A 57,671-nucleotide genomic window follows, 5' to 3' on the forward strand; every position below is an offset into this window, starting at 1 on the left:
GTGGACGCCAAGTACACCTTCAAGTTTGACGAAATGGTCAAAGACGTTAAAGCCATGCACGAACACTATAAACTGGATGGTGTATTTGACGGAGAGCCTAAATTCAAATTCCATGACGAATTCCAGGCCAATGCTAAAACCGCCAAAAAAGGAAAATAGTGAATATTCAGTGATTTGATTATTCCTGCGGGTTTAATTCCTTTCTCTTGGAACGTAGATACTCACCGTAGAGTGAGTATCTACGCAAGAGCTATGATGTATCTAGATAGACAGGGATTTCATCAATATGATTGACGCAAGTATGGTGTTGGGTGGCCTATTCCGAAAAAATACGGGTATTCTTTTGATGGATCTGAGGTTGAAGTTTTTATAATCTGTTTATAGTTTGGGTGTTACCCGGATCGATTATTAATTGGCTGAAACTACAAGTACTGTTGATATCTGTTAGCTTGATAGCCAAAATATAGCGGGAACTGCTGTTTCAACTGTCAGAAAGGGTGGTTTTTTTATTTTTAGAGATGTTGAAGATATTTCATAAGTTTCCGGAAGTGGACGGCAATCCGGTTCACCGGAAACGTGATTATTTTATTGCTGCATTTACATTTTTTTGTGTTGCAGTTAGCCTTGTGATCGATGCTCACGGAACGCTATTGCTTCAGAATGTATTAGGTATTATCGCCTGGATTTTTTTGATCATGTTACTCCGTGGTGAGAATCGTGAAATAAAAATGCAGGTTATGATTGCGGTGGCTTTTGCAACAGCAGGTGAGCATTTTGCATCCATCTATATGGGAGGGTATACCTACCGTCTGGAAAATGTTCCGTTATATGTGCCGCCAGGTCATGGCATGGTTTATCTAACAGCAGTGGCGTTGGCACGATCAGGTTTTTTTCTCAAACATGCCAGGAAAATTGCGATATTTGTGGTGGTTGCTTGTGGCCTGTGGTCAGCATGGGGTATTAGTGGATTACCCGAGCATGGTGATCAGGTAGGTGCATTGCTTTATGTTGTGTTTTTGATTTATTTGTTCAAGGGTAGATCGCCCATGGTATACCTGGCGGCATTCTTTATTACAACTTGGCTGGAACTGATTGGTACTGCTGCTGGTACTTGGCGGTGGGCTACACTTGAACCAATATTCGAACTAACACAAGGTAATCCTCCAAGCGGGGTTTCAGCCTGGTATTGTCTGGTGGACGCTGTGGCCATCAGTGGAGCACCTGTATTTCTGAATTTTTTGAACAGAATAGGAAGGATATTCAAGTGGTTTAAACCCGAAAAAATTAACCTTAAAGTAATTTTGAGCAAAAAATAAGTGCAAGCCCACGATCCCGATCCGAGAACAAAGGTGATTTTGAACTCTTTTATAGGTCATTTTTAATGAAAAGCCTTATGGATGCTGATTCGTCGTATGTGTTTTGACAACGATGTCTTTAAAAATTTGGTTCTGGTTGTTATTGCAAGAAATAAACTATGAGCAGTAACGTAACATTTGAGCAGCTGGGCTTGTCCAGTGAAATACTTCGAGCAGTGACTGATGAAGGCTATGTTAACCCGACGCCAATCCAGGCACGGGTTATTCCGTTGATTCTTGCCGGTAAAGATGTTATGGCTAGCGCTCAGACGGGTACTGGTAAAACGGCCGGCTTTACCTTGCCTTTGTTGCATCATTTGCAGGTGCATGCAAGCTCCAGTACGTCACCTGCTCGACACCCTGTACGTGCTTTAATCATGGCTCCAACGCGTGAACTGGCTATACAAATTGATGAAAGTGTCAGGAAATATGGAAAATATCTTGCACTGAGAGCTACTGTCGTTTATGGCGGGGTCAATATAGAACCTCAGATAGCGGAGCTACGGGCTGGAGTGGAAGTACTGGTGGCTACGCCTGGTCGTCTACTGGATTTGGTCGAGCATAAGGCCGTAAATTTTTCAAAAACAGAAATCCTGGTTTTGGACGAAGCTGATCGTATGCTGGATATGGGTTTTCTGCCGGACATCAAAAGAGTATTGGCGTTATTACCTTCTCAGCGGCAGAGTCTGATGTTTTCTGCAACTTTCTCAGATGAAATCAGAAAACTTGCAGACAGTTTGCTAAAGCAACCAGTTCGGATTGAAGTGGCAGCGCAGAATACGGTAAATGAGTCAATTTCACACGTTGTTCACCGGATAAAACCTGAAAGTAAGTTTGCATTACTACTGCATTTGGCCAGACAGCAAGATTTGAAACAAGCACTTGTTTTTGTAAAAACGAAGCATAGAGCTTCCCAGCTGGCGAAGATGCTTTCCCACCATAAAATTTCGGCACTTGCAATTCATGGGGATAAAAATCAACAGCAGAGAACACAGGCACTTTCTGAATTCAAGCATGGTGATGTGCAAATACTGGTAGCAACAGATGTGGCTGCACGTGGTATCGATATTGAAAAACTATCGCATGTGGTCAATTATGAACTTCCTGGTAATCCTGAAGATTATGTACACAGAATCGGCCGTACCGGCCGGGCTGGCAGTAAAGGAAAGGCAATTTCTCTGGTAAGTGAATACGAAGTAGAGCTTCTGACCAATATTGAGAAACTTCTGAATACTAGGCTGAAGACAGAACAGATTGCTGGTTTTGATGCTGAATCATCTATCAGAAGTCTGCCAGATCGGAAAAATCGGATGTCAGCTAATGCTGTCCGGCGTGGCAATAAACAGGTTGCGGCTGGCAATAGTGAGAAAACCAGAAAATATTCTGATTCACACAAGAGTGCGGCGCTACGAAATCATAAAGATCCTATTTTTACGCAACCTTATGTCCCGCAAGCTCATTCAGCGCAACTAGCAACGCCTAAACAATCGGATGGCCAATCTTTACTTTTCGCATATAGGCAGGAAAAAAAGATTGTTCCTGCATTATTTACTGCTTTTACAAAAAATAAGGCCGAACAGAATAGCTAAATTTTTTTAGCAACATTTTTGCCTTCTTTTCATCTTTTTCAAGGTTTAGGGCTATTTTTAGATCAATAGACTCATAACCTCGCTTATCGATAATTTTATTGCTGTTTCTGCTGACGTGTGAGGGCGTCGCCTAGATAGTGTATTACAAGATATTTGCTCAAAGGGCGATATATCTGATTTGCACGGCAGCCAAGAAAGAAAAAGTACTTACAGCTCATTATCATAAGATCTTAGTATTTCCCGATACTTTTTGGCGGAATAAGAACGTTCATATTCTGTTTTTTCCTGTTCAACAGTGAATCTGTCATAACCGCGATCAGCCGACAGATAATCGGCATCGCCCCCTTCAATCAGGTGCCAACTTGCGTGCAGTCGGCAGTGGTACCTTGTGTGATAAGGATTCTGACCGGCATACCATGCCATGCGCATCCACGACCAGATGTATTTTTGTGTTGAACCCTCTTTTGTCCGATTCATATCCTGATTAATACCTCTGGCCTCGCTGGCTTGTAGGTGAACTTTACAGTGACTGGCATCAATCATCAGCCATTCATAATCCGGATCATCAATCAAAATTTACAGCAATTTTTTCTCAAATGCCCCTGTTACGTCAGCGAATAAACTGACGATTATCTGCAACCATCTTTCCCCACGCTTCTTTACACCCTAGAAAATGCTCCTCAAGCAATCCCACACCTTATCCGAGATATCATGCCTGCAATATGATTTTGTCATGTGAAACCCTTGTGTTTATCTTATGACTACGCTATCTAGTCTTTCTGGGTATTCAAAGGAAAATTATATATTTGGCTTTGAGAACCTTCTGAATTAAGGCTTGCAATTCTGCCAGGCATATACAAATGCAGGTCTTTTATGTTATATTTATAGGTTGCCACATCGCATGATTGTTTGTTTCTAATTCATCTGAAAGGAGCTATATAAAAATGAGTAAAGTGGAAAAGGGTAGCGATATTGATACCACTAAAAATATGATATTTGGCAGTGTATTTTTATTGGTGCTATTAAGTGGATTTGCCGCTCTGGCTGTGCATCTCACCCCCGTTGTTGTGAACTAGTTTGTTGAAAACCTGCGCGATAGGGTATTTCACTATTGTGCGGGTTATGTCTGAGCTCTATTTCTTCAGGTCTTACTGGACAGGATAAGGCGCAGTAAAAGGGCCTTGTTTTGTAAATCTTCATCTTGCACTTTCAATTACTAGCCGGTTTTATTGCTTTCAGCAACTCGGTTTAATCATACAGATATTACATTTTAATTTTATCATTTGTTTCCGGATTTGACAGGGAGGAAAGCCTTTCTGTTTTTAAGGAGATGAAAGATATATTCTGATAACATCCTGATTTTTTACCTCTTGTCAGAGGGTATTATTCCGGTCATTTATTCATGAAATAACTATTTGCCGGGGAGTCGGTAAATTTACGGCCGGGAGATAATCCCGCTGCTGTGGATAATGTAGTTGAGATACAAAGGGTGCTGACTGTGGCGTTGAATAGAGCTGAAAAACTGTTGTATATCGTTCTGGCACTGATGCTTATCGCTTGTGGTAAGCAGGAAGACGCTATAAAGGTGGCTAATCCGCCATCAGTCAGTGTGACAACTGCCCGGAATGTATCTATGGAAGTACGTGAGGAATCCGTTGGATCACTGGAGGGCATAATGGACCCAACGATTGCGGCGGAAGTATCCGGGCGAGTACTCAAGGTGTTGGTGCGTCAGGGGCAACATGTAAAAAAAGGGCAGGAAATCGCTTTGCTGGATCCAGTTGACTATCAACTGCAGCGACGCGAGGCATTCAGCGAGGTGGCGAGATTAGAAGCACTGCTGGAGAATCAGAAACGTTCAGTTGAGCGTAATACGCGATTGGTTGAGCGAAATTTTATTTCCCAGATTGTACTGGATGATATCAAAACGCAGGAAATAGCATTGCGTCGGCAGCTGGAAGGAGCAAAATCTCGCCTGGCTACAATTGAACATAATAAATCCAAGACACGATTGTTTTCACCGATGGATGGAAAGATTGAATCACAGATTGTTGTCGAGGGAGACTATGTCAAGGTGGGCGATCCGTTGCTGCAAATTATCAATAACCAGCATTTGCGTGCGCACCTGCCATTTCCCGAAAGTATTGCTTCATACATCAAGCCGGATCTTGAAGTCAGACTGAGGACGCCCACATCTGACACCGAAATTGTTTCCCATATCTGGGAATTGAAACCTGCGATTGGTGTTGGCAATCGAGCGATCGACGCGCTTGCTTACGTTGAGAATCAGCCAGGTTGGCATGCAGGCGCAAGTGTGAATGGTGTAGTCATCCTTGGCATGCGTGAGAATGTAGTGGTCGTGCCAGAGCAGAGTGTCGTGCTCAGACCGGCTGGCCATGTTGTCTACGCAATCAGGGATGGGATTGCTGAGCAGCGAGTTGTCGAAACTGGCTTATGGCAGGATGGCCTGGTTGAAATCAGGCACGGCATCAAGGCAGGTGAACAGATTGTGCTCGACGGTGCCGCTTTTCTGACAGATGGCGCCAAAATTACCATACAGCAGGAAACGACTGGGCAAGCAAGCCTATGACACTGCCCGAACTGTCGATCAAACGACATGTGCTGGCGTGGATGATCTCAGGATTGCTGGTATTGCTGGGTGTTATCAGCTATCAGCGTATCGGCGTGGATCGCCTGCCTTACGTTGAATTTCCTGTTATTTCAGTGACGACAACACTGATCGGAGCGAACCCTGACATCGTTGACGCCAGTATCACCAATATCATTGAAACCGCTGTCAATACTATTCCCGGTATTGAGCATATTCAGTCCAGCTCTTCGCCGAATGTTTCAGTTACCGCCGTCACGTTCGAGTTGGAGAAAGACATCGATGTTGCCTACAACGAAGTGCAATCCAGTATCGCCCAGATTCTGCGGCGATTGCCGGATGACATTGATCCACCAGTCGTGCGCAAGGTTGAAACCAACGCACAGCCTGTCATGTGGTTGTCATTGCAGGGTGATCGCACCTTGCAGCAGCTCAACCTGTACGGCTTCAATATCATCAAAAAAAAGCTGGAAACCATCAGCGGCGTTGGGGAAGTTCGCCTGGGTGGCCGGCGTGACCGTACTATCCGTGTCAACATTCTGCCGGAGCGGATGGCTTCCTTCAAATTGGCAGCCGGAGATGTAATCAATGCCTTCCGGCGTGAACATATTCAACTGCCCGGCGGTTTTCTGGTAGGGCAAAATACTGAAAGACTGATCAAACTCGATCTGGAATTCCACAATGTGCGCGAGATGGGTAACATGGTGGTGGCCTATCGTGATGCGGCACCAATCCGGCTGAAAGATATTGCGGAGCTCGAAGATGGGTTGGCTGATTATCGTCAGATTGCCCGCTTCAACGGCAGATCTTCGGTCGGCCTGGGCATCGTCAAAGTCGCCAACGCCAACACCGTTTCGATTATCGAGGAAGTCCAGCGCCGGCTGGCCGAAGATGTCGTACCAAGTCTGCCACCCGGTATGGAAGTCAGTATTGTCAGCAGCGATGCGATTTTTATCAAGGAGCTGGTGCGCTCGCTGCAGGATCACCTGATCGAGGGTACACTGCTGGCCGCGTTGATCGTCTGGCTGTTTTTGCGCTCCGTTCGTTCCACGCTGATTATTGCCACTGCCATTCCGGTTTCGCTGCTCGGTGCTGTGGCGGTGATGTATTTTTCGGGATTCACATTCAACACTATGACGTTGCTGGCGCTGCTGTTGCTGATCGGCGTGGTGGTGGATGACGCCATCGTCGTTCTGGAAAGTATTTTTCGTCACATGAGCAAGGAACAGGAAACGTGTGGTAGCGTCGATGCTGTGACTGCCGCTATCAGAGGCAGTCATGAAGTTGTGTTTGCCGTGCTGGCTGCCACACTGGCTCTGGTGTGTATTTTTGCGCCGGTGATTTTCATGGAAGGCATCATCGGCAAATTCTTTAAATCTTTTGCTGTGGTTGTCACGTTTGGCGTACTGGTTTCCCTGCTCGTATCCATCACGCTGACGCCGATGCTGTGCGCGCGCTACCTGCGCATCAACAAAAAACACGGACGTTTCTACCACCGTCTGGATCACTGGTTTGATCGTATGGATCAGGTTTATGCATCTCTGCTTGATGTCGTGATTGCGCACCGCTGGAAGGTGATCCTGATTACCCTGGTTGCGGTGATGAGCAGTGTTTTTTTCTTCGGCGAAGTGGAGAAAGAATTCACGCCGGAAACGGACGAAGGCGTATTCATGGTGACATTCCGTACGCCGCTTGGCTCCAGTATCGACTACACCGATTCCCGTCTCAAGCTGATAGAGACGGAACTGGCTGCCTTCCCTGATGAAATTACCAGTTATTTTGTATCGATTGGCTCTGGTCTTGAAGGACAGGTTAACAAAGGATTCATCAGCGTCCGTTTGTTTGACCGCCACATCCGCAGCATGAGCCAGCAAGTGCTGATGCATGAACTACGAGCCCGCTTTGACAAAATCCCGGGTGTCCGGGCATTTCCGGCAGCGGTTGCTATTGTACGTGGCCAGCGCTCGGAGCCGCTGCAATTCAACCTCACCGGTCCCAATTTGCGTGAAGTCAGTCGGTTGGCAAATGAAATGCAGCAACGGCTCAGTGGAACACCGGGCATGGGTAGAGTGGATCTGGACCTGGATCTGGATTTGCCGCAGCTGGTAATCAAGATCGACCGGGTACGTGCAGCCAGCCTGGGCATCTCAGCGACTGATGTGGCGACCGCGGTTAACCTGTTTACCGGTGGTATTGATGTGGCCCGGTTCAACGATGAACCCGGAGACGGTCAGCGTTACGAAATTCGCCTCAAAGGGCGGGAAGATCGATTTAACCAGATTGCAGATCTGAAGAAAGTATATCTGCGCAGTGCGGGAGGGGATCTGATCCGGCTGGATACGGTTGCACAGTTTCATGAGGAACTCGGTGCTTCGGTCATCGGCCGCTTTGATCTGCAGTATGCCGCCACCTTTTATGCCAGTCCGACACTGTTGCTGGGCAATGCAGCTGATATTGTGCAGCAATACGCGGCTGAACTGCTGCCGGTAGGCTATGTGGTTCGCCTCACCGGGCAGGCGGAGGAGTTGGCCAAGACCGTCTCTAATATGCAGTTCGTTTTCGTGCTTGCGCTGATTCTGCTGTATATGGTGCTGGCTAGTCAGTTCAATTCCTTTCTGCAGCCGCTTATTGTGATGGTGGCACAGCCGCTTGCCATTGTTGGCGGGATATTTGCCTTATGGCTGACAGGTAATTCACTCAACATTTTTTCCATGATTGGCTTGGTACTGCTGATTGGTTTGGTGGCAAAAAATTCAATTCTGCTGATTGATCTGACCAACCAACTGTGTGAGCAAGGCAGATCGGTTGATGTTGCACTGAAAGAAGCTTGTCCGGTTCGTCTGAGGCCGGTACTCATGACCTCGCTTACCATCATCCTGGCATTGCTGCCGGCTGCGATGGGGCTGGGAGCTGGCGCTGAAACCAATCGTCCACTTGCGGTTGCGGTGATTGGTGGCATGGTTTCCTCGACATTGTTAACGTTAGTGGTCGTGCCTGCGGTGTATTCTCTGGCGATGCGGGCAGTGGGAAGGCCGCATCTTTTACAGCGCAGCTCCACCGAATGAACTGTATGTTAGCGTTCAGGCTGATAATGAAATGGGTAAATAAATCATAAGTGAGTTGTCTATACATTATTGTTATTTCCCGACAAAATAGCGGAAATTTCCTGCATACCCAGTTCGGCCAGTTCCTCTTCTTCCAGGGAACCGAAGATGCTCAACAGGGCGGCTATTACCCCCGTCCAGCCGGTTTGATGACTGGCACCCAGTCCGGAGCCGTCTTCGCCGTGGAAGTATTCGTAGAACAGCAGATAATCCCGCCAGTGGGGGTCGGTCTGAAATTTCTCAGTGCCGCCAAATACAGGTCGTCGGCCATATTCATCCGGCAGGAAGATATGGAGTAGTCTTACGGCAATTATTCTCGCAACCTGGAACAGATTGCACTGTTTTCCAGATCCTGTTGGGCATTCGACCCGAAAATTTTCTCCGTAGTAAGCATACAGCGTCAACAGTGCGCTAATAATCAGAATGTTGATTGGCATCCAGACAGGGCCACGCCAGTTGGAGTTGCCGCCGAACATATTGCTGGTAGATTCTCCCGGCTGGTAATCTGCGGTAAACGTTTGTCCATTCCAGTGAAATGCGTAGGGGTGTTCCAGATGATATTTTGAGAGTGAACGGATGCCGTGGGGGCTCAGAAATTCCTGTTCATCGAGCATTTTTGTCAGTATCCGCCGTAATTTGTTTTCATCCACGACTGCCAGCAGGCGGCGATTTTCAACACCGGGTTTGATCGGACAGAACAGATGGCGGGTCAGGTAATTCCGACGCTGGATCAGATCCTCGAATAGTTTGGCTACTTGCGGCAGTTTGTCCAGCGTGGCTTCTTCAATGACAGTTACAGCACACAGCGGTAACAGGCCAACGAGAGAACGTACCTTGATACGAGTTGAGCGGCCATCCGGAAAGCGCAATACATTGTAGAAAAAACCCTCCTCATCATCCCACATGTCCCGGTGTTCATCACTAATATCCTGCATGGCAGCAGCAGTTGACATGAAACGCTTCAGATAGGACAGTGCCCTTTGTTCGTAACGATCAGGATCATGGAAACTCAGCTCCAGCGCAATCTGCAGCATATTCTGCGAAAACAAGGTCATCCATGCGGTGGCATCCGATTGCTCGATATGACCACCGGTCGGCAGTGGGGCGCTGCGGTCGAATATTCCGACATTATCCAGTCCCAGGAATCCACCCTCATATACATTTTTATCTGGTTCACGGTGTGTTTCCCACCAGCAAAAATTTTTTTCCAGGCTGGCAAAAGCAGATTTCAGAAATGTCAGATCATTCTGGCTGTGGTAATCCTGGCAGATCTGATAAACCATGTAGACGGCCCAAGCGTGAACCGGCGGATTCACATCACTGAAATTCCACTCGTAGGCCGGAATTTGTCCATTCGGATGCTGATAGCGGTTTTCCAGGAACAGGTCGAGCTGCTGCTTGGCAAAGGTAGGGTCTATCATGGCCAGTGGCAGGGTATGGAAAGCCGAATCCCAGACGGCAAACCACGGATATTCCCATTTATCCGGCATGGAAATGATATCTCGGCATTGCATGTGTTCCCAATCAGTATTGCGCGTATTTTGCCTGGGATGTTCCTCCAGCCAGTGCTTTACGTCGAATTCGTAATATTGCTTGGACCATATCATGCCAGCCAGCGCCTGCCGCAGAATACGTTGCTGTTCCTCGTTTAATCTGTTATTGATCAGAGCGGCATAAAAATGATCCGCTTCTTTTTTTCTTTGACTAATGAGCTGATTGAAGTCAGCAAAATGGTTATTGGCATTGGTCGATTTCGCGCGACACAGGCGCAGGCGAATTTCGCGGGTTTCTCCAGGGGGAATATTCAGCGCATAATCTGCTGCTGCTTTGGTGCCGTGACAGGCGGGATTGATGGCATCTGCCTGGCCAAGTACAACGTAGTTGTTGATACCATCCTTGGTATAGGGTCCGCTATTGTTGCTGTGAAACAGTCGCCAGGCATTGGTTTCATTTTCGCAAAACAGCAGCGTCGGATTATCCGCGCAGAATAGCTGATACTCGCCCAGCTCCTCATGTTTGGCGTGAATTGTCCGGCAGTTGTCTGGATTTTCTTGCCGGGACAGTTGTGGCCTGACTGAACCGGGTACCCACGACCAGGTATTGCGAAACCATAAAGTGGGTAATATTCGTAAATCCGCTGTTGCAGGGCCTCGATTGACAGCGGTGATGCGGATCAGGATATCTTCCGGTTCTGCCTTGGCATATTCCACGAAGATATCGAAATACCGGTTTTCATCAAAAATGCCAGTATCCAGTAATTCATATTCTGATTCCTGCCAGGAGCGCCGCCCGTTGGTGCTGACCAGATCTTCATAGGGATAAGCGGTCTGTGGATATTTGTAGAGATACTTCAGATAGCTGTGCGTGGGGGTGGCGTCCAGATAGAAATAATATTCTTTAACGTCTTCTCCATGATTGCCTTGCGGGTTAGTCAGGCCGAACATACGTTCTTTTAGCACCGGGTCGCGCCCGTTCCACAGCGCCAGTGCGAAACAGAGCAACTGACGGTTATCGCTGATACCGGCCAGACCATCCTCCCCCCAGCGGTAAGCGCGGGCACCGGATTGGTAATGTGAAAAATGATTCCAGGCATCACCGTTGCCACTGTAGTCCTCGCGCACTGTGCCCCACTGCCGCTCACTCAGGTAGGGTCCCCATTTTTTCCAGGGAATCTGTGTTTCATCGCATCGTTTGAGACGAGCGGATTCTTCTGTCATGGTGTTATTCCATCATTCTTTATCGTGACCGATCAAGCGGAATTGTGCATTTTATTGAAATGAAGGGCGATATGTTGCGGGTCATTCGATACTTCCCAGCTGAACGTCAGTTTGATTGCCTGCATGATTTTTTCAAATCCGCCCTCTGATTGGGAAACAGTGAAGTGTGGGCAGGCATGAAGTTTTGCCGCGGGCGTGATTTCAAGTGACAAGCTGCCGCCCAGTGTATCGTCTTCCAGCGTAATGGCGGCCAGATCATCCAGTTCAATAGTATGTCCGAAACCGGACAGGGTAATGTGATTCCTGACATAACGTCCACCCGGCCCATCACAACTGGGCATGGCCAGGTTGATTTCCGTTTGCATGCATCCGCCGGCTTTGCCGTGATATTCATAGATCACCAGCAACTGGTTGCCTGTAATCTGGAAACATTTACGGATTGGTGCGGAATCTGTCAGCGCCTGAAAAATGATTTTGCCCCCCTCTTTATCAGAGGATTGCGGTTGATAATTCAGTGGCGCACCATTCAGGCGATCAATAAAAAGGCGTTGCGCATGCGGATCCGGTTCCAGATCAGTCCGGCTGATAGCATGTTTGAAACTGATTCGGTCATGTGCAGATGCAATTCCCGCCTGGTGGTGGATTGATTGGTCTTGTGCCTTCAGTCGGATTTTGCGGTAATAATGCTCTGTCTGGCGGGTAAGGGTGTCGCCAAAATTATGTTTGAGCGGATAGCTGTCCAGCTCGCAGATGCTGGCGTTGCAGTCGAGTTTCAAAATTGCCTGTACAGTTCCGTTCTGCAGATAAATTTCTTCCGTGCCATCCAGATCAGTATCTTCGCGATAGCAGGGATTGCGCGGCGCACATTGATCGAGTTGCGCTTCCAGTTCAATCAGGTTGTTGTAGATAGTGCGCCGCAAATGGGGTAAATATAAACCGCCAAACAGGCCGTGCCAGTAGGCATCGTTGGCCTGGGAAGCATACAGGCATTGCTGCATGGCAGATGTGCGCTGCCTGGTTGGCAGGTCGGCGTAACGCGCGGACAGGCTGAGCATGCGCTTGTGCATCCAGTTCGATTCGGGGTAGCGCGAGAAAAAATTTTTCCAGACACCTCCACGCAGAAAAGATCTGGTGCGTTCGTATTGGCCTGTAGATTTGGCCTGTTGCACCAGGTCATCATAGATATGAGCGGGCTCGGCGGGTAGTGTCCACTCGTTCATTTCAATGTAAGAGGTGGTGGGGAGATAGATAATGCCGCGTGTTTTTTCACTGGCATGATAGTCTCGATAGCGCTGCAACCGGATATATGGAGACGCCAGTACACCCTGAATAAATTGTTCCAGCCAGCCTCGCTCGTACACCCATTGGTAGGTTTCTGGCCAGATACCAAATTTCTCAATGTCATCGAAGTAGATTGCAGCGGGTTGATGTCCGTTTGTGGATTGGTCGATCAGCGATTCGATATAGGTAATCGCTTCCGGTGCGGGAGAAAACGGGAGCCGATAGCGCAGCGCTTCGGAAATGGGAAAAAGATCGAGGGTGCGGTAATCTTCTTCAGTCGTGAAGTAACCGTTAAGATCTGCCTTGTTTTTTCCGGCGCAGATGAAATGATAGTCATCCACGATCACATAGCGGATACCACAACGTGTCAGAGCAGGAATAACTGTGGATTCCCATACACGTTCAGTCAGCCAGGCACCTTGTGGAGACTGTCCCAGCTTTTTCCTGAGTTTGCTGAAAAATGTCCTGAGCTGACCGACGCGATCCCGCTCGGGAATGGCTGCCAGCACCGGCTCGGTATAGCCCGCACCGAACAGTTCGATCTGCCCGCGTGCGGCCATTTCGCGTAACAGAGCCATATCCTGTGGATAATGCTCAAACAAAAAATCCAGTAACCAGCCAGAAAAATGGATAGCAAAATGAAACTCCGGGTAGCGGTACAAGGTTTGCAGGAAGGGCTTGTAACAGCGCTCATGTGCGTCAATGACAACATCAGGGAAATTGCCGATCGGTTGGTGGGCGTGGACACCAAATAGCAATGATACGGATGCAGTCATCAAAATATCCTTAAATGTTTATCGGCTGTTCATGTCGCAGGTGTTTTGAGAGGATCTTGTTTTATCCGCTGATCTTGTTAAATTTTTATTTAAAGCCAAAGGTGTTTGGAAAATCCTTGTCTGTATTCCTGTTTTCAGGAGGCGTGCCGCATCGCGCCACCCTCGCCAGTGGATGTGCCGCCATGACTAATAGGTTTGAGAATGGTCATCGGAGCGGGTATGTTCAGCAGGCGGTAAAGATTGGCGAGATTTTTGCGAAAGGCCAGATCAAAACTTCCTACCGAATGAGGTGAATTGTAATCACCAAACCACCAGAACCAGTCAGAGCTTTCACATGAGGCGAGTTGTTGCCCGGCAGCCACTTTTTCTTCGTCGGTCAGCCGCGCGCTTTGCATAACAAGATCGTAGCTTTGTTTGGCGACACACAGTAAATCCCACGCCAGGTTTTTATCGTGATCCCCTATCCAGGTGGAAAAATTGCCATATACCCAGCTGCCAGCAGTCAAAGTGGTTAATCGGGTAATTTCAACTTTGTTTTCAGAGAGTCTGGTTATGTGCTCATGGAAGGTGGTTGTACGGATATCTGTGTTGTTTTCGAGCATTCCATACAGATCATCCAGAAAATAGTAGCCGTTGTAAGGATAGGATTCCCAGGCATTTTCTCCATCGAGAATAATGCTGACAATCGGTGCAGGATTACTGTTTGTCTCGTTATGAATCTGTTCGAGCCGTTGCACGAAATTTTCAGCGGCATCGCGCCCGAACCATTTTGAATATTCGAACCCGATCATGTCGGATAGCTGATCATCCCGATAGAAGCACAGAATGCTGCTGTTTCCGGATTCAAACCGGTAAGGACGGTAAAGATAGTCGCTACGGGCAGGCAGGGGTTGATCAGGATGGGATTTTTGCAGGCTGTTGGCTAGTACGCCCTCACCACTGGCGCACCACTGGCGCTTGTGCTCGATCAGGATATCAAGTAGTGGTTCCGATATCGATCCCTCGGCAGGCCATATACCGGAAGGTTCGTTGCCAAAACGTTTCTGATGACTGTCAATGGCTGATTGCAAATGAAACGCTACCCGGTTGCGCCCGCCAGGATAGACTGAATTGGCCGGCAGTTGGGTTTCGGGGAGGCTTTCCCGGGCGGAAGCGAAATCAATCAGCAGCGGTGCAAGCGGGTGGTAATGCGGCGTAGTGGAAAGCTCGATCTGGCCAGATTCTGCCAGTTTACGATAGCGTGGAATAATACCCTGGATGAGTTCACCAATAAGGTTAAACAGGAGGATACGGTCACCATGGCTGAACAGTTTTTCCTGTGCCATTAGATGGACGATACACTCGTTTTCACGGCGCACGCTCTCACCCATCCAGGCAAGGTGGTACCATACCAGCAGATCTGCCAGATATTGGCCGGAAGCATACATCAGCTCCTTGTCATTCGTCTTTTGCAGATGATCATACAAATCACGTAGATGCTGATAAGCTGGATAAGGCTTGAGCATGGTTTCGTGATTGTTCAGGAAGCAGCTGTTCAGAATCAGCAGACGCTCACCGGGAGAAATATGATCAAAATCCGGTACAGAGAGCAGGCGCAGCAATGGATCACGTATTGTGCCACTGGCAAACTGCTCGCTGTAATCTTCCAGTTGATCCAGCAGTATGGGTACAAAATTTACCACCAGTCGGATACCTGGATGATTTTCAAGGTGGTGCGCCATATCGGTATAGTCTTTGATGGCGTGCAGATACACCCACGGCAGCATGAATTCGCCAGTTTTGTAATCCCGATAGTCCGGTTGGTGCATGTGCCAGAGCAACACGAGGTCGAGTTTGGAAGAAGGGTTAGTCATGGCATATCAAATTATGTACAGGAAATTGACAGTAAACTGAATTGTAATGTCAACGGGTATAGTGAACACGTTGCCTTAGCATTTCCGGTGTAATCAAGGTAATCCCATTATCCGTGACATAAAAATGCTTTTTGTCTTCTTCGGGATCAAAGCCGACTTCAAGATCTTCTGGAATGTCGCATTCTTTTTCCACGATGACCCGTCTGAGATGCGTATGTTGACCGATATAGACATTGGGAAGGATGACAGAATCCTCAACTGTGCTGTAACTGCATACCTGTACATCAGAGAATAACAGGGAACGACGTATTGTTGCCCCGCTGATAATGCATCCGCCTGATACCATCGAATCCAGTGCCTGGCCACGGCGATCATTGTCATCAAACACGAATTTGGCGGGTGGCAGCTGCTCCTGATAGGTCCATATTGGCCAGTCTTCATCGTACAGGTTCAGATTTGGTGTGACGGTGGTAAGATCGATATTGGCTTCCCAGTAGGCATCCACCGTGCCGACATCACGCCAGTAGGGAATACCCGAGGCCATATTGACGCAACTATTCTGAAAACGGTGTGCGTAGACTTGAATATTGCTCGCCACCAGACGGGGTATCACATCTTTGCCGAAATCGTGCGATGACTGATCCATATCGTGATCCAGGATCAGCTGTTCGTACAAAAATTTTGCGTTAAAGACATAAATACCCATACTGATCAGGGCGTGCCCGGGTTTACCGGGAATCGGAGCGGGATGGGCCGGTTTTTCGGTAAAACTGACGATGCGCCCGTTATCGTCAACTGCCATGACGCCGAACGCGCTGGCATCTTCAAGCGGAACTTCCAGACAGGCAATCGTTAAATCTGCCTGCTTCTCAACGTGTTCCGCCAGTATTTGTCCATAATCCATTTTGTAGATGTGATCACCACCCAGAACCAGTACGTATCCGGGATTATGCGTGCGAATAATGTCAAGATTTTGAAAGACGGCATCAGCGGTGCCCCGGTACCAGGTTTCTTCATCGGTACGTTGCTGAGCGGGCAACAACTCAATGAATTCTTTGAATCGTCCGTCGAGAAAACTCCAGCCGCGCTGGATGTGACGTATCAGGCTCTGTGCTTTGTACTGCGTAACGACGCCGATCCGGCGTACACCCGAGTTGACACAATTGGACAACGTGAAATCAATGATACGGAATTTGCCGCCGAAAGGGACGGCCGGTTTTGCACGCCAATCGGTCAAGTTCTTAAGGCGTGTCCCGCGTCCACCTGCAAGGATCAGTGCCAGTGTGTTTCGGGTCAGTGTGCTAACAAAGCGCGGGTTCTCATTCATCTGGACTGCCTGTTGAACGTTCATGGTGACCTCACTGATTTGCAGTGTTTAAAAAAACCGCATACCCTGTATTTTCCATATTCATCTTACTTGATCCGAATAACCATTACCAGCCGATGCTGTGTGATAGCGAGCCCATGCCAATGAAGTCTTTGCCTTTCCCATCTCGAGATTCAGCAGGTGATTCCATGCAGTCGTTGTTACTGGCTGCGAGATTGCACGACCCTGGTTCCTTTCTGGGGGTGCACTCTGTCCCGGACGGCCAGCTTGCCAGAGTATTCCAACCATATATGTCGCGTGTGTGGCTCCAGACCTCGTCAGGTTTTCAGCCTATGGAGCGCGTGCACGATGACGGCATTTTTGAATGGAAAGGAGATAATATTGTGCAGCCTTGTTTGCTGCGTCTGGAAAATGCGGAAACTGGAGTGATTGAAGAGCGTCATGATCTTTACGCTTTTCCAGTACAGATTTCGGGTCACGATCTGTATTTGTTCAATGAAGGGCGTTTGCTCCAGGCGTACCACATGCTGGGTGCACATCCGGTCAGAAATCAGGGAATTGCAGGGATCCGTTTTGCCGTGTGGGCACCGAATGCCGAACGGGTAAGTGTGGTCGGTGATTTCAACCGCTGGGACGGGCGGATACACCCGATGATTTCGCGCGGCGCTAGTGGCGTCTGGGAATTGTTTATCCCGGATCTGCCTGGAGGTGTGCTGTACAAATATGAAATCCGCAATCGTGCCACCGGCGGAATATTGCTCAAAACCGATCCTTATGCGACCCACTGTGAATTGCGTCCCGGTACGGCTGCATTGACGCCGAAAGAAAATTACTATCACTGGCAGGATGGTGACTGGATGGTCCGGCGTAAAAACCTGGATTGGCTGCATGCTCCGATAAACATCTATGAACTGCATGCCGGTTCGTGGAAGCGTCATCCGGATGGCCGTTTTTATTCCTATCAGGAATTGGCGGATCATCTGATTCCGTATTTACAGGACATGGGTTATACCTATGTTGAACTGCTGCCGTTGTCGGAGCACCCGCTGGATGAATCCTGGGGCTACCAGACTACCGGCTATTTTGCCGTAACCAGTCGCTACGGCAGCCCGGAAGCATTCATGCATTTTGTAGATCGCTGTCATCGGGCCGGGATCGGTGTGATTCTCGACTGGGTACCGGCACATTTTCCGCAGGACAGCTTTTCGCTGGCACGTTTTGACGGTACTGCGCTGTATGAACATGCCGATCCGCGTCTTGGTTATCACCATGACTGGGGAACATACATTTTCAATTATGGCCGCAATGAGGTGAAATCCTTTCTGCTGTCCAGCGCCCATTTCTGGTTGTCGGTTTATCATCTGGACGGGTTGCGCGTCGATGCCGTCGCTTCCATGCTGTATCTGGATTATTCGCGCGATGAAGGGGAATGGCTGCCTAATCGGCATGGTGGGCGGGAAAATCTGGATGCTATTGATTTCTTGCGCGAACTTAACGTCATGGTGCATGGTGAATTTCCCGGTGCGCTGACATTTGCCGAAGAATCAACTTCCTGGCCGGCAGTCTCCCGTCCGGCTTACCTCGGCGGACTGGGTTTTTCGATGAAGTGGAACATGGGTTGGATGAATGACACACTGCGCTATTTGCAGCATGATCCAGTGCATCGGCGTTTTCACCATAACGAACTGACGTTTCACCAGCTCTATGCCTACTCGGAAAATTTTGTGCTGCCGTTGTCGCATGACGAAGTGGTGCATGGCAAGAAATCCCTGCTTGATAAAATGCCCGGCGATGCCTGGCAGAAATTTGCCAATCTGCGCCTGTTGCTAACCTACCAGATGACTTGCCCGGGTAAAAAAATCAACTTCATGGGCAACGAATTTGGCCAGGGGCGTGAATGGCGGGTCGGCCATGAATTGGACTGGTACCTGCTGGCGCGCGATCAGCATCGTGGCATACAGGGATTGATGCGTGACCTGAACCGGCTTTATCTCAATACCCCGGCGTTGCATGAACTGGATTTTTTTCCGGAAGGGTTTGTGTGGATTGATTGCCACGATGTCGAACAATCGGTCATCAGTTACCAGCGGCGTGCGCGAGATGGTTCGCAAGTACTGGTCATCCTGAACTTCACCCCGGTGCCACGTACCAGTTATCGTGTCGGCGTGCCGGAATCCCGCACCTACCAGGAAATCTTTAACAGCGATTCAGAACATTATGGTGGCAGTAATACCGGCAACGCCGGCAACCTTGAACCCACCGGGCAATCCTGGTCCGGCTGGCAGGATTCTGTGCTGATCACACTGCCGCCGCTGGCGGGGATGATTCTGGTTTGATGGCGTTGACTGGTTGCGAACATCGGCCTACTAGCTGCTGGAAGTCTTGCTCTTGCTGCTACCTTTGCTGCATCATGCAGACGCCTTCTTCAAATGTCCGTTACGCACAGTATTGCTGCAGTACTTGGTCAGTATGCTATTGTTGGTGACGAAAAACAGCACGTATTCGAATAGATCCGATTCCGCCCGGAAGCTGCGAGCAGGCCAGATTTTTGTAACGGTTGCGGGATTGCTATGGCGATTGCCATTTCCCATGACGCCTGAAAATTTCACGGATATTTCATCTTCATCCTCTCGAATTTTCCATTCAATAAAAACTTACCCTGTTTTTTATCCTCCAATCTGGCAGAATTTTTTACAATTTTTTAAGGATTGACATCTGATCTGCGCGCAGAGGTAAGGTGTGGATAGCTGGGCAGTCAGGAATTATTTTCGGAAAGCAGAGAATGAGTACATTAAATAGAGACAAGACTGGTGTAGCCGCAGACACGGTCAGTCTGCCGGTCGAGGGGATGACGTGCGCAAGTTGCGTCGGGCGCGTGGAGAAAGCATTGTCCGGGGTGGAAGGCGTCGGAGAAGTGTCCGTCAATCTGGCGACAGAGCGCGCCAGTATCCACCTGACTGCGCCGGTAGATCGTATGGCGCTGGTGCAGGCGATTCAGAAGACTGGTTATGATGTTCCTGCAACAACTGCTGAGCTGGCAGTGGATGGTATGACGTGTGCATCGTGTGTGGCGCGTCTTGAGCGTGTGCTGAAAGCTGTTCCAGGGGTGGAGACGGCTTCTGTCAATCTGGCAACGGAACATGCATCAGTGCGTGGTGTGGCAGATACGGATGCGCTGATTGCGGCGGTTAAAAACGCCGGTTTTACAGCCAGAGCAGTGGATACCACGGTTCAATCCGATGAGGTGACCGATAAAAAGGATGCCGAGCAGGCAAAGCTGAAACGTGATCTGATTTTTGCTGCCGTACTGGCGCTGCCGGTATTCATGATTGAAATGGGTTCACACCTGATTCCCGGTATGCACGAATGGGTGGTGACTACCATTGGCATGCAGCGCAGTTGGTATCTGCAATTTGTGCTGACGGCGCTGATACTGATTTTTCCGGGACGGATGTTTTATGCCAAAGGTTTTCCGGCGTTGCTGCGTCGGGCGCCGGATATGAATTCACTCGTCGCTGTGGGCACGGCCGCCGCATTTGGTTATTCGACAGTGGCGACATTTCTGCCCGAATTGCTGCCGGCCGGAACCGTCAATGTTTATTTTGAAGCCGCTGCGGTTATTGTGGTACTGATTTTGCTGGGTCGTTTTCTGGAAGCACGCGCCAAAGGGCGTACTTCGGAGGCGGTCCGGAGACTGGTCGGACTGCAGGCCAAAGTTGCGCATGTGGTGCGTAATGGTCGTACGATCGATATTCCGATCAGCGAAGTAGTGCTGAACGACAGCGTTGAAGTCCGGCCTGGTGAGCGTGTTCCAGTCGATGGCGAAGTGACAGAAGGGCATAGTTTTGTCGATGAGTCGATGATCACGGGTGAGCCGGTTCCGGTTGAAAAAATAGCAGGCAGTCCGGTGGTCGGCGGCACGGTGAATCAGACTGGTGCGTTTACCTTGCGTGCTACCGCCATCGGTGGGCAGACCATGCTGGCGCAGATTATCCGGATGGTTGAACAGGCACAGGGTTCCAAGTTGCCGATTCAGGCGTTGGTGGACAAAGTCACGTTATGGTTCGTGCCAGCTGTTATGCTGGCAGCTGCAATTACTTTTGTAGTCTGGCTGGCGTTCGGACCTGCACCTGCGCTGACGTTTGCACTGGTCAATGCGGTGGCGGTGCTGATTATTGCCTGCCCATGCGCGATGGGACTGGCGACGCCGACTTCGATCATGGTTGGTATTGGTCGTGGTGCCGAAATGGGCATTCTGTTTCGCAAAGGGGAAGCGCTGCAGCTGCTCAAGGATGCGGCGGTGGTGGCCGTGGATAAAACCGGTACCCTGACCGAAGGCCGCCCCGTGTTGACGGATCTGGAGGTTGCTCCCGGCTTCGATCGCAAGCAGGTATTAGCACAAGTTGCGGCGGTTGAGTCGCGCTCCGAACATCCGATTGCCCGGGCCATTGTCGAAGCCGCTTTGCAGGAAAAAATAGAATTGCCGGCGCTGACCGAATTCACATCGATCACCGGCATGGGCGTCATCGCTACGGTGGACGGTGCCAGTATAAAAATCGGAGCAAATCGTTTCATGCACGAGTTGGGAATTAACATATCCGGTTTTGCAGACACGGCAAAGCGGCTGGGGAGAGAAGGTAAATCTCCGTTGTATGTGGCGATTGATGGCAGGTTGGCTGCGATCGTGGCCGTCGCTGATCCGATCAAACCGGGTACGTCGGAAGCGATTGCCGCATTGCATCAACTGGGCCTCAAAGTGGCCATGATTACCGGTGACAACACCTATACCGCACAGGCCATTGCCAGGCAGCTGGGCATCGACGAAGTGATTGCAGAAGTGCTGCCCGCCGGCAAGGTGGAAGCAGTGCGCAATCTGAAAGCAGCTCATGGGCGAGTGGCGTTCATCGGTGACGGGATCAACGATGCACCGGCGCTGGCCGAAGCCGATGTCGGCCTGGCGATTGGCACCGGCACAGACATTGCAGTGGAATCTGCCGATGTGGTATTGATGACTGGCAATCTGCAAGCGGTACCCAATGCAATTGCACTATCCAAAGCAACGATCCGCAACATTCACCAGAACCTGTTCTGGGCGTTTGCCTACAACACGGCGCTGATTCCGTTAGCGGCCGGTGTGTTGTATCCCGCTTTCGGGCTGTTGTTGTCGCCGGTTTTTGCAGCCGGAGCCATGGCGATGTCGAGTGTATTTGTACTGGGTAACGCGCTGCGGCTACGTCGCTTCCAGCCAGCGATACCAGCTGTCGCGCCTTGAAGCCTGTCGTTACCGGGCAGATCGAGCATCGTGATCACCATCATCAACAGGTGGTGACACAAGGCAACGAGCGCCGGGTTGCGCTCGTTTTTTGTCTGACGGCTGGTTATGCGCTGATTCAAGCTATTGGCGGCTGGTTGTCCGGCTCGCTGGCGCTGATTGCCGATTCAGGACACATGGTTTCGGATGCCGCTGCGCTACTGCTGGCACTGATTGCGTACCGAATCGCCAGGCGACCGGCAGATGGTACGCGAACGTATGGTTTTCACCGTATTCGTGTTCTGGCTGCACTGGTCAATGGTGTGGCGTTATTGCTGCTGGTGCTCTGGATTGTTTTTGAAGCCATTGAGCGCATTTATATACCATCCGCAGTGTTGGCCGGATCGATGCTGCTGGTGGCGGTGATCGGGCTGATCATCAATCTGACCGGTGTGTGGATTTTATGGTCAGGCAGCAGGGCAGACAGCAACCTGCGGGGTGCGCTGTTGCATGTAACTGGGGATTTGCTCGGCTCGGTTGCGGCGATCATAGCGGCGGTCGGCATTTTGCTGACCGGGTGGATGGTACTTGATCCGTTGCTGTCGATGCTGGTTGCCGTGTTAATCGTTCGCTCTGCTTGGGCGCTGATCAAGGACGCCGTTCATGTTTTGTTGCAGGCGGTCCCGCGCGGATTGGATGCATCCGCTGTGGAAAGCAGTCTGACACAGTTGCCGGAAATTGCAGGTGCTGGCCATTTTCATGCCTGGATTCTGGCGGACGATTCTATTATCGCAACGGTGCATGTCAGTCCGGTTGATGGTATTGATCCGCTGATGTTGCCACCACTGGTGTCATCCTGGCTGAAGCAGCACTACGCCATTGATCACGTCACAGTCCAGGTTGATCCGCCGGGCCGATTGGAGCGAGAGCACCGGTAATATCCGTCTGGTTGGATTATTGCGATGTCAATCGCTATATACAATGATAATGGCAGTAAATCTGTTTTATCCTCCCGGTAAATTGCAATATCATATTTTCCAGGAGGAATCGTAGTATGCAGTATAGTTCCATCGAACTTCTACCATAATATTCCACTCTCATAATTGGTTGTAGTCAGTGTCTGATACCATGGTTTTCTTCAGGCTGTTCCATTTCAAGGCTTCTGTGGAATAAATGTTCTGTCCAGGATGTGCTTAAGGGATAAAAGACGGGTAAAAGCATTCTTGATGAATGAATAGACAGACTTAAGCCAGACCTTTTTATGACGATAACAAAAATATGATATTGCACTGAATTGCCACCTGTATTTTTGATATCCAAGAAGAAAACAAGATGATACTTTTTAAAAACATACCCAACCCGAAAGAAATACGTCAGAAACTGGGATTGAACCAACAGGAATTCTGGGGCAAGGTAGGCGTGACTCAGAGTGGTGGTTCGCGCTATGAAAGCGGCCGGGAAATGCCGAAAGCGGTGAGGGAGTTATTAAGGCTGGTTCATATTGAGCATGTCGATTTGACCAGAATAAAAAAAGATGATCTTCTCATCGCAGCAATGCTGAAGGCTCAATATCCTGATCTGTATAAAAATCTTAAGAAATCAGCCAGGCAATTGAAATAATGGTTTTTTCAGAGATCAGGTTGTGCAGAATGCAGACAACAACGGGAGATATCAGCTGGATAGGCGAGATAACAGACATCGCGCGATTTTCCTGAAAATACCAGTTCTGATTCCGTTTTTATTTCATGAATACGTCACAAATTCATGAGCTTAAATGGTCGTTTTTACCTGTATTCCCAGCGTTCCGATTTTATCGGCGAAGGCCTTCATCCAGTTCGGATCTGCTGTTAAGAGATCTGCTGCCTCGGGCTGCAGAGTGGGGCGTGCTATGGTATAGAGCAATACCCCCTGGATTCGGATTTTTTCCTGCAACAGCATGCGGATGAAGCGGATATACGCATCAGTTTCTGTTTTATCAGGATGCGCGCCGTGCAGTTTAAATACGCAGGTTTGAAGCCAGGTTGGGCAGAGTGATGCTGCGATTTGCAGATTATCATGCATGCGCTGCAGGTTTGCCCGGGTGTGATTAATGCGCTGGCGCCCGGCTTGTGTAACACTATCTAGCTTGAACCAGATTTCGCCACCGAGCGCGGCCATCCGGCGCAAGCCCTTTTGCACCGTAACCCGGTTAATCAGGCTCCCGTTAGTAATGAGTACCAGCTTGAGTTCTTCCGGAAGGGGAAAGTCAAGCTGGACTTTTCCGATGAGCTCAATGATTCGTTCAAATTCCCGTACACTGGTCGGTTCACCATTCCCGGATAGAGCAATATCTTTGATTGTTCTGGCTTCCGGCGGGACTCTTGCCAACATGAAATTCCCATAGATCAGTTCCTGCAGAAAAGCGCGTAATTCCTGCTCCAGTTTAATCAGATCAATAGCAGGGGCGGCACCGTGTTTGAGATCGGGTACCTGACAGTAAATGCAGCGCCAGTTGCAGGCATTGTTGGGGTTGAGATTGATGCCGATAGATATGCCCCCAGCGCGACGGGAAATAACCGGGTAGACATAGGTCAGCCCGGCGCTGTCACGGCTGTGATCTTCCTGACTGAGAATGTTTTTGATGGAAGCGCCTCTGATTATCTGGGGACAGGCGGCAATGTTATAATTCCTGAAATGTTGATCACACGAAAATTCGAGTTTGATGCAGGACATCGCATCTCCACGCACCAGAGCCAGTGCCGTAATCTGCATGGGCATCGTTATGTGTTGGAAGTCACGATTTCAGGAGGTATTATCACTGATACCGGGGCGCCGGAGCAAGGCATGGTCATGGACTTCTCGGATGTCAAGCGTATTATCCGGGAAGCCCTGGTGGATCAATGGGACCATGCTTTTCTAGTTTATGCAGGCGATATTCGGGTGCTGGAATTTCTGCAATCGATGGATGATCACAAAACGGTTGTGCTGGAAGTACAACCCACGGCAGAGAATCTTGCCCTGATTGCTTTTGATATATTGCATCACATGTTCCGGGATAGATATGCGGGCAGACTGGCGCTGGAGCATGTGCGCCTGTTTGAAACGCCCAACTGCTGGGCAGATGTCAACAAGGCAGATTTCGCATCCGGTTTGGCGGACGCGATACCTGATTCTTGAGCAGAAGTTATCCTAACGCTTTAAGGAGCCTTCGAGATCTGTCTACGCCGTTATTTCCGCGTTAACAGTCAACATCAAAATGCTCATTTATACCTATAAACTCTGTTTTCTTCGCCGACTTTTACCTTGGGTTAACTGTCTTGCTAACGTTTCTCAGAGGTTCTTTAGTCGGATTGCTCACACATAAAATCAAAATATTGCATAAATATTATGTTTATTGATTCTCATTGCCACCTCGATTTTCCTGATCTTGCTGGTAAGCTGGATGCGTTACTGGAGAATATGCAGACCAACCAGGTTACCCATGCATTATGTGTTGGTGTCAATCTGGAAAACTTTCCGCGCGTACGTGCACTGGCTGAATCGCACCCGAATCTCTTTGCCTCGGTAGGGGTGCATCCTGATTATGAAAATACGGCAGAGCCTGAGGTTGAGCAATTGCTGGAGCTGACGAACCACGCAAAAGTAGTTGCGTTGGGGGAAACCGGTCTGGATTATTTTCGCCTGAAAGGGGATCTTGAATGGCAGCGCGAACGATTCCGGCGGCATATCCGTGCAGCCAGGCAATGTGGTAAACCGCTAATCATTCACACCCGCTCAGCAGCGGAAGATACGTTGCGGATCATGAAAGAAGAGGGTGCGGACAAAGTCGGAGGTGTGATGCACTGCTTTACGGAATCTTGGGAAATTGCCCGGCGCGCGCTTGATCTGAATTTCTACATCTCGTTCTCCGGGATTGTGACATTCAAGAATGCAGCAATCATTAAAGAGGTGGCAAAGAAGGTGCCTGCCGACAGGATGCTGATTGAGACAGATTCTCCTTACCTTGCGCCCGTCCCCCATCGGGGCGAGACCAATCAACCTGCGTTTGTCCGGCATGTTGCCGAGGAGATCGCCCGGTTGCGTGAAACGGATCTTGCTGAAATTGCAAAAGCAACGACCAACAACTTCTTCAATTTGTTCAAGGTGGCCTGAGATGAACCAGTATTTTTGGAAACAATGGCATATTACGGCAATCATTACCCTGTTTTGTGTCATCTGCCTGTGCCTGTATTCGCCAGCAAATGCCGGTGTAGATGAAGATTTGATATCGGCGGTGGAAAACAATAAAACCCATCGTATTAAGAATCTGCTGGAAGCAGGTGCAAACCCGGATGTGCGTGATCTGCACGGTGAAACAGCCTTAATGCTAGCTGCTCGTAACAAAAATCCGGAAATGGGCAGGTTGCTGTTGGAAGCTGGTGCGAGTCCCAATCTGCAAAACAAATATGGTGAAACAGCTACCATGCTGGCGTGTTATTACGGACAGCTGGATTTGATCAAGCAGCTATATGCAAAGGGCGCTAAAATCGATCACGATGGATGGAACCCGCTGATTTATGCGGCCAGTAAAGGTTACAAGCAGATCGTTGAGTTTTTGCTGGATTATGGTGCGAGAATTAATGCTGTGACGGATAACGGTACGACAGCATTGATGATGGCGGCACGTGGTAATCACTACGAAACTGTTGATCTGCTACTGAAACAGGGTGCAGATGCTTCAATCAGAAATGAAGCGGATGGTACCGCGCTGGGCTGGGCAAGGAAACGAGGACATAGTGACATCGTGCAGCTGTTGACGCATAACACCAATGATTAGAATCCAGACCGACGGTTGCAAGATTGCAGTGGAGCTCACCTGGCACTATATGGTACTGACTTGTCTGTCTGATATATCTTGATCGCTACGCCACATCTTCTTCGTGCTACATTTTTAATCTGTTTCCAGAGGCGGATAAACGCTCAGCTGCGATTTACAGATTCAGCAGTCTGCGCGTAAACTGAATAAGAGTATGGCTTGAAAATGTGGAAGACATACTTATATTAGTATCTGTATTTCATTAGGAGTACTTCTGAAGAAACGGGTTTTCCGGGTGAATCACAGTGTTGAGCTCCATGTACCTTATATTTTATTCCGTGCAACCATATTTTTAGAGGTGTCCTGAAACAGGAAAAACTATCCAGGCCGTTGTTTCAGAATGATTGAAAGTATTCGGATGGATGATTTGGTGGGTGTCATGGTATTCAGTGGCGCCTTGTTTGGGTGAATATTTTTGACTTGGTATGGAGGTTATTATGGCAATTACACGCTATGAGCCGTGGGGATTACTGACTCAATTGCAACGGGAACTGGAGCGGGCGCGTGATGATATGGCGACGGAAGGTGCTTCTGCTATCGCTGAATGGGCACCTGCTGTTGATATCAAGGAGGAGGGAGATAAGTTTGTTTTGCATGCTGATTTGCCTGGCGTAAAACCTGATGCGATAGAAGTCACTACGGATAACGGAGTACTTACCATCAAAGGTGAGAAGCAGACTGAAGCAAGAACAGAGAAGGAAGGATATAGACGGGTGGAGCGGACGCATGGTTCTTTTTACCGTCGTTTCAGTCTTCCTGATACAGCTGATCTGAGTGCTATTACGGCAGTGACCAAAGACGGGGTGTTGGTTGTCACCATTCCCAAACGGGAAGCGCTTCAACCCAAGAAAATCAACGTGTCTGCGCAATAAGATGAACATCAAACGGGGCCTGCGGGTCCCGTTTGTATAATCAGCTGATTCCGGCCTGGATGCTGAATAAATATTTAATCCATTATTTTGGAAATTGTTGATTGGATACACCCATATGCGTCCAGCAGCGGTTTACGGGGTTGCTGTAATTGGCGTGTTTTTTTCAATTGCTATGATGTGGGTGTTTTTTGGGAAAAGAAGGGAAACTGTTTTAAGCCGTGAGAACTCAGGTAAAATGATTCAACTTGCGGTCGCTGGCTGCGAGCATTTGGCGGTTGCAGACGTTAACAACTGGAATGTCTGATGTGGGATATTGCATAGTTGGCAGGAAGGTTTAGCAAGAAAAAGCTGTGACGTATACGCCAGGTTTTAACGGATTTTTATAGAGGGAACCTTTAATGAAATTTACATATTACATCATCTGTATTCTTGGTCTTGGCGTCACTTTAGCTGGTTGTGGTAATGCCGCTCCTGAAGTATCTCCTGAAAACTGTGCGGGCAGAGGCATGGAAAGAGCACTGGATTTTTACAAAAACAATGAAGCCGAGCGGCAGAAATTTATTGATGGATGCGATGCCCTGAAAAAATAAATATCAGTAACAGAATTTACACACGAAGTTCAGGTTCGATTTGGAATTCTTCCAGAGGTTATTATCGAGCCTGAATTTTTGTTTTGAGAGTACCTGTGAGCATTATGTTGGCATGTTTCGCAATTTCTTTATAGCCAATTTCCTAAATGAGTTTTATACCGCGAGGCGTTTTTTAAGCAATACATTGACTTGAGCAGGATTGGCTTTGCCTTTTGACATTCTCATGATCTGGCCGACCAAAAAATTGAATGCTTTTTCTTTTCCAGCACGATAATCGGCAACCTGTTGCTGATTTGCTGCAAGTACCTCGTCAACCCATTTTTCAATTTCACTGTCATCCGAAATTTGTCTGAGATTTTTTGCATCAATGATTGCATCTGCACTGTCGCCGTTGCCCTGCCACATGCTATCGAACACATCCTTGGCTATTTTTCCTGATACAGTGCCGTCCGTAATTCGCAGTAGTAATTCTGCCAGCTGTTTGGGGTTGACCGGGCACTGATCGATTTCGAGCCCTTCCTTGTTCAGGCGTCCGCTGACTTCACCCATAATCCAATTAGCACAAAGCTTGCCTTGCTCCGGGAGAAGCTGGACTGTTTGTTCAAAGTAGTCGGCCAGTTCGCGTGTTGCAGTCAGTATATTGGCATCATAGGGGGACAGGCTGAGATCCTGGATATAGCGATTACGCCGACCTTCCGGTAGTTCTGGCAGTTCCGACCGGATCTGCTCTATCCATTCCCCGGAAATAATAACTGGCAACAGATCGGGATCTGGAAAATAGCGATAATCATGTGCATCTTCCTTGCTGCGCATGGAGCGGGTTTCGTCCCGATCTGCGTCATATAATCGCGTTTGCTGGATTATGCTGCCACCATTTTCCAGAGTATCAATCTGCCTGGTGACCTCGTAGTCGATTGCTTTTTCAAGAAAGCGGAATGAGTTGAGGTTTTTGATTTCACAGCGTGTTCCCAGCACATTTGAACCAGCGGGTCGCACGGAAACGTTGGCATCACACCGGAAGGATCCTTCCTGCATATTGCCGTCGCAAATGCCAATCCAGCGAACCAGTGAGTGAAGTGTTCTGGCATAGGCCACAGCCTCGGCGCTGCTGCACATTTCCGGCTCCGAGACGATTTCCAGTAAACCGGTTCCTGCGCGATTCAGATCAATCCCTGTCTTGTCATGAAATCCTTCGTGTGTAGACTTGCCGGCATCTTCTTCCAGATGGGCGCGTGTCAGGTGTATGATTTTTTCTTGATCTTCGGTTCGTATGATGATACGCCCACCTGCAACGATCGGATGTTCCAGTTGGCTGATTTGATAGCCTTTGGGTAAATCAGGATAGAAATAGTTTTTTCGGGCGAAAATCGCAGGTGAATTGATAGTTGCGCCAATTGCCATACCAAAACGAATGGCGTACTCAACCGCTTTTCGATTGAGTACCGGCAGTACGCCGGGCAGAGCGATATCCACTGCGCAAGCTTGTGAGTTTGGTGGGGCGCCATACGCAACTGATGCGCCAGAGAAAATCTTGGATCGGGTCGATAGCTGTACATGTATCTCAAGGCCGATGACAGTTTCCCATTGCATGATCGGGTAATCCTTTTCTTTTAATTGCTTGATGTTAGCCAGAAAGTGGTGGCCTGAGTCTTTTTAGCAGTTGGTTTCCGGTGGCGCAAGCTCATGCCAGTTTGTCGCCTGTTGATAGCAATGGGCGATATTCAGCATTTGTGCTTCCCTGAAGTAGTTTCCAATGATATGGAGCCCTATCGGCCGTTTATCACTGCCAAATCCAACAGGTATTGACATGCCCGGCAATCCTGCGAGGCTGGCCGCGCTGGTGTAGATATCAGACAGATACATCTGGATTGGATCATTGCATCTTTCACCAATATTAAAGGCTACAGTGGGTGAAGTTGGCCCCATGATCAGATCGCACTGTGTGAAAGCTTTTGTAAAATCCTCGGCAATCAGACGGCGTAATTTTTGGGCTTGAAGATAATAGGCATCGTAATAGCCATGAGATAACACGTATGTGCCAATAAGAATGCGACGCTTGACTTCATCGCCAAATCCTTCCGCGCGTGTTTTTATATATAAATCTTCCAGATTGGCATATTGCGCGGTGCGATAGCCATATCGTATTCCATCAAAGCGCGATAGATTGCTGGATGCTTCGGCTGGTGCGAGTACGTAATAGACCGGGACGGCGAGTTTGCTGTTTGGCAGGGATACCTCGACAAATGTGGCGCCCAGTTTGCGGTATTCTGCCAGGGCTGCTTCTACTGCACTGGAAACATCACTGCTCATGCCCTCCGCAAAAAACTCTTTGGGTAAGCCGATACGCAGGCCGCTCACTGATTTCTCCAGATCTCGCGTGTAGTCTTCTTTTTCCCGTTGCAGGCTGGTTGAATCCCGTTCATCAAATCCGACCATGATGTTCAACAGCAGAGCAAGATCTTCTGCGGATTTGGCCATTGGTCCAGCCTGGTCAAGGCTGGAAGCAAATGCGATCATGCCGTATCGGGAAACCAGTCCATAAGTGGGTTTGATTCCACTGACTCCACATAATGCCGCCGGCTGGCGAATGGAGCCGCCCGTATCGGTGCCGGTTGCCGCCGGGGCCAGTCTGGCAGCGACCGCGCAGGCTGAACCACCTGAGCTGCCGCCCGGGACAGCCAGCCTGTCCCAAGGATTTTTCACTGGCCCATAATAGGAAGTTTCGTTACTGGAACCCATGGCAAATTCATCCATGTTGGTTTTGCCCAGATTGACCATGCCTGCCTGATCAAACTGTTTCACCACGGTGGCATCATAAGGTGAAATAAAATTTGAAAGTATTTTCGATCCACAGGTTGTCAGCCACCCGTCAGCGCAGAAAATATCTTTTTGGGCGATAGGTATTCCTGTGAGTGGTGTGGATCGTCCCTGAGCGATCATCTCGTCAGCAGTTCTGGCCTGATTCATGCTTTTTTCTTCATCCACGGTAATAAAGGCATTCAAATCGGCATTGAGCGTCTTGATCCGGGTTAGAAATTCTGCAGTGAGTTCTGTACTGGATATTTTTTTTGCTGAAAGCAATGAAGAGAGTTGCCTGAGACTGGCATTTAACATGGTCTGTCGGTGCATTGGAATATTTTGGAAGTTGACAAGCAGAAATCCGGTTTTTGTTGTCGGTGTTATTCGATTACCTTGGGAACCAGATAGTACCCGTCTTCAACCTGAGGCGCGATTGATTGAAACCGCATACGCTGATCGGATTCAGTGACAATATCCTCGCGCAGTCTTTGTACCATATCCCGGGAATGGCTCATCGGTTTGACTCCCTGTGTATCAACTGCTTGCATCTGCTCGATCAGGTTGAATATTCCGGATAACTGGATCAGACTCTGCTGGGCGTCTGCCTCGTTGATCTCGATATGGGCCAGCTTTGCAATGCGCTTGATATCGCTCAGTGATAGTGTCATTTTTTTGTAGCTTTCTATTTAAACCAAAACGTGTAATAGAGTATCATGCACACCTGCTAAACGCATATTTTTATACGTCCGCGGTTTGTTCCAGGAGTGAATTAACGAAATGCCTGCAGCACATACAACATACCGGATCTGTCATACTGGAATATCGTCATTATGTTTAACTTTCTGAGCAATAATTTTCTAGGCAGCTACTTTTCGACGGATATGGCTGTTGACCTCGGGACTGCTAATACACTGATTTATGTGCGCGGTCATGGCATTGTATTGAATGAGCCTTCGGTAGTTGCCATACGCCACGAGGGAGGTCCGGGTGGCAAGCGTATGATTCAGCAGGTAGGACAGGCGGCAAAACAGATGTTGGGCCGTACTCCGGGAAATATTACGGCAATCCGACCGATGAAAGATGGTGTGATTGCAGATTTTACAGTCACTGAGCAGATGCTCAAACAATTTATCCGTAAAGCTCATCCTCCCCGTTTGTTTTCGGCAAATCCTCGTATTGTTATTTCAGTGCCCTGTGGTTCAACCCAGGTGGAGCGACGTGCGATTCGTGAAGCGGCTTACGGAGCAGGGGCACGCAGGGTCGAATTGATTGAAGAACCCATGGCGGCAGCGCTTGGGGCTGATTTGCCGGTTGAAACGCCAACTGGTTGCATGGTGGTTGATATTGGCGGTGGAACGACGGAGGTTGCTGTGATTTCACTGGGGGGGGTTGTGTATTCCAATTCTGTACGCGTCGGGGGTGACAGGTTCGATGAGGCGATTATCAATTACATTCGCCGTAATTATGGAATTATGATTGGTGAAGTTACAGCCGAAATTATCAAATCAGAAATCGGATCTGCTTATCCAGGCTCGGAAGTCCGGGAAATAGAAGTCAAGGGACGAAATCTGGCTGAAGGTATTCCCCGCAGTTTTACGATTTCCAGTAATGAGATTCTGGAAGCTCTGGCGGAGCCACTGAACAGTATCGTCAGTGCAATTAAAACCGCTCTGGAGCAAACACCTCCGGAACTCGGTTCCGATATTGCGGAAATGGGTATGGTGATGACGGGTGGTGGCGCGCTGTTGCGGGATATAGATCGTCTGATTATGGAAGAGACGGGGCTGTCGGTGGTTATCGCGGATGATCCGCTAACTTGTGTGGTGCGGGGTGCAGGAATGGCCTTGGACAACATCGATCATTCAGTTGGGATTTTTGCCAGGGATTATTGATTTATTTGTTTTCTTTCACCTTCTTCCATTGTGCAGGAAGATATTGTGTAACGCAGGGATACGTCGGATTTCCAGGATCTGTTTGATCAACCTTCGTCGAATTTACACGACGCCCGGGACCTGTTTCATCAAGGAGGGCAATGCAAGGTGAAATTGAACGAACAGCAAGCAGAGCGTACTTATCACATCTTTTTTTGATGGCATTTTGAGTTCGATTTTAACGTCTCAATACACCTTCAACAGAATCCTGAACGGTTTCTCAAATGGCACTTGGATACAAAGTCCGTCCGGGTGCTTTGGTATACTGCTGTGTTATGTCATTTATTCAAGTTTCCGGGCTGTTGTCAGTATTCTGAACGAGTGGTGTGTGCTCCAGTCTATGAATTTGGAATACGGGAATACTGAGAGGCGCCATGCAGACTGCTCCACAATTTTTCAAACCAGGTTCAAGCCCCCTGACACGGATGTTCTTTTTTGTATTACTGTCTGTTTTTATAATGATCGCGGATACTCGTTCCAGCATGCTTTCCGAAGTGCGGCACGTCATCGCAATGGTCATTTTTCCGTTACAAAAACTGGCATATCTGCCTTTTTCCCTGCAGGAAAGGGTAGAGCGATATATTTCGGACTTTAAGCTTATTGAGGAAATTGATCATCTCAGGCATGAATACTTGAATAGCCGGTATGATTTTTTCCGGTTACAGGCCTTGGTTAACGAAAATGAGCGTCTGCGTGCATTGCTTGGAGCCGCCGAACAAACCGAAATTCAAACTGTTCTGGCGGAAATACTTTATGTGCCGCATGATCCTTTTAGCCGCAAAATAACGGTAGGCAGAGGGAGATCAAGTGGTGTCAAAGCTGGACAGATTGTGATTGATGATCTTGGTGTGATCGGTCAGGTGACACGGATTTATCCGTGGACGGCGGAAATTACTTTGATCACGGATAAAAACCACTTGGTTCCTGTACAAATTGAGCGTAACAGCTTGCGAACGGTGATTTCGGGTACAGGTAGAAACGGCGAACTGGAGTTGCGTTTTTTATCTATCAGTACGGATATCCGGGAAGGTGATCTGCTGATCACTTCGGGAATTGGCGGTGTCTATCCGCCCGGATTGCCAGTAGGGCGGGTGACATATATTGAATATGATCGCTCACATAAATTTGCACGTATTATATGTACTCCTGTAGCAGGTGTGGATCGGCACAGACAGGTTCTTATCCTGACGGGTTTGCCACTGCCTGTTCCGGAAATATCAGATAATTCCGAACTCCATGCACCCCAGACAAAACGAAAAATCCAGAATCAGGCATTATGATTACGAAACTCGGGAATTTTCGCTTCCTGCAAAAAGATCATTAGTTTACATCAGTTTGATAACGGCACTCTTAATCAATCTGGTGCCGTTTGATAACGTGATACTGGTTCTGCGTCCGGATTTTGTTGCGCTGACATTACTGTACTGGAATATCTATCAGCCACAGCAAGTCGGCATGAGTGCTGCTTTCATAAGCGGCCTGTTCATGGATGTCATTGATATTAGTATTATGGGGCAGCATGCCATTGCATATTGTCTGATCACATTTTTTGCCCTGATTTTGCATCGGCGTTTGCGGCTGTTCAATGCTTTCCAGCAAGTTCCTGCAATCTTATGGATACTCCTGCTCGGGCAGACAGCCGTGTTTCTGACCGGGATCCTGGCGGGAACGTATATTCCCGAATGGTATATTTTTCTGGCCAGTGTAACCGGAGCATTATGCTGGCCCTTGCTGGTTTTTCTGCTGGGAAACTTTCGTAGACAGCGAATTGATCGCGATGAAGTATGAATCTGAACCCGGCAGTTGCGCTTCCGATCGTCTCAAAGCTTACGTGAACACTGACCTGCACCACTTCGATCGGGTGCGCTGCCCATTGGGCGAGCACGCTATGCACCCGTCAGAATCGTTCTTGCGACGCTATGTAGTGTTTGCGCACAAGGAGTGCGCGGTTTCATCGCATCTTGTCTGGCACCGCGATAGCGGCACTGACGGGTGTATTCAACTGTCGGATTCAGAATGAACGATACCGTAGAGCTGCGTGATCATACACGGGAGATTCGATCTTTTCGTATCAGGCTGGCTATCTGCGCGATTGCAATCGTGATTTTATTTGGTTTGTTATTTAGTCGTTTTTTTTATTTGCAGATATTGCAGGAAGAGCACTATACAACCCTTGCAGAAGCAAATCGCATTTTCATCCAGCCGCTGACCCCTAATCGAGGGCTTATATTTGATCGTAATGGGGAAATTCTGGCCCAGAATTATACGGCCTATACCTTGGAAATAATTCCCGATCAGGTTAAGAATCTGGATGCAGCTCTCGATGAACTGGCAACCATCATTGAGATTACAGCTGAAGACCGGAGACGCTTCAGCAAGTTAAAACGTGAAAATACCAGATTCAAAAGCCTGCCTATCCGTTCCCGTCTGACAGATTTTGAGGTGGCTCGTTTTGCGGAAAACCAGTATCGTTTCCCTGGGATGGATATCAAGGCGCACCCGCTCAGGCATTACCCGAAAGGAGAACTGGTTTCCCATGTACTGGGCTACATCGGGCGCATCAGTGACAAAGATCTGGAACAGCTTGAAGCGGATAAACGGCTCAAGAATTACTATGGTTCCACGCATATTGGACGCACTGGTATTGAAAAAAGCTACGAAAGTGTACTGCATGGGCAGACTGGTTTTGAGCAAGTCGAAACCGATGCCGTTGGCCGCCCTGTCCGTACTTTGTCCCGTGTGGCACCGATTGCTGGAAACGATCTTACACTTTCTCTCGACATCGGCCTGCAACAGGCAGCCGTACAGGCTTTTGGAGATTATCGCGGTGCTCTGGTTGCGCTGGATCCTTCTAATGGAGAAGTTCTGGCTTTTGTCAGTAAGCCGGGTTTTGATCCCAATCTGTTTGTGGATGGCATTGACCATCTTAACTGGCGTCTGTTGAATGAATCCATCGACAGACCCTTGAATAATCGTGCTTTACGGGGCATATACCCTCCCGGCTCCACCTTCAAGCCATTTATGGCACTGGCTGGATTAGAGTTGGGCAAGCGCTCACTGCGTTATGCATTTAATGACCCCGGTTTCTTTAGTCTGCCCGGAAGCTCACATCGTTTCCGCGACTGGAAGCCGGGAGGGCATGGTTGGGTCAATTTGCACAAATCTCTGGTTGTTTCATGTGACACTTACTATTACATGCTTGCGCATGATCTGGGTATTACCAATATTCATGCTTTCATCGGGCAATTTGGTTTTGGCAAGGAAACCGGGATAGATATCCCGGGAGAAGCCGCCGGATTGTTGCCTTCTCCAGAATGGAAAAAGAGACGATTTAATCAAAACTGGCTGCCGGGGGATACTATTTCGGTGGGTATCGGACAGGGGTTTAATTTATCGACTCCGCTCCAGTTGACTTTTGCGATGATGCTGCTGGCCAACGACGGCAATGCCTACAGGCCGCATTTCATTAAGCAGCAGGTGGATCATTACAGGAATTTTGTCAAAGATGATTTTGTAGAGGAAATTTACAGGCTGAATTTGAAGCAGGAATATCTGGATTACGTCAAGCAAGCGTTAACGGATGTTACCCGTCCTGGTGGCACGGCATCCCGTGCCGGCGCCAATGCTGCTTATACCTTTGCCGGAAAAACCGGTACTTCCCAGGTAATCAATATCAAGCAGGGTGAACGTTACAATGCCAGTAAAATTGACGAACGGCATCGCGATCATGCGTTATTTACAGCTTTTGCGCCTGTGGAAAATCCCAGGATCGTGCTGACAGTGCTGATCGAGAATGGAGGCTCAGGTGGATCGACTGCTGCCCCGATTGCGCGTAAAGTACTAGATTATTTTTTTCTGGGAACGATGCCGGAACCTGCTGAGCAAGCAGGGTAGCATGAGTTTCAGGATCCTGATTACGAAATGATTCCTCTGGATATCAAAAAGGCATGGCACTATTTTACGCGCTATATTGATAATTTTCTGCTTGCCGGGATTTTTTTGCTCATCCTGACTGGAGTGATCGTACTGTACAGCGCTACCGGAGGAAACTCGACCAGGGTAATCAGTCAGCTCATCAACATAGCTGTTGCATGTGTGGTGATGTGGGTGATTGCTAACGTTCCTTTGCAGAGCATGGTGCGCATGGTCTTTCCGCTGTATGTGCTGGGTATCGTCTTGCTGATTGCTGTAGCGTTATTTGGCGAGGTTCAGAATGGCGCCCGTCGCTGGTTAAATCTGGGTATTGTTCATATCCAGCCTTCAGAACTGCTGAAAATTGCGGTTCCTCTCATGATATCGTGGTTTTTTGATAAGGCGCACATTACCCTGCGCTGGCGGGATTATGGTGTTGCTGTGCTTATTTTGCTGTTGCCGGTTGTGTTTATCATGCGCCAGCCCGATCTTGGAACCGCTTTGCTGATTCTGATCAGCGGGTTTTATGTTATTTTTCTGGCAGGCTTGCCATGGCGTATTATGATGGGTCTGGTCATTACAGTGGCTGTTAGTCTGCCTTTGCTCTGGTCTTTTGGCATGCATGATTACCAGCGCAAGCGAATTATGACCATGTTCGATCCTTCACAAGATGCGCTAGGTGCCGGATACCACACAATACAATCCAGTATTGCCATTGGATCCGGAGGAATCTCAGGAAAGGGGTGGCTGAAAGGTACCCAGTCTCAGCTTGATTTTCTGCCCGAACCCAGTACGGATTTTATTTTTTCGGTATTCTCGGAAGAATTCGGGTTGATTGGCAACAGTTTGTTATTATCACTTTATTTGATCGTCATCGGACGCTGCCTGGTTATTACAGCCAGCGCACCAACACGATTTGCGCGACTGGTTGCAGGGTCGATCACCTTGACTTTTTTTACTTATGTGTTTGTCAATATGAGTATGGTCAGTGGCATCTTGCCCGTTGTCGGTATACCGCTTCCACTCATCAGTTATGGAGGTACTTCTATGGTTACCATACTGTTGGGGTTCGGAATTTTGATGAGTATTCATACGCATCCAAAACTTGTGAAGACCTAAAAATATGAAATCGAATTCTTATTTCCATTTTGATGTTCCGGGCAGAAGCACGTTATTTGTTTTTTTTGCTGCGGTCATATTATTTGTGATCTCGGCTTGTAGCAATACGCCCCGGACAGGACAGTCATCCGCGCAAATGCACGCAAAGAATGTATCCACTGCGGGCAGTAGGGGAGGAGGTTATTATCTTGACGATGGGCCGGAAGCAAATCCCCCAGCCAATCTTGATTCCGTTCCCGATGCAGTTCCTCGGGCTGAGTCTTTGAAAACGGCAACAATGCGCCCTTATGTTGCTCTTGGCAAAACCTATACACCTATGGCTGCACTTAAACCTTATAAAGAGCGCGGCCAGGCTTCCTGGTATGGCAAGCGTTACCATGGTCAACGTACAGCCTCGGGCGATGTTTATGATATGTATTCCATGACGGCTGCCCATCCCACCTTGCCAATACCCAGTTATGCTCGTGTTACAAATCTGCAGAATGGACGCTCGGTAGTTGTTCGTATCAATGACAGAGGTCCTTTTCTGGGAAGCCGTCTGATTGATCTGTCCTATGTTGCAGCCTATAAACTCGGTATCCTGGCAAATGGTCGCGGTCGGGTAGAAGTCGAGAGTATTACTCCGGATCGTTTCAGCGGCTCCTATCCTGCGGCCACACAGTCACAGCCGGATATGAATCCGGAGAGAGGATCCGATAACAACGCAGGTAAATTTTATTTACAGCTTGCTGCGTTTGGCTCTGCCCATAACGCCCGGTCTTATCTGACACAATTAAGATCCGATTTTCCCTCAATTACCCAACAAACTCATATCAATCAAACAGAGGGGTTACACAAAATATTTGTGGGGCCGTTTTCTGATCGGGAAGCTGCTATCCGGACAGCGAATGCTATAATTGTTTCTGGCTCTTCAAAGCCGATACTGGTTCCTGATATGCATATTGCCGGTTCGGAATAGTTTTTAGAAACAATCACAGCTTTGCCCTGCTAACAGTGGTTTGGCTGAAACGCATGCGTAATTCCATTTCATGAATACATCCACCATTCACAGCCGGATGGAAATGGAATGCTGGATTGCTTCGGTGTGCCGCTTTACCTGTCCGTGCCGCAGGCAGGCGAGCAAGGATGGCAATGCGGTTCATACCGGTCGGACTGAGTAGGTTGATAAGTTGCTCAAATATCCTGAGCGGGTGCTTGGGACGATTCCCCAGAAAAAATAGCGTTATTGTTACCTTTTCCTGACTAGCAACAAGCCTAGCCAGCTGAATTACCTGCAAGGGTTACAGTACGCGGGTGACAACAGCCACGAGTAGTTAATGTGGTTCAATAGATCCGGACCACCCGTTAAGAGACTATAGCCTTAACTGGTAGAAGAAGTGGTAGTAAGAAAGCAATATCCAAAAGAATTCAGGCTGGAGTGATTGGTCTGGTATTAGACAAGTCTGTTCTGGCCGAGAAATCCAGCGAATCGCTGTATTTCTCAGGAGATCTCAGATCGCTATAATATTTCACTGCTTTTTCTACGTTTTTTATTAAAAACGTAAACGGCTGGATAAATTGGCAAACAATCAGCCGCGGGGACTTATATTCGCAGTTGTTTCCTTCTAATCCGGTGTTCAGAGATTAATCATATGTTGTTTCTTGGGAACGCTGGCTGATCATTACAGCGTTAAAACATACAATTCCAGCTGATTTCACAAAGTTACCTGTAAATTGGCTGTGTTATAACATCCCGTTGATGATGGTTGAATTATAAACTGCCAATCTGAATTTTATTTCAGATAGTATTTTATGAATTTGTATTAACTTAATTACCAAAAGAGGTAGGTATGAGCGATTCAGCTAAAAGGATCATCCGGATGAAATCGACGGCAATTCTTGCTCCCGTTATCGCCGTTCTCCTGGTACTTTCAGCCTGTGGGAAGCCCATGGATGCGCAAGCTCTGGTAGCCGAGGCCAGGCAATATCAGCAACAGGGTGACAACAAGGCGGCTATTATTCAGCTGAAGAATGCTCTGCAACAAAATCCGAGCAATCCTGAAATTCGTTATTTGTTGGGGACGCTCTATAACAAAGAAGGAAATGTCCAGTCGGCAGAAAAAGAATTAAGTAAAGCACTGGATCTCGGTATGGATCCAGTTAAGGTGTTACCCGGGCTGAGCCAGGCATGGCTGGGAATGGGGAAATTCCAGCAAGTACTGGATGAAACCGATAAATTATCCGAAGAAGGAGATTTTGCTGAGCTGCTTACTCTGCGTGGCAATGCTGCATTGGCGCTGGGTAAGATCGAAGAAGCCAGAGCGCTGTTTGAGCAGGCTTTACAGGATAGGCCCGGATTTGCAGGTGCATTAATGGGGATGGCCAGGTGCTCGCTTGCCCGGAACGATATTGAATCTGCAATGAATTTTTCAGAAGAAGCAGTGAAGCTGAATCCAGAAGACAGCGATGCGGTCTTGTTCAGAGGAGACTTATTGCGCGCCCAGAACAAGATTGATGAAGCGTTGGCGGATTATGATAAAGCTATAAAACTGAATCCGGAATCCGTAGCTGCGTATATCAACCGAGCAACTGTAGCAATCAGTACCAAAAAATTTGAGGCTGCCCAGGCAGATCTGAACGCCGTTCACAAAATTGCTCCTGGCAGTTTGCCTGCTGCGTACACCCAGGCATTACTTGATTTCAGCCAGGGTAAACATGCGGCTGCTCTGGAAACATTGCAACAGGTGTTGAGTTCAGCACCAAGCCACTTGCCCAGCGTATTACTTGCAGGCGCGACTCAGTTTGCACTGGGATCGCTTCCGCAAGCTCAGCAATATGTTGAACAATATCTGAAAGCAACTCCGAACAATCTGTATGCCATCAAGCTGATGGCATCCATTCAGCTGAAGAACAACCAGGCAAAGCAAGCGATTACTACTTTGACTCCGGCATTGCAGTCGGTACAACAGGATCCGCAATTGTTTGCGCTGGCAGGTGAGGCCTATATGCGGGCGCGGAATTTTACGAAAGCCACGGAGTATTTTGAGAAGGCGGGTGAATTGTCACCGGATAACGCTGCGTTGTATACCGCGATGGCCATGAGCAAAATGGGGCAGGGAGAAAATAAAAGTGCGATTGCTGATCTGGAACATGCCACCCAGCTGGATGATAAATCCGGCAGGGCAGGTGTCATGCTTGTTCTGACTCATCTGCAATTGCGTGAATTTGATAAGGCACTGGAAGCAATCAAATTACAGCTTGCCGAGCAATCTGATAATCCGTTGCTGTACAACTTGGAAGGAGGTGTCTATCTGGGCAAAAAGGATCTGGTCAAGGCGCGTGCGAGCTTCAACAAAGCACTATCCATTCAGCCGGATTATTTCCCGGCTATTTCCAATCTAGCCAGAATCGATTTGCAGGAAAAACATCCCGAAACGGCACAGCAGCGTTTTGAAGAAGTGCTGAAGCAGGATAAAAAGAACGTGCAGGCAATGAGTGCGCTGGCAGGTATTGCTCTTTCAAAGGGAAATAAGGAAGAAGCAACGCAATGGTTGGAGAAAGCCAGTCGGGAGAATCCAGGTGAATTGCAGCCTGCTTTGCAATTAGGGGCACATTATCTGGCGATGAATGATCCGAAAAAATCACTGAATCTGGCCAAGAAACTGCAGGGTGCTCATCCCAATAACTTGAGTGTGGTTGAGCTTCTTGCGCGTTCTTATCTGGCAGATGGTGATAAAGAGGCTGCCTTGGAGAATTTCGAAAAACTCGCTGCCAGATTACCAGATTCAGCGCCTGCCCAGCTGCAGTTGGCACAAGTATATGTCTCCATGCAGAATAGCAAAGATGCTGCTAATTCTCTGAAAAAAGCATTGGCCATTAAACCGGATTTCTGGGAAGCCAAACTGATGCAGGCACAATTGGCGGTTACGGCCAATCGCGTGGAAGATGCGCTCAATATTGCACGGGATATACAAAAACAGCATGAGAAACTACCGGTTGGATTCGAGCTGGAAGGTGACCTGCAGATCAGGCAGAAAAATGCTGCTGCTGCCACAACAGCTTATGAAAAAGCGTTGACCAGACAAAAAAACAGTCAATTATTGATCAAACTACATACAGCTTTGAGTCAGAGTGGAAAAGAAAAGCAGGCTGACCAGCAGATTAACCAATGGCTGAAAGAAAATCCAACCGATGCGGCTACGCGCATGTATCTTGCTGGTACTTATCTGGTCGGAAAGAAGTATGACTCCGCCATCAAGGAATATCAGATCGTTCTGAAGCATCACCCTGATCATGCTGCAACGCTGAACAATCTCGCCTGGATATACCAGCAGAAAAAAGATCCAGCTGCGCTTGAGTATGCAGAGAAAGCATATAAGCAGGCGCCTGACAGCCCGGCTATTCTGGATACATTCGGCTGGATTCTGGTAGAGAAGGGGGAAGCCGAGCGGGGGACTTCATTGTTGCAGAAAGCAGTCACAGCTGTTCCGGAAGCAGCTGAAATCCGCTACCACTACGCGGTCGGGTTATACAAATCCGGCAACAAGACTGAAGCACGGCAGGAGCTGGAAAAATTATTGAGTGGCGATAAACCTTTCTCGCAGAGGGATGAAGCGCAAAAATTGCTTGAAAGCTTATAACAAGACGGCGCTACACGTTATCCTTTTCAGGGACTGACTGAACCCCTTGTGAAAGGAATTCACAAGGGGTTCATTTATGTGTATGAGATAATCCTGTTTTTATTTGTGGCAGCGTATATCTGGTCATGCATAAAACCATCGAAAATTTTATCGGACATACTCCTCTGGTTCAGCTCAAACGTATTCCGGGGGCAACCAGCAATATTATTCTGGCGAAGCTGGAAGGGAATAATCCGGCGGGTTCAGTCAAGGATCGGCCCGCCTACTCCATGATTATGCGTGCACAGCAACGCGGAGATATTCAGCCGGGAGATACGCTGATTGAGGCAACCAGCGGTAATACCGGAATTGCACTGGCCATGGCGGCAGCAATCCTGGGGTATCGCATGATTCTGGTTATGCCGGAAACTCAAAGTCTGGAGCGTCGCCAAGTAATGGCAGCATACGGTGCCAAAATTATTTTGACTCCCAGGGAAGGAGGGATGGAACTGGCCAGGGATACTGCCGAACAACTGTGCAATACCGGACAAGGCATCATTCTCGATCAGTTTTCCAATCCGGATAATCCACTGGCACATTATGAGGGGACAGCACCTGAGATCTGGCAGGATACTGCGGGGAAAGTGACTCATTTTGTAAGCAGTATGGGAACAACCGGTACAATCATGGGGTGTGCTCGCTATTTCCAGGAACAAAAGCAGAAGGTGGAGATCATCGGTGTACAACCTGAGGAAGGTGCCCAGATTCCCGGAATCCGTAAATGGCCGGAAGCTTATCTGCCCAGAATTTACCAGCCGGAACGTGTTGATCGCATTCTGCTGGTATCTCAACAGGAGGCTGAAGACATGGTGCGTCGTCTGGCATGCGAAGAAGGAGTGTTCGCAGGCATTTCTTCCGGAGGTGCGCTGGCAGCAGCACTCAAGCTTTCTGCCCAGGTGGAAAATGCGATGATTGTTTTTATTGTATGTGACCGTGGAGATCGCTATCTGTCGACCGGAATTTTCCCTTCCTGAAGAATATGAAGCCGGGTTGGCTCTGGTTTTATCGTGTCAGCTTTCCAGTTTGTATTTGCAGGTCTGTTATACATCTTTGGCTGTTTTTTCTGATTTTTGCAGGTTGTTCTGTGGCAGATGCCACTGTCCCCTATTTTAATTTTGTGCTGGAAAATATTCGGCATGCTGCCTTTAAGATTCATTCAGCCAGCATCAAACTGACTGGAATCCCGTCCCCTGTACTTGAGATCAATCTGGATGAACTGCTTGCGGGTGATCGAAAATGGCGTGATATTCGTCTGAGATGTGATCAAATTCGTATCAATCGTGAATCAATCGACTGTGAAGCAGGGATATTACGGATTGGTAGATTGTCTTCAGCGGTAACTTTCCAGCTTTCTTTGCAGCACAAACGGTTTATGCTTGAATTTTATCCGCTGCCAGCAAAAAATCCGGTAGAGAAATGGCAATTGATGATCGACTGGCGGCTGGAAAAATGGCAAGGGGTATTGAAGATAGTGAATGGAGAAGGGAGATTTTTAGCTGATCTGCTGCCCCAGAAAAAAGATCCACTACAGATACATCAGGCAAAAATCAATGGAAGTATTCGCCTGAGCGGAAATGAAACCTCGATATCAGCATTGTCCGCACGATTGGATGTCAATCAGCTATCTTTCAGTGATTCGAGCGGGCTGCATGCAGGTGAACGGATCGATCTGCTGCTTGATCTGGACGTATGGCAAAAACGGGATATCTGGCAATGGCGAGGCAAGGTTGTCTGGCCGGACGGAGAAGTTTTCTGGCAACCGTTTTATTTTTCCGGAGGTGGGCACGCATTAACTGCTGAAGGGACAGTACAGGATGAGCATATCAGCATATCTCGCGGCGAGCTTAGTCTGGTAGGGGTGGGTAAAGCCGGTTTCTCTGCTGTTGCCAGTATTCCGGACCGAACATTGCGACAGGCCAGATTGTCATCCGAGGGCCTGGAATTATCCACTCTGTTTGGCAGCATTATCCGGCCACTGGTTGCGGATACGGCACTGGCTAAAACAGAGGCTGCTGGCCAGGCAAATATTACCTGGCATTACCAGGATAGTGCACACAAGTCACTGATCGTCGATTTGCAGGATGTATCGCTGACTGATACGCGTGAGCGGTTTGCAGTTGAAGGGTTGAGCGCCCATGTGCCATTGGATCGCGACCAGGTTCTGGATGGATCAATCCAGTTCGGCAAGGCCCGGATATTGGGAATCCCTTTGGGCGCAGCGCATGTTCCGATCAGGACAAACGGAATGCGGTTCAGCATTCCTCATGCAGAAGTACCAATATTGGATGGGGCGTTAGAGATAGAAAATCTTGCAGCTTCTTTACAGACGTCCGACTGGCAGTGGCAGTTCAATGGACGGCTTTCCCCAATTTCGATGGAGAAACTGACGGAGTCTCTGCAGGTTCAACCTATGTTTGGAACATTGTCGGGTACCATACCCAAAATGAGCTATGCCAATTCAACGATAACAATGGAGGGCGAGTTTGTTTCCGGTGTGTTCGATGGTGTGGCGGTGGCCCGGAATCTGGTGCTGACCCACCCTCTCGGTTTGACGCCTCATTTGATGGCGGATGTGGATATGTATCACATTGACCTTGATCTGCTGACACGCGCCTATTCATTCGGGAATATACAGGGACGCATCGATGTAGCGGTACATGATCTTGAGCTGATGAACTGGGAGCCAGTAAAGTTTGATGCAAAACTTGCCAGCAGTGTGGGGGATTACAAACGCCGGATCAGTCAGGCAGCAATCAAGAATCTTGTCGCATTGGGCGGTGAATCTACGGTGACAGCCATCCAGAAAAGTTTTCTTGGGATGTTTGAACAATTTCGCTACGCTGAAATTGGCTGGAATTGTAAGCTGCGTGGACACATTTGCTACATGAGCGGTATCAAATCAGCTTCTCGGGATGATAAGGGGTACGTGCTGGTCAAAGGCAGTGGCATACCTGCAATTACGATTACCGGCTATAATTCGGAGGTGGACTGGCTTGAGCTGCTCAAGCGTTTGAGGCATGCCATCGAAAGTGGCAACCCGGTTATTCATTAAGGATGATGATAAATCACAATTCCAATCTAATTCTGCTGATAGCTGTCGGCTTTGTTATGACAGCTTGTGTAACCATTAATATTTACTTTCCGGCTGCGGCTGCGGAAAAAGTAGCTGACAAGATTATCGATGAAGTGTGGCAGACTAATGATGGGGCCGGTAACAGAGATCAATCCGGAGAAAAATCGAATAATGACACCCACAATAACAAGATTGATAATAAATCCGATAAAACCAGGCTGTAAAGGGTTTTTTGAAGGTGTAAATTTAGTGTGCAGACAGTTAATCCAGTACATGATGCTGGTATCACTGGTTTTTTTTCTGTGTATCAGCTTTGCAAGTGCGGTGGATTTTAACGCCAGTTCACCGGCTGTGACCCGGTTGAAACAGGATATGAAGCAGCGTCATAGTCAATTGATTCCGTTTTATGACAGTGGCGCAGTAGGCTTGACCCGCGACGGGCTGATTGTGTTGCGTGATGCCAACGCCGTGCCATTGTCAGGGCGACAGTCGATCAACGCACTTGTTGCTGCCGAAAATCAGGATCGTAATGCCTTGTATCGGGAAATAGCACTGGCTAATAACCACACTGAATGGGAAGACAGTATCCGGTCTACATTTGCCCAGCGTTGGGTAAAATGGGCCAGGCCGGATTGGTGGTATCAGTTGGAGAACGGTTCCTGGCAAAAGAAATGATCTGACAGGATGAATAGTCGATCCAGTTAGAGTTAGAATATCCGGCAGAAAACTGCTTGCAATGGCCTGATAAATAAATGATATTAATCGGTTCCCAGAAGGGAAATTGATTCCCCGGAGTGGCGGCACAAAGCCGCCGTGTTGTTTTAGAACAAGAAAAATAAGGTGTGCTTTCCGTGTCTCATGTAATGAATACTTATGCGCGGCTTCCTGTTACCTTTGTTAAGGGAGAGGGTGTTTGGCTGTGGGATGATCAAGGTAATCGCTATCTTGATGCACTATCAGGAATTGCGGTCTGCGGGGTCGGGCACTGCCATCCTGCGCTGACGAAAGCGTTGTGTGAACAGGCCGCTATATTAGTACATACTTCTAATCTCTACTATATTCAGAATCAGGAACGCCTGGCAGACAGATTGACCAGTCTGTCTGGTCTGGAGAAAGCTTTTTTCTGTAATTCGGGAGCAGAGTCGAATGAGGCCGCTATCAAACTGGCGAGACTTTACGGCCATGACCGGGGAATCGATCTGCCGACAATTATCGTGATGGAACACTCGTTCCATGGCCGGACCATGGCAACATTGACTGCCACGGGTAACCGCAAAACTCAGGCGGGCTTTGAGCCGTTACTGACGGGTTTCGTGCGTGTGCCCTATGATGATCTGGGGGCAGTAAGCAAGGTTGCAGCGGATAACAGGGAAATCGTGGCCATCTTGCTGGAAACCTATCAGGGAGAAGGTGGAGTCAATTTCCCACAGGCGAACTATCTACAAGGGTTGCGCAGGATCTGCGATCAAAACGGCTGGTTGCTGATGCTTGATGAGGTGCAGTGTGGTCTTGGACGGACAGGTAAGTGGTTTGCCTTTCAGCACAGTAATATCGTCCCGGATGTTATGACCTTGGCAAAAGGATTGGGATCTGGCTTGCCGATTGGTGCCTGTCTGGCGGGTGGAAAAGCTGCGGAGGTATTCAAACCGGGCAATCATGCCTCCACTTTTGGCGGGAACCCGCTTGCGTGCAGGGCCGCGCTGGTTACGCTTGACATTATCGAACGGGAAGGACTGATGGCAAATGCTGTGGCTATCGGTAATTTCATGCGGGAAGAATTCAAGCAGAAATTACACGCCTGGCAGGATGTACTGAAAATTCGCGGGCAGGGAATGATGATTGGGATCGAGCTGCCGATACCCTGTGGTGAACTTGTGCCTGAAGCATTGAAGCGTCGGTTGCTGATCAATGTAACATCCGAGAAGGTGGTGCGGCTGCTGCCGGCATTGAATATGCACAGGACGGAGGCAGAGCAGGTGGTGGCTGAGGTATCTGCGCTCATTGCCTGGTTTCTTGAAAATCGGGAGAAGTTGCAATAAAGGTTGAGCCATTCGGTTGTTATCTGAGACGGGAGCATCGTCCGTAGTGCTTTTTCTTCTTCCACATGATCGCTCCATCTTTATTTTTCCTGGACTCAAGAGTTTTTGCCTTATCTGCCTGACAGAGAGGCGGAAATGCGAAAATTCCCAGATATTTTGTTGATAGAAATCATTTTATGCAGATTAGGCATTTTTTACAGTTTAAGGATTTTGACCGACAGGAATATGAATACCTGTTCGAGCGGACACGCTGGATCAAGAATGAATTCAAGCAATATCGTCGCTATTGGCCGCTAGCCGATCGTACGCTCGCCATGATTTTTGAAAAACACTCGACGCGTACACGTCTTTCATTTGAAGCAGGGATGCACCAGTTAGGTGGCAGTGCTATTTATCTTTCAACACGTGATACTCAGCTGGGGCGTGGTGAGCCGGTGGAGGATGCGGCCAGAGTTGTTTCAAGAATGGTTGATATCATTACCATCCGTACGCATGAGCATCAGATTATTGAGCGTTTTGCAGAAAATTCGCGGGTGCCGGTGATTAATGGTTTGACCGATGAATACCATCCCTGCCAGATTCTGGCAGATATCTTTACTTTTATGGAGCATCGCGGAGGGATTGCGGGCAAAACTGTCGCCTGGATTGGTGATTCCAACAATGTATGCAACACCTGGCTACAGGCTGCGGAGATTTTTGATTTCAACGTGCATGTTTCCACACCACCGGGTTATGAAGTGGAGCCGGAGCGGGCGGGTCTGTATGGCACGGATCATTACGAACAGTTTGCCTCCCCGCATGATGCAGTAAAGGATGCCGATCTGGTCACGACTGATGTATGGACCAGCATGGGCTTCGAGGATGAGGTGGATGCGCGTAAAAATGATTTTGCAGAATTCCGGGTGGATGTCGAGATGATGGCCGGTGCCGGAAAAGATGCTTTGTTCATGCATTGTCTGCCGGCACACCGCGGTGAAGAAGTGGATGCAGCAGTCATTGATGGCCCCCAGTCAGTGGTATGGGATGAAGCCGAGAACCGGCTGCATACACAGAAAGCATTGATGGAATACTTGCTGCTGGGCAGGATTAGTGTCAGATAATTTCTGATTATCTGGAAATTTTTGATTGTGAAGAGACATGAATAAAATCAGGAAAGTAGTGCTCGCATTTTCGGGAGGTCTGGATACCTCGGTCATTTTGAAGTGGCTGCAGGATGCCTACCAGTGTGAGGTGGTTACTTTTACAGCTGATATTGGCCAGGGCGAGGAAATTGAGCCGGCACGCGCCAAGGCTCAACAGCTTGGCGTCAAGGAAATCTTCATTGAGGATCTGCGTGAAGAATTCGTGCGTAACTATGTTTTTCCCATGTTCCGCGCCAACGCGGTTTATGAAGGGGAATATCTGCTTGGGACCAGTATTGCCCGGCCGCTGATTGCCAAACGTCAGATTGAAATAGCGCGGCAAACGGATGCCGATGCTGTCTCGCACGGCGCTACCGGGAAAGGAAATGACCAAGTGCGTTTTGAGCTCGGTTACTATGCATTGCAACCGGATATTCATGTCATTGCACCCTGGCGCGAGTGGAATTTGACCTCACGTGAAAAACTGCTGGCGTATGCCGAGCAGCGGGGTATCCCGATTGAAATGAAAAAGAAGCAGGGGTCGCCTTACAGCATGGATGCCAATCTGCTCCATATTTCTTATGAAGGGCGTTTGCTGGAAGATCCTGCTGCAGAACCGGAAGAAAGCATGTGGCGCTGGACAGTTTCGCCTGAAGCAGCTCCCAGCGAACCTGAATATCTGGATCTGGAATACGAGCGCGGCGATATCATTGCATTGAACGGTGAAAAGCTGTCTCCTGCAACCATACTGACCCGGCTTAATCAGCTGGGAGGTAAACATGGCATCGGGCGTCTTGATCTGGTGGAAAACCGTTATGTTGGCATGAAATCACGTGGCTGTTATGAAACTCCGGGTGGCACGATTATGCTGCGCGCCCATCGTGCGATTGAATCAATCACACTTGACCGAGAAGTCGCCCATTTGAAGGATGATCTGATGCCACGCTATGCAGCACTGATCTATAACGGTTATTGGTGGAGCCCGGAAAGAGAGCTGTTGCAGATCCTGATCAATGAATCCCAGTCACACGTAAATGGTCATGTCCGGCTCAAACTCTATAAGGGTAACGTAATGGTGGTCGGGCGTGATTCTCGTACGGATTCACTGTTTGATCCTAATATTGCTACTTTTGAGGAAGATGGGGGAGCCTATCAGCAGGCAGATGCAGCTGGTTTTATCAAACTGAATGCGCTCAGGATGCGGATTGCAAGAATAATCCGTGGACACTGATTCAGCAGGAGTTTTTGTTAACCAGGGTGCTAGCGCTGGAAATGACACAATCTGCCTTCGTTAGCAGAAGGTAGAGCCGGAACGAGTATTCCTTGTGCTTGTTGTCAAATTTGTGTAATCACAATTCACTTCCCTGCTGGATATGGTTACGTATCATCCTGAAAGAGATGTCATGGAAAACCCTTCAGATATAGCATGGAAATATCTGTCTATACCGACGCAGTCTGGAAAAATAAAGCCCGGGCGAAATAGTCGTCAGCTTGCCTACACGGACTGGGGAGATCCGGAAAATCACCATGTAGTGGTGTGCGTACACGGTTTGACACGCAACTGTAGGGATTTTGATTTTCTTGCGATGGCCCTGGAACAGGATTTCAGAGTGATTTGTATCGATCTGGCGGGCCGTGGTCGCAGTGACTGGCTGGAAAATGCAGATGGCTATAATTCTGCGATGACTTATTTGTTGGATATGGAATGTGTACTCAAACACATTTATCAGCAAAATAACTATAGCCGTTTCCATCTTTACTGGGTGGGCGTGTCGATGGGAGGATTGGTCGGCATGTTACTGGCTGCCCGCCAACGATTGCCTGCCGCTTGTCGGTTCAGAGCACTGGTAATGAGCGATATTGGTCCATTGGTTCCATCCAGTATTTTGTCTGTATTTTCCATGACTGTTGGGAAAGATCCCCGCTTTCGGAACCTGGCTGAGCTGGAAATACACATGCGTAGCACAGCGTTACCTTATAACGTGCTTACAGACGCGCAGTGGCATCATATGGCGCTGTACAGTGCGCATGAATATAAGGATGGTACGATTGGTTATCGGTATGATCCTGCCATTTCGTCCGGTTTTCGCTCATCAAACCTGAAAGATATCGATTTGTGGACTTACTGGAATAAGATTGATCTTCCGGTACTAGTGCTCCGAGGAGAGAAATCGGAAGTCTTGACACCTGAAATAGCCAGTGAAATGCAACTGCACCAGATCAATGTAAAGGTTGTTGAGCTGGCAGGTATCGGGCATGCACCCATGCTGATGGATGCAGAGCAAATTAACCTGGCTAGAAATTTTCTGCTGAAATTCAAAAATCAGGAAAAATGAACCTGGAAACTGCAGTTGGACGCGCCTGAGTATGCGTCTGCGTCATCTGGCAAGGCGCAGCAGGGTTATCAGTAGCAAGCTTACTACTTCCATTGCGGTTTCCAGAAGCTGACAAGCGATTAACGGCAATTCCCAGGAGAACACTTTCAGACATTTCCATTTCATGGATACATCAGTCATGCAAGGCTGTATGAGAATGGAAGAAGGTGCACAGAAGCGCAGCAACGAAAGAACAGACAAGGCAGTGGTGCTGCGAACGCTGCCTTACCCGAAACATCGGTTTCCGAAAGTTTCTAATGCTTGATCCGGACCCGGTAACTCAACACAATTTTTTCCTTGACGGGAATGGTGATTTTCCATTCGGCCAGATTAGCGGCTGGCCTGGTGTGAGGAAAGGATTCCGAAATTATGATCCAGTCACCGGGGATGGGCTCCTGCACCCGAATCGTGACTGCTTCCTGGCGTGTATTGTGGATTTCAATCTTGTGGGCTGTTTCAGTAAAGCGTTGGGAGGGTGTATCCAATTGCTGAAAATCTGTCTGGATTCTCGTGGCGGTGATATCAAAAGCTTTACCCAGCTTTACCCGAACGGGATCATTCTTCGCTATGTGGTCAATATGATCTTCACCCAGAAATTGCGTGTTGTCTTGAGAGTCTTTTATATAAGCGCGTACGATTCCTCCAGGTAGCGGCTTGTCCAGCCCTTTTCCCTTGTTTTCAAACTGGATAAAGACATCTGGTCGTAGTTTGTTATCGCTGTTGGTATATCTGCTGAGGTAGTGGGCTTCAATGCCACGCAGTAAAAATTCCCTGCTGACCGGAATATCTGCAGCTGACATCAATATAACCTGTTTTGTCTGATTTTCTGCCAGTGTGGTGGTGGCAGGCATGGTGTAAAGATGATATTCAAACAGAGGTTCTTCCTTGCTTTTCTGATATTCGGCAGCATCTGCCACCATGGCCATCATTTTTCTGGTCTGGGGCTGCTCAGAGGAAATCTGATTGATATTCCCGGCCACCAGCTGCAGATGAGCATTCGGATACGTAATGCCACTGTGGTTGGCCAGCGTAATCAGTCCACTGAGGTCAATCCGATCATCATTGGTATTGAGTTCAGCCACGTAGTCAGCCTGCCAGGAAAGCCCGGAGGTCAGATAAGATAGTTCAAGTTCACGGTCGCTCTGGGAAGCGCTTTCCAGTACCAGTGACAAGGTAGGCCGATCATGCAGATGATCGGGGATATCCGGGAAGGTGATGCGTCCCGTGGTGCCGGTTTCGATTCGATCTGCGAATTTCAGTACAACCCCCCCGCGCGTGGAGAGTACGGTGGCGGCTTCTGTTGTTTCTTTCCCGGTTACGGGATTGGTGTAAATGATGTTAACGGTACGCCCGAGATAGCTTTCCAGCAGTTTTTCCGGGGTAAGCAGATCAAAGTCAAAATTCTGTTCCAGTAACTGGGATCCGGCAGGTTGGCCGGGTGTGTGCAGCAGCGCTGTTTGTGGGCGTATCTGTGCTGAAACTTCACGCCAAACCAGTCGGTTAATACCCTTTTTCAGGGGAACCTGTCGCAGATCTCTGATTAATGCCAGGTTTTCATTGTAGATTGTAACACCGAGCTGTTTTTGATCCTGGAGTGTGACAGTTTTTTCCTGCATGTGCATGGTGAACCCGGGAACACTGGTGGTTGCCAGTACCAGAGGCAGTACACTTGTATATAAGGCTTTCAGCATGTCATTTTCTCTTGTTTTAATATTGTTATCAGCCTGGCTCAGCAAGATTACAGGCTGAATTCTGCGTATTCCCGTGAGTTTCTGATGGTAGTTTTATTGTATCGGATTCTGTTGGATTGTTAGGTATGCCTGATTGAGATGGAGTATCGGGTGTATCTGGATCCATTGAATTTATTGCATCATCAGATGCAATAAATTCAATGGATATTTCCCTCATGCCTTTTTCAGTATCTGCCAGCCTGGCATTAGCTTCTACCCGGGCACGTGCCTCTGCCGTGACGTGTGCGCGTGCTTCGGTTTCAATCCGGCCTCTGGCTTCGTGAATTGCGGTATTTTCAGCTTCTAGCCGTGAGGCGTGAGTGTCATCAAAAGAAGCATCGTATTTTCCCTGCCTGGAGGGGGTATTTGTATATGGGGATTCGTTACCGAATATTGTTTTACCGGAGTGAATAGGAACAGCATTTGGTTCGGTCTCGTTTCCCGATTGCGGTGCAATGTTCAGAATTGATCTGAGATGAGATTTGAATAGCATGGCGGGTACCGTTTTACCGGAAAAATACGAAAATGGTACTCACCTTATCAATTGCTGCAGCATGGCAATCGGCTGAAAAAGAGGTGAAAAGTCAGGCTAATCGAAAGAATGCAGGCGTTGCAGATAAGCCATCAACTGCGATTCTCAGACTCATGGTATGTCGGTTACGTTGCTGCTTTCACCGGCGAGTGAACACATGATGGAAAAGGCAGCGCCAGGTGTTGTCCCAGTGAAAAGATTTCAGCGTTCCAGCTGATAAGTGCCGTGAAGGAGATAGGGGGGTATGCCTTGCATGCCGACTGGCAGTGTGATGAAACTTTGTGCGAGTACAAAAACACCAGCAAGTGTCCGTCGATCTCCGGAAATAAAAGGGTGGCTTCATGGTTCGGGTAAGGAAAGACATATTATGCCGTTCGTATATGTAAACAAATACATCAGAAATGCTCTGGCTGGTATTGCTTGTTCCGCTTTGCCGGGAAGGAGGTAGTAGTTGGCGCTCCAGTGTTTTATTGTTGTTTCCGTGTTGCTTCCGGATTGTTTTTCTGATCAGTTGATTCGAGGCTGGGGTCGTGTTCTGCCAGGAGGGTTTCGTGTTCCAGAAACCGGTCGAGTTGCCGCTGGATGGTGCGGAATGCCGGGTCTTCCGGGTTACGGGGGCGAGTGAGCTCAATATCCATGATTTCAGCAATGTGTCCCCGGGGGGAGGAGGCCATGAGGGCGATGCGATCTGCCAGCATGAGTGCTTCGTGCAGATCATGGGTGATCATCAGGATGGTGGCGGCAGAATCGTTCCAGACACGCAGCAGGTAGCGCTGCATCATCCGGCGGGTTTGCATGTCCAGTGCAGAGAAGGGCTCATCCAGCAGCAGCAATCGCGGTTTTGTGGCGATGGTTCTTGCCAGGGCGATACGCTGGCGCATGCCGCCGGAAAGTTGCGAGGGTTTGTGGTCGGAAAAGGATTCCAGGCCGACTTGTTTGAGATACTGCCGTGCGTGTTCCCGGGCGTCGGCTTTTGCCATTCCCTGATTGCGCAGGGGGAAAGCGACGTTTTCTTCTGCTGTCATCCATGGGAACAGATTGTGGGTCTGAAAAATCAGGGCAGTTGCAGGGGCAGGGCCCTGTAGTACCTGGTTATCGTAGCTGACACTGCCCTGATCCGGGAAGTCCAATCCTGCAGCCAGATTGAGCAGAGTGGTTTTCCCGCACCCGCTGCGGCCGAGCAGTACGGTCAGGCTACCCGGTTCTATGATCAGATTATCTGCTTCGACAGAAACAGTGTTGCCAAAGGATTTGCGGACGTTGCTGAATTCCAGCCGGGCACCGGTTGAATGCGTGACTACATTGTTCATAGCATTTACTCTATCCATTGCAGCAGTTTGGCGTTGGCCAGCAGTAACAGACGATCGATGATGAAGCCGATGAAGCCGATAGCAAGGATGCCGATCATGACCAGCTTCATGTTATACATCTGTTGCGCCATGATGATCATGTAGCCGAGGCCGGAGTTGATGCCGGCCATTTCTCCCGCCAGCACGGCCATCCAGGCACCGAAAAAGGACATGCGAATGGCCGTCATGGCACCGGGCGTGATGGCAGGCAGTCGCACATACCACCACATTCTCATGCGCGAAGTACCCAGGTTGCGGGCAATTTTCAGATATTCAGCCGGAATGCCGTCCAGTGCAGCGATCAGCGATAGAGACATTGTTCCGAGTACCGCCATGAATACGATAAACACTGCCGCCTGACTGCCAATACCGATGACGGCAATGGTGAAAGGAATCCAGGCAACCGGAGCAATCGGGGCAAGTGACTGGACAATCGGCAAAATCAGCCGCCGCAGGAGTGGCAGTTCGATGACCATGATAGCCAGACAGGATGAGACCAGGAGTCCAGCCAGCATGCCGGTGCCAACGCGCGTCAGGGTGATGGCAGTAGCTTCGAACAATCCGGTTTTCTGCTGACCGAAGCCGATGCTGATGTTGCCGGATAAGGCATACGGAATGGTTTCGCTCGGAGGCGGCAGGATTTGCGGGTTCAGCCACTCCATATAAGAACCAAACTCCCAGAGCAGGATGATCAACAGCCAGGCCAGGCAGAACCAAAGCAAGCTTGATTGGAGGATCAGCCGGACGAATCGGCTGATCCATGTGACCTGATGACCGGGACTGTTTATGGAATGAGGCTGCATATCAGGCTGGCTGGTATTTCAGATCCAGAACAGCATCGATGATATCTGGCTTGAGGTAACCCAATTCAGCCAGATATTTTGCACCTTGGCGCAGTCCGCCAATACCTGCCTGGCTGATGACCGGGTTGGGGAACTGGCGCTTGAGTGCAACCGATAAAATCGGTCGCGGTACGCCATAGACAGGTTGTAAATCATTCAATACTGCTTCGTAATCTTCGCTGAAGGCACGGGCGGATTCCTGCAGCACCTTGAGGTAAGTTTTCAGTACGTCACGCTGCCGGTCGATGGTATGGATTTTAGTGCTGATGACACAGTCGGCCGCTTCGGGTCCCCAGACTGAGTTTGAATCCGTCAGATAAACCGCGCCCTGTTCAGCAACAACATGCTCGGCGTAAGGCTGTGCCAGTGTGCAGACATCCAGTGCCTTGTTGGCGATGGCTTCTCCCATGCCTATCATGCTCGGAAAGAAGGTCATGCGGTAGTCATCATAGGATTTGCCATGCTGTGACATCGTGCCGTATCCAACCAGTTCCAGCGTATCCAGCCGTAAGGTGCCCACACGCAGCCCTTTGCCGGCAGCATCGATAAATTCTGCCACTGATTTGACGGAGCCGTTGCGTGCAACCAGTTCGATCCCGGCCTGGCCCGAGCCGCCGATGATACGCAGATCAGTGGTGCCAGCAGTGTAGGCAGCTGCAGTCATGGTCCACGGGCTGTGGATCAGTTCGAGATTGTTGGAGACCAGCGTCTGCATAGAATCAGCAGGGCTGTTGAATTGTGTTAGCACGACATTCAATCCCGCCTTACCGAACATGCCTCTTACTTTTGCCAGTAACAGATGGGAAACACAGCCTGCCGGTAAATGCCCGACACGGATGAGAGCCCCTCCCGCGGCAGCTTCAGCGCGTGTAGCTGCAGCCAGCAGTCCTGCACCAGCCGCGGTAACATAGAACATTCCGCATCCACAGGTGCACAAAAACCGGCGTCTTGCCGGGATGAAGAGCGCATTGCTCGTTTGCGGGATTGCCGGAGCAGTGGTGTTCCTTTTAATCAGACGGCCAATAATGTTTTTGATCATGACTGGGTTCTCCATAAAAGTAGACTGATCATTCTCTGGAATGGATATTGTAATCGGAATTGGCTGAAAAGCCAGCAGGGATTTCCAGATTGGCTCCGTTACATTGCGATGTTGGTTATTGTAGGACGACTCAATGAGATAAGGAGCCTCTGAAAAACGTGAGCGAGGCAGTCCGTTCAAGACAAAAGTCGATTGATGCAGGCAAAACGCAGTGAACAGCCGTAAGACTGGCCCAATGGACATTTTGAAGATTTTTAACGCAGAAATGGCGATGCAGATCGCTTTGCAGAGGCTCCTAAGTGCAGTAGGTATATGGATGGCAATCGTGCCGGTATCAGGAATGCGGTGCGCGGCCAAAGCGATAAAACGCGAGGACACCAAACAGGTTAGGCAGGAAAGTGACCTTGTTATCGTGATTCATCACCTGTCTTTCCAGTATGTTCACCTTGTGCTGCTGACATAATTGCTCAAAATCGTGCAAGGTACACAGATGGATATTGGGGGTGTCGTACCATTGATAGGGCAGATTGGATGAGACCGGCATGTGTCCGGCCATAACCTGCAGGCGGTTTTTCCAGTATCCGAAATTGGGAAAGGATACGATGCCTTCCTTGCCGACACGTAATATTTCCTGAATGATATTTTCAGTATTCTTCATCGCCTGCAATGTCTGCGACAGGATGACATAATCGAACGATGCATCCTCGAATCCAGACAGGCCGGATTCAAGATCGTTGTGTATGACATTGATTCCCTTCTGCATGCACGCCTGGATGTTGTGGGCGCTGATTTCCACGCCGTAACCCCGTACGTTGAGCTTGTTGCCGAGGTAGTGCAATAACGTCCCGTCGCCGCAACCCAGGTCAAGTATGCTGGATCCTGGTTTGATCCAGGTGGCGATCATGGCGAAATCCGGCCGTAATGTCAGAACCGATCTGCTGATTTCAGTTGTCGTCATGTCCAAATAAAAAACCGTTGACCGGTTCTGCTAAATA

The 57,671-nt window shown here is 48.8% G+C and carries 48 protein-coding genes and 2 pseudogenes (1 of these 50 running past the window's edge); 32 read left to right on the forward strand and 18 right to left on the reverse strand.

All coding sequences use genetic code 11. From position 1 onward, the window contains the following. The 3 genes and pseudogenes from ABO04_RS07070 to ABO04_RS07080 form a co-directional block, all read left to right on the forward strand. Positions 1-159 (forward strand): annotated as a pseudogene (locus ABO04_RS07070) (cytochrome C554); the annotation flags it as partial. Between the two features lie 359 nt (positions 160-518). Further along, positions 519-1,316, forward strand: coding sequence for a hypothetical protein (locus ABO04_RS07075; RefSeq protein WP_160810284.1), 798 nt, complete (start codon positions 519-521; stop codon positions 1,314-1,316). Positions 1,317-1,474: 158 nt separating this feature from the next. Then, positions 1,475-2,944, forward strand: a complete 1,470-nt coding sequence (locus tag ABO04_RS07080) for a DEAD/DEAH box helicase (protein WP_160809986.1) — start codon at positions 1,475-1,477, stop codon at positions 2,942-2,944. Between the two features lie 157 nt (positions 2,945-3,101). Here ABO04_RS07080 and ABO04_RS07085 read toward each other — a convergent pair. Continuing rightward, positions 3,102-3,679, reverse strand: a pseudogene (locus ABO04_RS07085) (transposase). Between the two features lie 209 nt (positions 3,680-3,888). Between ABO04_RS07085 and ABO04_RS12250 the strand changes: the two are divergent. From ABO04_RS12250 to ABO04_RS07095, 3 genes are all read left to right on the forward strand, one after another. Further along, complete coding sequence (locus ABO04_RS12250; protein ID WP_275689224.1) at positions 3,889-4,020, forward strand: hypothetical protein; 132 nt, start codon at positions 3,889-3,891, stop codon at positions 4,018-4,020. Positions 4,021-4,406: 386 nt separating this feature from the next. After that, on the forward strand, positions 4,407-5,534 hold the full coding sequence (locus tag ABO04_RS07090) for an efflux RND transporter periplasmic adaptor subunit (RefSeq protein WP_345853127.1): 1,128 nt from the start codon (positions 4,407-4,409) through the stop codon (positions 5,532-5,534). Further along, positions 5,531-8,617, forward strand: a complete 3,087-nt coding sequence (locus ABO04_RS07095) for an efflux RND transporter permease subunit (protein WP_160809987.1) — start codon at positions 5,531-5,533, stop codon at positions 8,615-8,617. The genes ABO04_RS07090 and ABO04_RS07095 overlap by 4 nt, the downstream gene beginning before the upstream one ends. 59 nt (positions 8,618-8,676) lie before the next feature. Here ABO04_RS07095 and ABO04_RS07100 read toward each other — a convergent pair whose 3' ends face one another. From ABO04_RS07100 to glgC, 4 genes are all read right to left on the reverse strand, one after another. After that, positions 8,677-11,373, reverse strand: a complete 2,697-nt coding sequence (locus ABO04_RS07100) for a glucosidase (RefSeq protein WP_160809988.1) — start codon at positions 11,371-11,373, stop codon at positions 8,677-8,679. 32 nt (positions 11,374-11,405) lie between these two features. Further along, a complete protein-coding gene (locus ABO04_RS07105; RefSeq protein WP_160809989.1) occupies positions 11,406-13,430 on the reverse strand; it encodes an alpha-amylase/4-alpha-glucanotransferase domain-containing protein in 2,025 nt (674 codons plus the stop codon). Between the two features lie 134 nt (positions 13,431-13,564). After that, positions 13,565-15,283 carry a glycoside hydrolase family 57 protein gene (locus ABO04_RS07110; RefSeq protein ID WP_160809990.1) on the reverse strand — a complete coding sequence of 573 codons (1,719 nt, stop codon included), beginning with the start codon at positions 15,281-15,283 and terminating at the stop codon, positions 13,565-13,567. A 49-nt stretch (positions 15,284-15,332) separates the two neighbouring features. Continuing rightward, entirely contained in the window at positions 15,333-16,634 is a 1,302-nt protein-coding gene (gene glgC / locus ABO04_RS07115) for a glucose-1-phosphate adenylyltransferase (protein ID WP_193565787.1), read from the reverse strand. Positions 16,635-16,753: 119 nt separating this feature from the next. Here glgC and glgB point away from each other — a divergent pair, with 119 nt between their 5' ends. Next, the gene (glgB, locus tag ABO04_RS07120; protein ID WP_160810287.1) at positions 16,754-18,946 is read left to right on the forward strand and encodes a 1,4-alpha-glucan branching protein GlgB; all 2,193 of its coding nucleotides are present in this window, start codon (positions 16,754-16,756) and stop codon (positions 18,944-18,946) included. Between the two features lie 72 nt (positions 18,947-19,018). Here glgB and ABO04_RS07125 read toward each other — a convergent pair whose 3' ends face one another. Further along, positions 19,019-19,219: a hypothetical protein gene (locus ABO04_RS07125; RefSeq protein WP_160809991.1), complete on the reverse strand. Its 201-nt coding sequence runs from the start codon at positions 19,217-19,219 to the stop codon at positions 19,019-19,021. A 173-nt stretch (positions 19,220-19,392) separates the two neighbouring features. On the opposite strand from ABO04_RS07125, the gene ABO04_RS07130 reads away from it, so the two are divergent. From ABO04_RS07130 to ABO04_RS07140, 3 genes are all read left to right on the forward strand, one after another. After that, the gene (locus tag ABO04_RS07130; RefSeq protein WP_160809992.1) at positions 19,393-21,882 is read left to right on the forward strand and encodes a heavy metal translocating P-type ATPase; all 2,490 of its coding nucleotides are present in this window, start codon (positions 19,393-19,395) and stop codon (positions 21,880-21,882) included. Then, positions 21,879-22,799, forward strand: coding sequence for a cation diffusion facilitator family transporter (locus tag ABO04_RS07135; protein ID WP_160809993.1), 921 nt, complete (start codon positions 21,879-21,881; stop codon positions 22,797-22,799). Before ABO04_RS07130 ends, ABO04_RS07135 begins: the two co-directional genes overlap by 4 nt. A 394-nt stretch (positions 22,800-23,193) precedes the next feature. After that, positions 23,194-23,481, forward strand: coding sequence for a transcriptional regulator (locus ABO04_RS07140; protein WP_160809994.1), 288 nt, complete (start codon positions 23,194-23,196; stop codon positions 23,479-23,481). A gap of 150 nt (positions 23,482-23,631) precedes the next feature. On the opposite strand, the gene ABO04_RS07145 is transcribed toward ABO04_RS07140, so the two are convergent. Beyond that, positions 23,632-24,612: a radical SAM protein gene (locus ABO04_RS07145; protein WP_240141466.1), complete on the reverse strand. Its 981-nt coding sequence runs from the start codon at positions 24,610-24,612 to the stop codon at positions 23,632-23,634. Between ABO04_RS07145 and queD the strand changes: the two genes are divergently transcribed. The 6 genes from queD (at position 24,535) to trbK (ending at position 28,157) form a co-directional block, all read left to right on the forward strand. After that, positions 24,535-25,017, forward strand: coding sequence for a 6-carboxytetrahydropterin synthase QueD (queD, locus tag ABO04_RS07150; protein WP_160809996.1), 483 nt, complete (start codon positions 24,535-24,537; stop codon positions 25,015-25,017). The genes ABO04_RS07145 and queD overlap by 78 nt on opposite strands. Before the next feature lie 210 nt (positions 25,018-25,227). Beyond that, entirely contained in the window at positions 25,228-25,992 is a 765-nt protein-coding gene (locus tag ABO04_RS07155) for a TatD family hydrolase (protein ID WP_160809997.1), read from the forward strand. A gap of 1 nt (position 25,993) precedes the next feature. After that, positions 25,994-26,656, forward strand: a complete 663-nt coding sequence (locus tag ABO04_RS07160) for an ankyrin repeat domain-containing protein (protein WP_160809998.1) — start codon at positions 25,994-25,996, stop codon at positions 26,654-26,656. A gap of 476 nt (positions 26,657-27,132) precedes the next feature. Next, positions 27,133-27,567 (forward strand): Hsp20/alpha crystallin family protein, encoded by a 435-nt coding sequence (locus tag ABO04_RS07165; protein ID WP_160809999.1) that lies wholly within the window; start codon positions 27,133-27,135, stop codon positions 27,565-27,567. A 115-nt stretch (positions 27,568-27,682) separates the two neighbouring features. After that, positions 27,683-27,871, forward strand: coding sequence for a hypothetical protein (locus ABO04_RS07170; protein WP_160810000.1), 189 nt, complete (start codon positions 27,683-27,685; stop codon positions 27,869-27,871). A gap of 94 nt (positions 27,872-27,965) precedes the next feature. Further along, positions 27,966-28,157 (forward strand): entry exclusion lipoprotein TrbK, encoded by a 192-nt coding sequence (gene trbK / locus ABO04_RS07175; protein ID WP_160810001.1) that lies wholly within the window; start codon positions 27,966-27,968, stop codon positions 28,155-28,157. 153 nt (positions 28,158-28,310) lie between these two features. Here the strand turns inward: trbK and gatB are convergent, their stop codons facing one another. The 3 genes from gatB to gatC form a co-directional block, all read right to left on the reverse strand. Continuing rightward, positions 28,311-29,747, reverse strand: a complete 1,437-nt coding sequence (gene gatB / locus ABO04_RS07180) for an Asp-tRNA(Asn)/Glu-tRNA(Gln) amidotransferase subunit GatB (protein WP_160810002.1) — start codon at positions 29,745-29,747, stop codon at positions 28,311-28,313. 63 nt (positions 29,748-29,810) lie between these two features. After that, complete coding sequence (gene gatA, locus ABO04_RS07185; RefSeq protein ID WP_160810288.1) at positions 29,811-31,271, reverse strand: Asp-tRNA(Asn)/Glu-tRNA(Gln) amidotransferase subunit GatA; 1,461 nt, start codon at positions 31,269-31,271, stop codon at positions 29,811-29,813. 65 nt (positions 31,272-31,336) lie between these two features. Further along, a complete protein-coding gene (gene gatC, locus ABO04_RS07190; RefSeq protein ID WP_160810003.1) occupies positions 31,337-31,624 on the reverse strand; it encodes an Asp-tRNA(Asn)/Glu-tRNA(Gln) amidotransferase subunit GatC in 288 nt (95 codons plus the stop codon). 162 nt (positions 31,625-31,786) lie between these two features. Here gatC and ABO04_RS07195 point away from each other — a divergent pair, with 162 nt between their 5' ends. From ABO04_RS07195 to ABO04_RS07225, 7 genes are all read left to right on the forward strand, one after another. After that, positions 31,787-32,848 (forward strand): rod shape-determining protein, encoded by a 1,062-nt coding sequence (locus tag ABO04_RS07195; protein ID WP_160810004.1) that lies wholly within the window; start codon positions 31,787-31,789, stop codon positions 32,846-32,848. A 413-nt stretch (positions 32,849-33,261) separates the two neighbouring features. Beyond that, positions 33,262-34,167: a rod shape-determining protein MreC gene (gene mreC, locus ABO04_RS07200; RefSeq protein ID WP_160810005.1), complete on the forward strand. Its 906-nt coding sequence runs from the start codon at positions 33,262-33,264 to the stop codon at positions 34,165-34,167. Then, positions 34,124-34,675, forward strand: a complete 552-nt coding sequence (mreD, locus tag ABO04_RS07205) for a rod shape-determining protein MreD (RefSeq protein ID WP_160810006.1) — start codon at positions 34,124-34,126, stop codon at positions 34,673-34,675. The genes mreC and mreD overlap by 44 nt, the downstream gene beginning before the upstream one ends. Continuing rightward, a complete protein-coding gene (locus ABO04_RS07210; protein ID WP_160810007.1) occupies positions 34,665-34,907 on the forward strand; it encodes a hypothetical protein in 243 nt (80 codons plus the stop codon). The genes mreD and ABO04_RS07210 overlap by 11 nt, the downstream gene beginning before the upstream one ends. Then, a complete protein-coding gene (gene mrdA, locus ABO04_RS07215) occupies positions 34,904-36,781 on the forward strand; it encodes a penicillin-binding protein 2 (RefSeq protein ID WP_160810008.1) in 1,878 nt (625 codons plus the stop codon). The genes ABO04_RS07210 and mrdA overlap by 4 nt, the downstream gene beginning before the upstream one ends. A gap of 27 nt (positions 36,782-36,808) precedes the next feature. After that, entirely contained in the window at positions 36,809-37,918 is a 1,110-nt protein-coding gene (rodA, locus tag ABO04_RS07220) for a rod shape-determining protein RodA (protein ID WP_160810009.1), read from the forward strand. A gap of 136 nt (positions 37,919-38,054) precedes the next feature. Next, positions 38,055-38,876, forward strand: coding sequence for a septal ring lytic transglycosylase RlpA family protein (locus ABO04_RS07225; RefSeq protein WP_275689226.1), 822 nt, complete (start codon positions 38,055-38,057; stop codon positions 38,874-38,876). Between the two features lie 13 nt (positions 38,877-38,889). Here the strand turns inward: ABO04_RS07225 and ABO04_RS07230 are convergent, their stop codons facing one another. Continuing rightward, positions 38,890-39,195, reverse strand: coding sequence for a hypothetical protein (locus ABO04_RS07230; RefSeq protein WP_160810011.1), 306 nt, complete (start codon positions 39,193-39,195; stop codon positions 38,890-38,892). Positions 39,196-39,777: 582 nt separating this feature from the next. Here ABO04_RS07230 and prsT point away from each other — a divergent pair. The 9 genes from prsT to ABO04_RS07275 all read left to right on the forward strand — a co-directional run bounded on the left by prsT (position 39,778) and on the right by ABO04_RS07275 (position 51,145). After that, the gene (prsT, locus tag ABO04_RS07235; RefSeq protein ID WP_240141467.1) at positions 39,778-42,537 is read left to right on the forward strand and encodes an XrtA/PEP-CTERM system TPR-repeat protein PrsT; all 2,760 of its coding nucleotides are present in this window, start codon (positions 39,778-39,780) and stop codon (positions 42,535-42,537) included. Positions 42,538-42,662: 125 nt separating this feature from the next. Further along, positions 42,663-43,550 (forward strand): cysteine synthase CysM, encoded by an 888-nt coding sequence (gene cysM, locus ABO04_RS07240; protein WP_160810013.1) that lies wholly within the window; start codon positions 42,663-42,665, stop codon positions 43,548-43,550. A 110-nt stretch (positions 43,551-43,660) separates the two neighbouring features. After that, entirely contained in the window at positions 43,661-45,628 is a 1,968-nt protein-coding gene (locus ABO04_RS07245) for a hypothetical protein (RefSeq protein WP_345853139.1), read from the forward strand. Between the two features lie 5 nt (positions 45,629-45,633). After that, positions 45,634-45,873 (forward strand): hypothetical protein, encoded by a 240-nt coding sequence (locus ABO04_RS07250; protein ID WP_160810289.1) that lies wholly within the window; start codon positions 45,634-45,636, stop codon positions 45,871-45,873. 25 nt (positions 45,874-45,898) lie between these two features. Continuing rightward, positions 45,899-46,324, forward strand: a complete 426-nt coding sequence (locus ABO04_RS07255; protein WP_160810015.1) for a YdbL family protein — start codon at positions 45,899-45,901, stop codon at positions 46,322-46,324. Between the two features lie 176 nt (positions 46,325-46,500). Then, positions 46,501-47,688: an aspartate aminotransferase family protein gene (locus ABO04_RS07260; RefSeq protein WP_160810016.1), complete on the forward strand. Its 1,188-nt coding sequence runs from the start codon at positions 46,501-46,503 to the stop codon at positions 47,686-47,688. 176 nt (positions 47,689-47,864) lie between these two features. Beyond that, on the forward strand, positions 47,865-48,788 hold the full coding sequence (gene argF, locus ABO04_RS07265; protein ID WP_160810017.1) for an ornithine carbamoyltransferase: 924 nt from the start codon (positions 47,865-47,867) through the stop codon (positions 48,786-48,788). Positions 48,789-48,825: 37 nt separating this feature from the next. Further along, positions 48,826-50,040, forward strand: coding sequence for an argininosuccinate synthase (locus ABO04_RS07270; protein ID WP_160810018.1), 1,215 nt, complete (start codon positions 48,826-48,828; stop codon positions 50,038-50,040). A gap of 172 nt (positions 50,041-50,212) precedes the next feature. Next, positions 50,213-51,145, forward strand: a complete 933-nt coding sequence (locus ABO04_RS07275) for an alpha/beta hydrolase (protein ID WP_240141468.1) — start codon at positions 50,213-50,215, stop codon at positions 51,143-51,145. A gap of 293 nt (positions 51,146-51,438) precedes the next feature. Here the strand turns inward: ABO04_RS07275 and ABO04_RS07280 are convergent, their stop codons facing one another. The 7 genes from ABO04_RS07280 to ABO04_RS07310 all read right to left on the reverse strand — a co-directional run. Further along, positions 51,439-52,875 carry a DUF4139 domain-containing protein gene (locus tag ABO04_RS07280; RefSeq protein ID WP_160810020.1) on the reverse strand — a complete coding sequence of 479 codons (1,437 nt, stop codon included), beginning with the start codon at positions 52,873-52,875 and terminating at the stop codon, positions 51,439-51,441. Positions 52,876-52,903: 28 nt separating this feature from the next. Continuing rightward, complete coding sequence (locus ABO04_RS11845) at positions 52,904-53,407, reverse strand: hypothetical protein (RefSeq protein ID WP_193565788.1); 504 nt, start codon at positions 53,405-53,407, stop codon at positions 52,904-52,906. 506 nt (positions 53,408-53,913) lie between these two features. Beyond that, a complete protein-coding gene (locus ABO04_RS07290; RefSeq protein WP_240141469.1) occupies positions 53,914-54,756 on the reverse strand; it encodes an ABC transporter ATP-binding protein in 843 nt (280 codons plus the stop codon). Between the two features lie 5 nt (positions 54,757-54,761). Then, positions 54,762-55,457, reverse strand: a complete 696-nt coding sequence (locus ABO04_RS07295) for an ABC transporter permease subunit (RefSeq protein WP_240141470.1) — start codon at positions 55,455-55,457, stop codon at positions 54,762-54,764. Between the two features lie 142 nt (positions 55,458-55,599). Beyond that, positions 55,600-56,676: an ABC transporter substrate-binding protein gene (locus ABO04_RS07300; RefSeq protein ID WP_160810023.1), complete on the reverse strand. Its 1,077-nt coding sequence runs from the start codon at positions 56,674-56,676 to the stop codon at positions 55,600-55,602. Positions 56,677-57,010: 334 nt separating this feature from the next. Further along, positions 57,011-57,634 (reverse strand): methionine biosynthesis protein MetW, encoded by a 624-nt coding sequence (gene metW, locus ABO04_RS07305; RefSeq protein ID WP_160810024.1) that lies wholly within the window; start codon positions 57,632-57,634, stop codon positions 57,011-57,013. 30 nt (positions 57,635-57,664) lie between these two features. Continuing rightward, positions 57,665-57,671, reverse strand: partial view of a homoserine O-acetyltransferase gene (locus ABO04_RS07310; protein WP_160810025.1) — the final stretch only. The gene runs 1,127 nt beyond the window's last position; 7 of the gene's 1,134 nt are visible here — the last part of the coding sequence; the start codon falls outside the window, past its right edge; its stop codon occupies positions 57,665-57,667.

It is taken from the genome of Nitrosomonas sp. HPC101 (assembly GCF_009833125.1).
Taxonomy (GTDB): Bacteria; Pseudomonadota; Gammaproteobacteria; order Burkholderiales; family Nitrosomonadaceae; genus Nitrosomonas.

Excerpts from the sequence above, each read along its gene's own strand:
- ABO04_RS07140 (WP_160809994.1), top strand. The coding sequence starts at position 23,194 with ATGATACTTTTTAAAAACATACCCAACCCGAAAGAAATACGTCAGAAA.
- rodA (WP_160810009.1), top strand. The coding sequence starts at position 36,809 with ATGATTCCTCTGGATATCAAAAAGGCATGGCACTATTTTACGCGCTAT.
- ABO04_RS07145 (WP_240141466.1), bottom strand. The coding sequence starts at position 24,612 with ATGCAGATTACGGCACTGGCTCTGGTGCGTGGAGATGCGATGTCCTGC.
- ABO04_RS07250 (WP_160810289.1), top strand. The coding sequence starts at position 45,634 with ATGATAAATCACAATTCCAATCTAATTCTGCTGATAGCTGTCGGCTTT.
- ABO04_RS07100 (WP_160809988.1), bottom strand. The coding sequence starts at position 11,373 with ATGACAGAAGAATCCGCTCGTCTCAAACGATGCGATGAAACACAGATT.
- ABO04_RS07290 (WP_240141469.1), bottom strand. The coding sequence starts at position 54,756 with ATGAACAATGTAGTCACGCATTCAACCGGTGCCCGGCTGGAATTCAGC.
- ABO04_RS07300 (WP_160810023.1), bottom strand. The coding sequence starts at position 56,676 with ATGATCAAAAACATTATTGGCCGTCTGATTAAAAGGAACACCACTGCT.
- ABO04_RS12250 (WP_275689224.1), top strand. The coding sequence starts at position 3,889 with ATGAGTAAAGTGGAAAAGGGTAGCGATATTGATACCACTAAAAATATG.
- ABO04_RS07195 (WP_160810004.1), top strand. The coding sequence starts at position 31,787 with ATGTTTAACTTTCTGAGCAATAATTTTCTAGGCAGCTACTTTTCGACG.
- ABO04_RS07225 (WP_275689226.1), top strand. The coding sequence starts at position 38,055 with ATGCACGCAAAGAATGTATCCACTGCGGGCAGTAGGGGAGGAGGTTAT.
- ABO04_RS07155 (WP_160809997.1), top strand. The coding sequence starts at position 25,228 with ATGTTTATTGATTCTCATTGCCACCTCGATTTTCCTGATCTTGCTGGT.
- ABO04_RS07270 (WP_160810018.1), top strand. The coding sequence starts at position 48,826 with ATGAATAAAATCAGGAAAGTAGTGCTCGCATTTTCGGGAGGTCTGGAT.
- glgB (WP_160810287.1), top strand. The coding sequence starts at position 16,754 with ATGAAGTCTTTGCCTTTCCCATCTCGAGATTCAGCAGGTGATTCCATG.
- ABO04_RS07110 (WP_160809990.1), bottom strand. The coding sequence starts at position 15,283 with ATGACTAACCCTTCTTCCAAACTCGACCTCGTGTTGCTCTGGCACATG.
- ABO04_RS07275 (WP_240141468.1), top strand. The coding sequence starts at position 50,213 with ATGGAAAACCCTTCAGATATAGCATGGAAATATCTGTCTATACCGACG.
- ABO04_RS07295 (WP_240141470.1), bottom strand. The coding sequence starts at position 55,457 with ATGGAGTGGCTGAACCCGCAAATCCTGCCGCCTCCGAGCGAAACCATT.
- cysM (WP_160810013.1), top strand. The coding sequence starts at position 42,663 with ATGCATAAAACCATCGAAAATTTTATCGGACATACTCCTCTGGTTCAG.
- ABO04_RS07280 (WP_160810020.1), bottom strand. The coding sequence starts at position 52,875 with ATGCTGAAAGCCTTATATACAAGTGTACTGCCTCTGGTACTGGCAACC.
- mrdA (WP_160810008.1), top strand. The coding sequence starts at position 34,904 with ATGAACGATACCGTAGAGCTGCGTGATCATACACGGGAGATTCGATCT.
- ABO04_RS07160 (WP_160809998.1), top strand. The coding sequence starts at position 25,994 with ATGAACCAGTATTTTTGGAAACAATGGCATATTACGGCAATCATTACC.
- ABO04_RS07105 (WP_160809989.1), bottom strand. The coding sequence starts at position 13,430 with ATGACTGCATCCGTATCATTGCTATTTGGTGTCCACGCCCACCAACCG.
- ABO04_RS07075 (WP_160810284.1), top strand. The coding sequence starts at position 519 with ATGTTGAAGATATTTCATAAGTTTCCGGAAGTGGACGGCAATCCGGTT.
- mreD (WP_160810006.1), top strand. The coding sequence starts at position 34,124 with ATGCACCCCAGACAAAACGAAAAATCCAGAATCAGGCATTATGATTAC.
- prsT (WP_240141467.1), top strand. The coding sequence starts at position 39,778 with ATGAAATCGACGGCAATTCTTGCTCCCGTTATCGCCGTTCTCCTGGTA.
- ABO04_RS07130 (WP_160809992.1), top strand. The coding sequence starts at position 19,393 with ATGAGTACATTAAATAGAGACAAGACTGGTGTAGCCGCAGACACGGTC.
- ABO04_RS07165 (WP_160809999.1), top strand. The coding sequence starts at position 27,133 with ATGGCAATTACACGCTATGAGCCGTGGGGATTACTGACTCAATTGCAA.
- queD (WP_160809996.1), top strand. The coding sequence starts at position 24,535 with ATGTTGATCACACGAAAATTCGAGTTTGATGCAGGACATCGCATCTCC.
- trbK (WP_160810001.1), top strand. The coding sequence starts at position 27,966 with ATGAAATTTACATATTACATCATCTGTATTCTTGGTCTTGGCGTCACT.
- ABO04_RS07095 (WP_160809987.1), top strand. The coding sequence starts at position 5,531 with ATGACACTGCCCGAACTGTCGATCAAACGACATGTGCTGGCGTGGATG.
- ABO04_RS07210 (WP_160810007.1), top strand. The coding sequence starts at position 34,665 with ATGAAGTATGAATCTGAACCCGGCAGTTGCGCTTCCGATCGTCTCAAA.
- gatA (WP_160810288.1), bottom strand. The coding sequence starts at position 31,271 with ATGTTAAATGCCAGTCTCAGGCAACTCTCTTCATTGCTTTCAGCAAAA.
- ABO04_RS07170 (WP_160810000.1), top strand. The coding sequence starts at position 27,683 with ATGCGTCCAGCAGCGGTTTACGGGGTTGCTGTAATTGGCGTGTTTTTT.
- ABO04_RS07080 (WP_160809986.1), top strand. The coding sequence starts at position 1,475 with ATGAGCAGTAACGTAACATTTGAGCAGCTGGGCTTGTCCAGTGAAATA.
- mreC (WP_160810005.1), top strand. The coding sequence starts at position 33,262 with ATGCAGACTGCTCCACAATTTTTCAAACCAGGTTCAAGCCCCCTGACA.
- argF (WP_160810017.1), top strand. The coding sequence starts at position 47,865 with ATGCAGATTAGGCATTTTTTACAGTTTAAGGATTTTGACCGACAGGAA.
- gatB (WP_160810002.1), bottom strand. The coding sequence starts at position 29,747 with ATGCAATGGGAAACTGTCATCGGCCTTGAGATACATGTACAGCTATCG.
- glgC (WP_193565787.1), bottom strand. The coding sequence starts at position 16,634 with ATGAACGTTCAACAGGCAGTCCAGATGAATGAGAACCCGCGCTTTGTT.
- metW (WP_160810024.1), bottom strand. The coding sequence starts at position 57,634 with ATGACGACAACTGAAATCAGCAGATCGGTTCTGACATTACGGCCGGAT.
- gatC (WP_160810003.1), bottom strand. The coding sequence starts at position 31,624 with ATGACACTATCACTGAGCGATATCAAGCGCATTGCAAAGCTGGCCCAT.
- ABO04_RS11845 (WP_193565788.1), bottom strand. The coding sequence starts at position 53,407 with ATGCTATTCAAATCTCATCTCAGATCAATTCTGAACATTGCACCGCAA.